The organism is Aeromonas tecta, assembly GCF_000820185.1.
Lineage (GTDB): Bacteria > Pseudomonadota > Gammaproteobacteria > Enterobacterales > Aeromonadaceae > Aeromonas > Aeromonas tecta.
Window position 1 is genome coordinate 714 of sequence record NZ_CDCA01000020.1, and the last position, 55,664, is coordinate 56,377.

62 protein-coding genes and 1 pseudogene (1 of these 63 only partly in view) are annotated in these 55,664 nt (G+C 59.2%); 13 read left to right on the top strand and 50 right to left on the bottom strand.

Annotated elements, in window-relative coordinates:
• The 11 genes and pseudogenes from BN1137_RS22815 to murJ all read right to left on the bottom strand — a co-directional run.
• Window positions 1-1,883: pseudogene (locus BN1137_RS22815) on the bottom strand (hypothetical protein); the annotation flags it as partial.
• 11 nt (window positions 1,884-1,894) lie between these two features.
• A complete protein-coding gene (gene tppD, locus BN1137_RS04675; RefSeq protein ID WP_050717491.1) occupies window positions 1,895-2,326 on the bottom strand; it encodes a type IVa pilus pseudopilin TppD in 432 nt (143 codons plus the stop codon).
• Window positions 2,323-3,327, bottom strand: a complete 1,005-nt coding sequence (locus BN1137_RS04680) for a PilW family protein (RefSeq protein ID WP_083443362.1) — start codon at window positions 3,325-3,327, stop codon at window positions 2,323-2,325. Before BN1137_RS04680 ends, tppD begins: the two co-directional genes overlap by 4 nt.
• Window positions 3,324-3,887: a type IV pilus modification protein PilV gene (gene pilV / locus BN1137_RS04685; protein WP_050717492.1), complete on the bottom strand. Its 564-nt coding sequence runs from the start codon at window positions 3,885-3,887 to the stop codon at window positions 3,324-3,326. The genes BN1137_RS04680 and pilV overlap by 4 nt, the downstream gene beginning before the upstream one ends.
• A gap of 3 nt (window positions 3,888-3,890) precedes the next feature.
• Window positions 3,891-4,298: a type IVa pilus pseudopilin TppA gene (gene tppA / locus BN1137_RS04690; RefSeq protein WP_050717493.1), complete on the bottom strand. Its 408-nt coding sequence runs from the start codon at window positions 4,296-4,298 to the stop codon at window positions 3,891-3,893.
• Between the two features lie 110 nt (window positions 4,299-4,408).
• Window positions 4,409-5,344 carry a 4-hydroxy-3-methylbut-2-enyl diphosphate reductase gene (ispH, locus tag BN1137_RS04695; protein WP_050717494.1) on the bottom strand — a complete coding sequence of 312 codons (936 nt, stop codon included), beginning with the start codon at window positions 5,342-5,344 and terminating at the stop codon, window positions 4,409-4,411.
• Entirely contained in the window at window positions 5,344-5,796 is a 453-nt protein-coding gene (gene fkpB / locus BN1137_RS04700; protein WP_050717495.1) for an FKBP-type peptidyl-prolyl cis-trans isomerase, read from the bottom strand. Before fkpB ends, ispH begins: the two co-directional genes overlap by 1 nt.
• Entirely contained in the window at window positions 5,793-6,302 is a 510-nt protein-coding gene (gene lspA / locus BN1137_RS04705; protein ID WP_050717496.1) for a signal peptidase II, read from the bottom strand. The genes fkpB and lspA overlap by 4 nt, the downstream gene beginning before the upstream one ends.
• Window positions 6,302-9,163 carry an isoleucine--tRNA ligase gene (ileS, locus tag BN1137_RS04710; RefSeq protein ID WP_050717497.1) on the bottom strand — a complete coding sequence of 954 codons (2,862 nt, stop codon included), beginning with the start codon at window positions 9,161-9,163 and terminating at the stop codon, window positions 6,302-6,304. Before ileS ends, lspA begins: the two co-directional genes overlap by 1 nt.
• Window positions 9,163-10,137: a bifunctional riboflavin kinase/FAD synthetase gene (ribF, locus tag BN1137_RS04715; RefSeq protein ID WP_050717498.1), complete on the bottom strand. Its 975-nt coding sequence runs from the start codon at window positions 10,135-10,137 to the stop codon at window positions 9,163-9,165. The genes ileS and ribF overlap by 1 nt, the downstream gene beginning before the upstream one ends.
• Window positions 10,138-10,283: 146 nt before the next feature.
• Window positions 10,284-11,852, bottom strand: a complete 1,569-nt coding sequence (gene murJ, locus BN1137_RS04720) for a murein biosynthesis integral membrane protein MurJ (RefSeq protein ID WP_050717499.1) — start codon at window positions 11,850-11,852, stop codon at window positions 10,284-10,286.
• Between the two features lie 191 nt (window positions 11,853-12,043).
• Here murJ and rpsT point away from each other — a divergent pair, with 191 nt between their 5' ends.
• On the top strand, window positions 12,044-12,307 hold the full coding sequence (gene rpsT / locus BN1137_RS04725; protein ID WP_005892298.1) for a 30S ribosomal protein S20: 264 nt from the start codon (window positions 12,044-12,046) through the stop codon (window positions 12,305-12,307).
• A gap of 48 nt (window positions 12,308-12,355) precedes the next feature.
• Here the strand turns inward: rpsT and BN1137_RS04730 are convergent, their stop codons facing one another.
• The 8 genes from BN1137_RS04730 to rppH all read right to left on the bottom strand — a co-directional run bounded on the left by BN1137_RS04730 (window position 12,356) and on the right by rppH (window position 20,020).
• Window positions 12,356-12,658, bottom strand: coding sequence for an ArsR/SmtB family transcription factor (locus tag BN1137_RS04730; protein ID WP_050717500.1), 303 nt, complete (start codon window positions 12,656-12,658; stop codon window positions 12,356-12,358).
• Window positions 12,659-12,707: 49 nt separating this feature from the next.
• The gene (nhaR, locus tag BN1137_RS04735; RefSeq protein ID WP_050717501.1) at window positions 12,708-13,640 is read right to left on the bottom strand and encodes a transcriptional activator NhaR; all 933 of its coding nucleotides are present in this window, start codon (window positions 13,638-13,640) and stop codon (window positions 12,708-12,710) included.
• Window positions 13,627-14,031 carry a Rossmann-fold NAD(P)-binding domain-containing protein gene (locus BN1137_RS04740; protein ID WP_050717502.1) on the bottom strand — a complete coding sequence of 135 codons (405 nt, stop codon included), beginning with the start codon at window positions 14,029-14,031 and terminating at the stop codon, window positions 13,627-13,629. Before BN1137_RS04740 ends, nhaR begins: the two co-directional genes overlap by 14 nt.
• Complete coding sequence (gene nhaA / locus BN1137_RS04745) at window positions 14,028-15,218, bottom strand: Na+/H+ antiporter NhaA (protein WP_050717855.1); 1,191 nt, start codon at window positions 15,216-15,218, stop codon at window positions 14,028-14,030. Before nhaA ends, BN1137_RS04740 begins: the two co-directional genes overlap by 4 nt.
• 294 nt (window positions 15,219-15,512) lie before the next feature.
• Window positions 15,513-16,307: a thymidylate synthase gene (thyA, locus tag BN1137_RS04750; RefSeq protein ID WP_050717503.1), complete on the bottom strand. Its 795-nt coding sequence runs from the start codon at window positions 16,305-16,307 to the stop codon at window positions 15,513-15,515.
• Entirely contained in the window at window positions 16,307-17,131 is an 825-nt protein-coding gene (lgt, locus tag BN1137_RS04755; RefSeq protein WP_050717504.1) for a prolipoprotein diacylglyceryl transferase, read from the bottom strand. The genes thyA and lgt overlap by 1 nt, the downstream gene beginning before the upstream one ends.
• A gap of 77 nt (window positions 17,132-17,208) precedes the next feature.
• Window positions 17,209-19,479, bottom strand: a complete 2,271-nt coding sequence (gene ptsP / locus BN1137_RS04760; protein ID WP_050717505.1) for a phosphoenolpyruvate--protein phosphotransferase — start codon at window positions 19,477-19,479, stop codon at window positions 17,209-17,211.
• Window positions 19,480-19,492: 13 nt separating this feature from the next.
• Window positions 19,493-20,020, bottom strand: a complete 528-nt coding sequence (rppH, locus tag BN1137_RS04765; protein WP_025325700.1) for an RNA pyrophosphohydrolase — start codon at window positions 20,018-20,020, stop codon at window positions 19,493-19,495.
• A 734-nt stretch (window positions 20,021-20,754) separates the two neighbouring features.
• Here rppH and mutH point away from each other — a divergent pair.
• Together mutH and BN1137_RS04775 are read left to right on the top strand one after the other, a co-directional pair.
• Complete coding sequence (mutH, locus tag BN1137_RS04770) at window positions 20,755-21,429, top strand: DNA mismatch repair endonuclease MutH (protein ID WP_050717506.1); 675 nt, start codon at window positions 20,755-20,757, stop codon at window positions 21,427-21,429.
• A gap of 83 nt (window positions 21,430-21,512) precedes the next feature.
• Window positions 21,513-21,842 carry an isoamylase early set domain-containing protein gene (locus tag BN1137_RS04775; protein WP_050717507.1) on the top strand — a complete coding sequence of 110 codons (330 nt, stop codon included), beginning with the start codon at window positions 21,513-21,515 and terminating at the stop codon, window positions 21,840-21,842.
• Between the two features lie 85 nt (window positions 21,843-21,927).
• On the opposite strand, the gene rplS is transcribed toward BN1137_RS04775, so the two are convergent.
• The 5 genes from rplS to ffh all read right to left on the bottom strand — a co-directional run bounded on the left by rplS (window position 21,928) and on the right by ffh (window position 25,447).
• A complete protein-coding gene (gene rplS / locus BN1137_RS04780) occupies window positions 21,928-22,275 on the bottom strand; it encodes a 50S ribosomal protein L19 (RefSeq protein WP_005313505.1) in 348 nt (115 codons plus the stop codon).
• Between the two features lie 36 nt (window positions 22,276-22,311).
• A complete protein-coding gene (trmD, locus tag BN1137_RS04785; protein ID WP_050717508.1) occupies window positions 22,312-23,058 on the bottom strand; it encodes a tRNA (guanosine(37)-N1)-methyltransferase TrmD in 747 nt (248 codons plus the stop codon).
• Window positions 23,059-23,092: 34 nt separating this feature from the next.
• Window positions 23,093-23,614 (bottom strand): ribosome maturation factor RimM, encoded by a 522-nt coding sequence (gene rimM / locus BN1137_RS04790; protein WP_050717509.1) that lies wholly within the window; start codon window positions 23,612-23,614, stop codon window positions 23,093-23,095.
• Window positions 23,615-23,638: 24 nt separating this feature from the next.
• Entirely contained in the window at window positions 23,639-23,887 is a 249-nt protein-coding gene (gene rpsP / locus BN1137_RS04795) for a 30S ribosomal protein S16 (protein WP_050717510.1), read from the bottom strand.
• 180 nt (window positions 23,888-24,067) lie between these two features.
• Window positions 24,068-25,447, bottom strand: coding sequence for a signal recognition particle protein (gene ffh / locus BN1137_RS04800; protein ID WP_050717511.1), 1,380 nt, complete (start codon window positions 25,445-25,447; stop codon window positions 24,068-24,070).
• Between the two features lie 288 nt (window positions 25,448-25,735).
• Here ffh and BN1137_RS04805 point away from each other — a divergent pair, with 288 nt between their 5' ends.
• Both BN1137_RS04805 and BN1137_RS04810 read left to right on the top strand, forming a co-directional pair.
• Window positions 25,736-26,527: a cytochrome C assembly family protein gene (locus BN1137_RS04805; RefSeq protein ID WP_050717512.1), complete on the top strand. Its 792-nt coding sequence runs from the start codon at window positions 25,736-25,738 to the stop codon at window positions 26,525-26,527.
• Between the two features lie 40 nt (window positions 26,528-26,567).
• Window positions 26,568-27,848, top strand: coding sequence for an HlyC/CorC family transporter (locus BN1137_RS04810; protein WP_050717513.1), 1,281 nt, complete (start codon window positions 26,568-26,570; stop codon window positions 27,846-27,848).
• Between the two features lie 31 nt (window positions 27,849-27,879).
• Here the strand turns inward: BN1137_RS04810 and BN1137_RS04815 are convergent, their stop codons facing one another.
• Complete coding sequence (locus BN1137_RS04815) at window positions 27,880-28,356, bottom strand: Rrf2 family transcriptional regulator (RefSeq protein ID WP_050717514.1); 477 nt, start codon at window positions 28,354-28,356, stop codon at window positions 27,880-27,882.
• 109 nt (window positions 28,357-28,465) lie between these two features.
• Here BN1137_RS04815 and hmpA point away from each other — a divergent pair, with 109 nt between their 5' ends.
• Entirely contained in the window at window positions 28,466-29,659 is a 1,194-nt protein-coding gene (gene hmpA, locus BN1137_RS04820; RefSeq protein WP_050717515.1) for an NO-inducible flavohemoprotein, read from the top strand.
• 70 nt (window positions 29,660-29,729) lie between these two features.
• On the opposite strand, the gene BN1137_RS23100 is transcribed toward hmpA, so the two are convergent.
• From BN1137_RS23100 to BN1137_RS04855, 7 genes are all read right to left on the bottom strand, one after another.
• Window positions 29,730-30,326, bottom strand: a complete 597-nt coding sequence (locus BN1137_RS23100; RefSeq protein ID WP_050717516.1) for a tetratricopeptide repeat protein — start codon at window positions 30,324-30,326, stop codon at window positions 29,730-29,732.
• Window positions 30,327-30,792: 466 nt separating this feature from the next.
• On the bottom strand, window positions 30,793-31,728 hold the full coding sequence (gene mdh / locus BN1137_RS04835; protein WP_050717518.1) for a malate dehydrogenase: 936 nt from the start codon (window positions 31,726-31,728) through the stop codon (window positions 30,793-30,795).
• A gap of 243 nt (window positions 31,729-31,971) precedes the next feature.
• Window positions 31,972-32,634 carry an arginine ABC transporter permease ArtM gene (gene artM, locus BN1137_RS04840; RefSeq protein ID WP_050717519.1) on the bottom strand — a complete coding sequence of 221 codons (663 nt, stop codon included), beginning with the start codon at window positions 32,632-32,634 and terminating at the stop codon, window positions 31,972-31,974.
• Between the two features lie 2 nt (window positions 32,635-32,636).
• Entirely contained in the window at window positions 32,637-32,762 is a 126-nt protein-coding gene (locus BN1137_RS23030) for a hypothetical protein (RefSeq protein ID WP_269745111.1), read from the bottom strand.
• Between the two features lie 2 nt (window positions 32,763-32,764).
• Window positions 32,765-33,415, bottom strand: coding sequence for an arginine ABC transporter permease ArtQ (gene artQ / locus BN1137_RS04845; protein WP_050717520.1), 651 nt, complete (start codon window positions 33,413-33,415; stop codon window positions 32,765-32,767).
• A 3-nt stretch (window positions 33,416-33,418) separates the two neighbouring features.
• The gene (locus tag BN1137_RS04850; protein ID WP_050717521.1) at window positions 33,419-34,156 is read right to left on the bottom strand and encodes a transporter substrate-binding domain-containing protein; all 738 of its coding nucleotides are present in this window, start codon (window positions 34,154-34,156) and stop codon (window positions 33,419-33,421) included.
• A gap of 24 nt (window positions 34,157-34,180) precedes the next feature.
• Window positions 34,181-34,921: an ATP-binding cassette domain-containing protein gene (locus tag BN1137_RS04855; RefSeq protein ID WP_050717522.1), complete on the bottom strand. Its 741-nt coding sequence runs from the start codon at window positions 34,919-34,921 to the stop codon at window positions 34,181-34,183.
• 200 nt (window positions 34,922-35,121) lie between these two features.
• Between BN1137_RS04855 and argR the strand changes: the two genes are divergently transcribed.
• Complete coding sequence (argR, locus tag BN1137_RS04860) at window positions 35,122-35,592, top strand: transcriptional regulator ArgR (RefSeq protein ID WP_005308670.1); 471 nt, start codon at window positions 35,122-35,124, stop codon at window positions 35,590-35,592.
• Between the two features lie 196 nt (window positions 35,593-35,788).
• Here argR and BN1137_RS04865 read toward each other — a convergent pair whose 3' ends face one another.
• The 5 genes from BN1137_RS04865 to glnK all read right to left on the bottom strand — a co-directional run bounded on the left by BN1137_RS04865 (window position 35,789) and on the right by glnK (window position 41,143).
• Entirely contained in the window at window positions 35,789-36,694 is a 906-nt protein-coding gene (locus BN1137_RS04865) for a Dyp-type peroxidase (RefSeq protein ID WP_050717523.1), read from the bottom strand.
• A 56-nt stretch (window positions 36,695-36,750) separates the two neighbouring features.
• Entirely contained in the window at window positions 36,751-37,809 is a 1,059-nt protein-coding gene (locus tag BN1137_RS04870; RefSeq protein WP_050717524.1) for an ABC transporter ATP-binding protein, read from the bottom strand.
• Between the two features lie 72 nt (window positions 37,810-37,881).
• Window positions 37,882-39,507: an ABC transporter permease gene (locus BN1137_RS04875; RefSeq protein ID WP_050717525.1), complete on the bottom strand. Its 1,626-nt coding sequence runs from the start codon at window positions 39,505-39,507 to the stop codon at window positions 37,882-37,884.
• 39 nt (window positions 39,508-39,546) lie between these two features.
• Window positions 39,547-40,554, bottom strand: coding sequence for a Fe(3+) ABC transporter substrate-binding protein (locus BN1137_RS04880; RefSeq protein WP_083443363.1), 1,008 nt, complete (start codon window positions 40,552-40,554; stop codon window positions 39,547-39,549).
• Window positions 40,555-40,804: 250 nt separating this feature from the next.
• Window positions 40,805-41,143, bottom strand: a complete 339-nt coding sequence (gene glnK / locus BN1137_RS04885) for a P-II family nitrogen regulator (protein WP_011704615.1) — start codon at window positions 41,141-41,143, stop codon at window positions 40,805-40,807.
• A gap of 201 nt (window positions 41,144-41,344) precedes the next feature.
• On the opposite strand from glnK, the gene arfB reads away from it, so the two are divergent.
• Entirely contained in the window at window positions 41,345-41,761 is a 417-nt protein-coding gene (gene arfB / locus BN1137_RS04890) for an alternative ribosome rescue aminoacyl-tRNA hydrolase ArfB (RefSeq protein ID WP_050717527.1), read from the top strand.
• 35 nt (window positions 41,762-41,796) lie between these two features.
• Window positions 41,797-42,288 (top strand): methylated-DNA--[protein]-cysteine S-methyltransferase, encoded by a 492-nt coding sequence (locus tag BN1137_RS04895; RefSeq protein ID WP_050717528.1) that lies wholly within the window; start codon window positions 41,797-41,799, stop codon window positions 42,286-42,288.
• Window positions 42,289-42,765: 477 nt separating this feature from the next.
• Here the strand turns inward: BN1137_RS04895 and BN1137_RS04900 are convergent, their stop codons facing one another.
• The 8 genes from BN1137_RS04900 to BN1137_RS23140 form a co-directional block, all read right to left on the bottom strand.
• Complete coding sequence (locus BN1137_RS04900) at window positions 42,766-43,962, bottom strand: NupC/NupG family nucleoside CNT transporter (RefSeq protein ID WP_050717529.1); 1,197 nt, start codon at window positions 43,960-43,962, stop codon at window positions 42,766-42,768.
• A gap of 182 nt (window positions 43,963-44,144) precedes the next feature.
• Window positions 44,145-45,080, bottom strand: a complete 936-nt coding sequence (locus tag BN1137_RS04905) for a LysR family transcriptional regulator (RefSeq protein ID WP_050717856.1) — start codon at window positions 45,078-45,080, stop codon at window positions 44,145-44,147.
• A 76-nt stretch (window positions 45,081-45,156) separates the two neighbouring features.
• The gene (locus BN1137_RS04910) at window positions 45,157-45,693 is read right to left on the bottom strand and encodes a glutathione peroxidase (protein WP_050717530.1); all 537 of its coding nucleotides are present in this window, start codon (window positions 45,691-45,693) and stop codon (window positions 45,157-45,159) included.
• Window positions 45,694-45,758: 65 nt separating this feature from the next.
• Window positions 45,759-46,322, bottom strand: coding sequence for an NnrU family protein (locus tag BN1137_RS04915; protein WP_050717531.1), 564 nt, complete (start codon window positions 46,320-46,322; stop codon window positions 45,759-45,761).
• A gap of 201 nt (window positions 46,323-46,523) precedes the next feature.
• On the bottom strand, window positions 46,524-47,657 hold the full coding sequence (locus BN1137_RS04920) for a glycerate kinase (RefSeq protein ID WP_050717532.1): 1,134 nt from the start codon (window positions 47,655-47,657) through the stop codon (window positions 46,524-46,526).
• A 9-nt stretch (window positions 47,658-47,666) separates the two neighbouring features.
• Window positions 47,667-48,929: a GntP family permease gene (locus BN1137_RS04925; protein ID WP_042643274.1), complete on the bottom strand. Its 1,263-nt coding sequence runs from the start codon at window positions 48,927-48,929 to the stop codon at window positions 47,667-47,669.
• A 119-nt stretch (window positions 48,930-49,048) separates the two neighbouring features.
• Window positions 49,049-50,164 (bottom strand): sugar diacid recognition domain-containing protein, encoded by a 1,116-nt coding sequence (locus BN1137_RS04930; RefSeq protein WP_050717533.1) that lies wholly within the window; start codon window positions 50,162-50,164, stop codon window positions 49,049-49,051.
• Complete coding sequence (locus BN1137_RS23140; RefSeq protein WP_157433630.1) at window positions 50,151-50,303, bottom strand: sugar diacid recognition domain-containing protein; 153 nt, start codon at window positions 50,301-50,303, stop codon at window positions 50,151-50,153. The genes BN1137_RS04930 and BN1137_RS23140 overlap by 14 nt, the downstream gene beginning before the upstream one ends.
• A 176-nt stretch (window positions 50,304-50,479) precedes the next feature.
• On the opposite strand from BN1137_RS23140, the gene BN1137_RS04935 reads away from it, so the two are divergent.
• The 3 genes from BN1137_RS04935 to BN1137_RS04945 all read left to right on the top strand — a co-directional run bounded on the left by BN1137_RS04935 (window position 50,480) and on the right by BN1137_RS04945 (window position 52,267).
• Window positions 50,480-50,854 (top strand): YacL family protein, encoded by a 375-nt coding sequence (locus tag BN1137_RS04935; RefSeq protein WP_050717534.1) that lies wholly within the window; start codon window positions 50,480-50,482, stop codon window positions 50,852-50,854.
• Between the two features lie 52 nt (window positions 50,855-50,906).
• Complete coding sequence (locus BN1137_RS04940; protein ID WP_050717535.1) at window positions 50,907-51,203, top strand: hypothetical protein; 297 nt, start codon at window positions 50,907-50,909, stop codon at window positions 51,201-51,203.
• 233 nt (window positions 51,204-51,436) lie between these two features.
• Window positions 51,437-52,267: a CPBP family intramembrane glutamic endopeptidase gene (locus BN1137_RS04945; RefSeq protein ID WP_050717536.1), complete on the top strand. Its 831-nt coding sequence runs from the start codon at window positions 51,437-51,439 to the stop codon at window positions 52,265-52,267.
• Between the two features lie 85 nt (window positions 52,268-52,352).
• On the opposite strand, the gene BN1137_RS04950 is transcribed toward BN1137_RS04945, so the two are convergent.
• From BN1137_RS04950 to BN1137_RS04970, 5 genes are all read right to left on the bottom strand, one after another.
• Window positions 52,353-52,772, bottom strand: coding sequence for a DUF4426 domain-containing protein (locus BN1137_RS04950; protein WP_050717537.1), 420 nt, complete (start codon window positions 52,770-52,772; stop codon window positions 52,353-52,355).
• 19 nt (window positions 52,773-52,791) lie between these two features.
• Entirely contained in the window at window positions 52,792-53,085 is a 294-nt protein-coding gene (gene yggU / locus BN1137_RS04955; RefSeq protein WP_050717538.1) for a DUF167 family protein YggU, read from the bottom strand.
• Complete coding sequence (locus tag BN1137_RS04960) at window positions 53,085-53,636, bottom strand: YggT family protein (RefSeq protein WP_050717539.1); 552 nt, start codon at window positions 53,634-53,636, stop codon at window positions 53,085-53,087. The genes yggU and BN1137_RS04960 overlap by 1 nt, the downstream gene beginning before the upstream one ends.
• A 25-nt stretch (window positions 53,637-53,661) precedes the next feature.
• The gene (gene proC / locus BN1137_RS04965; RefSeq protein ID WP_050717540.1) at window positions 53,662-54,486 is read right to left on the bottom strand and encodes a pyrroline-5-carboxylate reductase; all 825 of its coding nucleotides are present in this window, start codon (window positions 54,484-54,486) and stop codon (window positions 53,662-53,664) included.
• Window positions 54,487-54,642: 156 nt separating this feature from the next.
• The gene (locus tag BN1137_RS04970; protein WP_050717541.1) at window positions 54,643-55,344 is read right to left on the bottom strand and encodes a YggS family pyridoxal phosphate-dependent enzyme; all 702 of its coding nucleotides are present in this window, start codon (window positions 55,342-55,344) and stop codon (window positions 54,643-54,645) included.
• Window positions 55,345-55,383: 39 nt separating this feature from the next.
• Here BN1137_RS04970 and tapT point away from each other — a divergent pair, with 39 nt between their 5' ends.
• A protein-coding gene (tapT, locus tag BN1137_RS04975) for a type IVa pilus ATPase TapT (RefSeq protein WP_050717542.1) crosses the window boundary here: on the top strand, window positions 55,384-55,664 show its 5' end (the start). 754 nt of this gene lie beyond the right edge of the window; 281 of the gene's 1,035 nt are visible here — the first part of the coding sequence; the start codon lies at window positions 55,384-55,386; its stop codon lies beyond the right edge, outside the window.

The window sequence follows — 55,664 nt, forward strand, 5'->3', positions numbered from 1 at the left end:
ATCAGCTGATCCAGCTCGGTCGTGTCACTGGCTTTCATCCAGGTCATGAGTGCCGCTTCCGTACCTGCCTGAGACACCAGATTGGCTTTCGTCAGCACATCCAACCGATTTTGAGCATTGTTGATGACATACAGACTTCGATTGCTCTTTGCCGCCAGCATATCCTGTGCACCACCTTCCGCCACCTTGTTGCCATCTCTGGTCGATGACCAGTATGTTTGGGCGCTATCGAGTATGGTCCCATCAAATTTGATGGCAGGTAGGTTGCGACTATCGGCAACATAACCCTTGGGGGAGAACATTAGTTTCTTCAGGTTGCCTCGCCACCTCGGGCCATCATCCGGTTCAAACATGGCATAGTAAATATTGTTGAGGCTCCGGGTACGGTCGAAGTTATTGCTGGCAATCGCCGGAGAAACCAAAGAGGTATTTATCCTAAGAATAGCGAGCAAGGAGGATTTTAATGCGTCAGTTAGCGCAGATGAGTCAGTGGCCGGATAATATACGCCACCACCACGACGAGCCGTCTCGGCCAATAAATTCCCGGCACCGCTGACTGCTTCATCACCAAAACCTACGGTAAAGGTGGTCACTGTCTGGGTGCCAGGAGAGACGGAATTGACATCCTTGTGCTTCATATAACCGGCAAGTGCCGCAAGATAGCTGGTTGACCTATTGCTGCCTGACCCATAGGCAACGGTCGAACCATAAGCAGCCTTTTCATCGGTCGAAAGTGTATTGATCAACCCTTGCACAAACGTGTTTGATGAGGTGTCCTGAGTCGGCTCACCATCTGTGATATAGATGACATAACCATTGTTGGAGCAGTTATCATACGGGGCCTGATAGGTGCCAGTCGGACTCTCGGCCGTGGTATCTCTTGGGGAACCTTGCAGGCCATAGACCACGGCCTTACCCCCGAAGAACTGGTACGCCTCCCTCAGTGTCTCGCAAAGCGGGGTATTGGTACTGGCTGTCAGCGCCTCGACTCGATCCAGCAGATCCTGCTCCCCGGTCTTGCCGTTGCTCAGCGTTACCTCACTGCCAAGAATATCCCTGACAATGCGCCCTCCATTGTTATCTGTGTCATCATTCCGATTGAAAATTGCCAAACCAAAGTCGACACCAGGGGTGGATGAAATCAGACCTTTCACCGCATCTTTGGCAATGCGTAGCCTCGACTGCACAGAATAACCTGTTGGGCCATAGTACCAACGAAGATAATTAGCAGAATATAGAGTTATCGCTGTATTACTTGCATTGACAGAATCTTTCGTAGCCGCAGTATAAAACCATGACCCTTGGTTATTACTGGTTTTATCGACCGGATACCCGGTGCCCACTGTCCATGTTCCAGTATATGGATTTGCCGAGTTGGCAGCCGTTACGTCCTGTTTACAATCAATTAAATTGATATTACTTTCTTGATACCCACTGATGGAATACCAGGCGCCACGACCTCGCCCTGGAGGGGTACCATTATTAATCTCATAACTCCAAACTTGGGATTGAAAATAGCCAATATTTGATAGCGGTGTTTTTGAAGTAGCACAAGCATTCAACTTATCGGAGAAGCGTTTGATGCTATCGATGGCTGGGACGCTACCGTCGGTGGAAAAATAGATGTATTTCTTACTATTTCCAGAATCAGGGTCCTTACTTAATGCAGGGTAGACGGTTGTCGAATTATAAGCTTCTTTAATATTAGGCATTGTATCTGCCATACTGCCTGAATTATCAAAGATCAGCAGTACCTTGGGCCTAAAATCCCCAGCTTTGTTGAAGTCATAGATAAAAAGCTCGGTATCATCGGCTTTTACCATAGTCACAGCCAGCACCATACCGAACCAGCTGAGTGTCATTCCAAATTGACGTAACCACATATCCTTCGCTCCTATTTGGTGAGCAGTGGTTGTTCTACACCCGCAGTCCAATTCAAGGGCCGGGAATATTTTCCATAATTCACATTCGCCTGCAACTCGACATATTTACAAACCGGAATAACATTGTTGCTGCTGGCATCGACCTTTCGCTTGCAGATAGTTTCGGTACGGTTCGTGAGCGCTACAGCGGCAGAGGCATTGCTGCTATTGACGCTAATTGCCGCGCTGGCCCCCATATTGGCGATCAGTGTCGAGAAGTTATTACTCTGTATGGCTGCTTCTATGATCCCTTCGAGCCGATGTTCTGCCTGCCGAAAACTTGCCGCTGAACCCGCCATTTTGAGATCCTGCCCAGACGACTGCATCACCACCACGGCGATAAGCGTCAGTGGTACCAGAATGATCAGGGCCACTATCAAGGCTACACCACGCTGAGTTCTCATGAGCCCCCCCCGGTAATTACAGCCGGATTACGCAGCGATACGCTGGTTTCCAATAACAATCGACGAAAACCGTCACCATTGCCCGAAACGGATATATCACCAACCTGATAGATATTGTTGTTGGCATAACGGCTGGATACTTGCAATGAACGTACGAGCACGAAGACTCTGGCAGCGACGACACGCCCCTCACTCCACTCTTGCTCGGTGACATTATTGGTCGCAACATAACGATCGATGGCGCCATCAGGCACCGAGCTATCGTCAACACCAAACAATATGTTTAACCGTTCAATACCTTCCGCCATCGCGCCACCAATCAAGACGGAGCCCGCGTTGGCCGTCAGGTATCGCTTTCTCAGCTCGGGGCTATTAGTAGTCGCATTGGGGGAAAGATAATAAATGACATGTTGATATTCCCATAGCTGGCGTGCCGGCATGGTCGCTATCGTCGGAATCGTCTCTCCCCCCTTGAACATCTGGGCTGCCTGGGTTGTCGTGGCAAGGTAGAAGCGGTTTCCAGAAGCGTTTGCATCGGCGAGAGGACGACCCATCAGCCGCTTGATGCTGATGACGTCGGTGTTGGCAATGCGCGAAGCGACGGGAATACACGCCAAAGCACTTGCGGCAATCAGCTTGCTGTTATCAATCCGTGTTACCCAAAGCGATCTGTTTGTCCCCACATTGGGCGGCAAGCTGCCCCTCCCCAGATTGTCCAAGCAATCATCTGATGCAGCGACCGTTGACCCACTACTCAATGTAACCCCCTGCCCCGTTGCCATGGGAGAGCCGGTGTAATCTCCCCAGAAACCCGCCCATTTCAGATCCTGAGTCAGCATCCGCATCGCAATCCGGCCGTTCTCCTGCAACTCGCTTTGATCGAAGGTATCCTCTGTGGTGGCACGGGACGCCACGAAGATACTCAGCCCACCACTGACCAGGAACAAGCCAATCACCATGGCTATCAACCACTCGATAAGGGTGAAACCGCGGGTATTCATAAGGTGGTCGTCAGTACGAACTGACGCCTCTGTCGATCGGCCGCAGCACTCAATCCGCAACTATTACGAACCGTAGATACTGCATTGGTGCCATCGGATACGGAGTCGCGGCCACGCCAGAAAATGCCTACCGTCAGGCTGTTGTTTGCACCACGGATCACACAGCCGGTGGGGGCTTGCAAGGAAGAGACCGCACCGGAAACGGCGGTTCCCAGCAGGGATCGCTGCCAATAGTAGAGATCCATAGCTTGCCTATCGCTGCGACTACAACCCGACATGGTGCCATCGTTGCTGGCACAACTTGGCCGGGCCAGTATAGAGGAACCGGATATCACAGTGGTCCCCTGTGCTGACCAGCTGTCTTTGTTGATCCGGGCACGCTCAACCAGATCGTTGGCTAGCCAATTGGCAATAGTGCGCTGGCGCGCTTCATAACTGGAAAACTTGGCCGTCGCCTGCATGGCCACAAGACCCAGCAGGCCAAAGGAGAGCACCACTGCGGCTATCATCACCTCCAGCAGGCTGAATCCGGTTTGATTAAAGCAGCGATGGGGTTTCATTGGTCAGTCCCAACAAGTGTTGTTGGTGGTATTGCCAAGCCGGGTGGCACTGCGGGTCCCGTTCTGGTCGATAGAGAAGATGACACAGTCACTATCTGAACCTTGTGCTCCTGATGCCGTTGCAAACAGGGTAAATGTATTGCCGGCGGCGGAGATAACCAGATGATAAAGACCGGTATCCGAGTTATCGGATATATTCAGCGCCGAAGAAGTAGGGGCGTACTGGTTGAAGTCCATAAAATAGGTTTCTTGTCTGTTGGCGGCATCCAGCAGCATTTTTTTGGCTTCAACACGGTGGCTGACCAGCAGGTAACGCTGATAGGAGGGGTAGGCAATGGTGCCAAGAATCGCCACAATTGCGACGACTATCATCAATTCGATGAGGGAAAAGCCTCGATAGAACCCAATCATGTCCCATCCTTGGTGACTGGTAGTCCTGACAGTCTAATGCCGGATTGGTCGCAACCACAAATCCGGCATTAGAAACTTCACTCTTTATTCTTAGGCCATCCTGGCCATATTCAAATAATTCTAAGCTCGGGCGGTACCTCGAACACCACGTTCTCCTCACGGCCCGGGTGTTCGGTCACTATCTTGCCCCCCAACTCACGCAAGCGGGCAATGACGTTCTGCACCAGCACTTCCGGGGCGGAGGCGCCAGCCGTCACACCGATGCGCTCAACTCCATCCAGCCAGCTTGGTTCGATCATGGAAGCATCGTCGATAAGATATGCGCGAGCACCCACCTTCTCGGCCAGCTCTCGCAGGCGGTTGGAGTTGGAAGAGTTGCGCGAACCGACCACCAACATGGCATCCACCAACCCCGCCATCTCCCGCACCGCATCCTGGCGGTTCTGGGTGGCGTAGCAGATGTCATCCTTGCGCGGCCCCTGGATCTTGGGGAAGTGTTTGCGCAGGGCGTCGATGACGTCCGAGGTCTCATCCACGCTGAGAGTAGTCTGGGTTACGAAGCAGAGATCATCCGGATTCTTCACCTGCAGCTTGACCACATCTTGCGGCGTTTCTACCAGATACATGCCACCTTCGCGATTCTCGTACTGCCCCATGGTGCCGATCACCTCGGGGTGACCGGCGTGGCCGATGAGCACCGCCTCCGATCCCTTGCGGCTGGCACGATGTACTTCCATATGGACCTTGGTGACCAGCGGGCAAGTGGCGTCGAATACCTTGAGGGCACGGGATTTCGCCATCTCACGCACCACCTTGGCGACACCGTGGGCGGAGAAGATGACGATGCTGTCGTCCGGTACCTCATCCAGCTCCTCGACGAACACGGCACCCGCCTCTTTCAGCTTGTTCACCACGTAGCGGTTGTGTACCACCTCATGGCGCACATAGATGGGCGCGCCAAACTTCTCCAGCGCGCTCTCGACGATGCTGATGGCACGGTCGACACCGGCACAAAAGCCGCGGGGATTTGCCAGCAGAATATCCATCAGAGCACCTTATCCTCGTCATCGACTCCCAGGATCTCCACCTCGAAAGTGACGGTGTGACCGGCAAGGGGATGGTTGAAATCGACCGTGACCGACATGCCCTCCACCGCCCGTATGATGCCGGGCAGCTCGCTACCGTTGGGCTGATCGAACACCATGATGGTCCCGACCTTGGGGTCCATATCGGCGCCGAACTTGGCACGATCCAGATGATAAATGTTATCGGGATTGGAGAGACCGAAGGCCTGCTCCGGCGTCAGCGTGAAGCTCTTGGCCTCACCCTGCTGCAGCCCCAGCAGGCACTGCTCGAAGGTGTCGGTCAGGCTGCCATCCCCCATCCGCAGGCGCGCCGGTTTGCCGTGCAGCGCAGTGCTGTCGGCGACCGAGCCATCTTCCAGCTTGATGGCAAAATGAAACAGCACGCTGCTGTCAGCGCTGATGGGCTGGCTCATGCTGTCTCTTCCTTCTTCTTCTCACTGCGAAAACCTTCCAGCACTATCATGGCGGCGCCGATGAAGATGAAGCTGTCGGCCAGGTTGAACGCCGGCCAGTGGGAGCGCTGCCAGTAGAAGTCGAGGAAATCGACCACATGGCCCAGCACCAACCGATCGAACACGTTGCCGAGCGCCCCACCAATGATCAAGGAGTAGGCGATGCCGCTCCAGCGCTGGGTGACCGACTGCTTGCGCAGCCAGTGAGCCAGCAGGCCACAGATGGCAAACGCCAGCACCGCGAAGAACCAGCGCTGCCAGCCACCTTGGTCGGCCAGAAAGCTGAACGCCGCGCCTTTGTTGTAGACGTGCACCAGATTGAAGAAGGGGGTGATCTCCACCCCCGGGTAGCCAAACGGCAGCAGCTTGACCACGGCGAGCTTGCTCGCCTGGTCCAGTACGAAGGCCAGCACCGCCAGCCACAGCCAACGCAGGCCGGTTTTTTGAATGTCTCGAGTCATGTTCATCAGGCAAATTGACGCGTTTCGCCGTCACCCTCAACGTTGGTGACGCAGCGGCCACAGATCTCTTCGTGACCCTCGATGGTGCCCACGTCTTCCACATGGTGCCAGCAGCGGTCGCACTTGGCGGCGGCAGACTGAGCCACGTTCAGCCAGAGATCGTCACGCTCGGTGGCGACAGCGCCTTCCGGTGCACTGTCAGCGACCACAACCTTGGCCTTGGAGGTGAGCAGCACGAAGCGCAGCTCATCGCTCAGGGCATTCAGGCGCGCAGCCAGGCTCGGCTTTGCAAACAGGGTCAGCTCGGCCTGCAGGGAGCCGCCAATGCGCTTCTCGCCACGGGCCGCTTCCAGCGCCTTGTTCACCTCAGCACGCACGGTCAGGATCTCGGCCCAGAAGGCATCGCCCATCTGCTCGTCGGCATCCAGCCCGAACAGGCCGTCATACCACTCCTCGGTGAACACGAACTCACCACGCTCACCCGGCAGCAGGGCCCAGATCTCGTCGGCGGTGAAGCTCATGACTGGCGCCATCCAGCGCACCATGGCCTCGGCGATGTGATACAGGGCGGTCTGGCAGGAGCGACGAGCCAGGCTGTCTGCCTTGGCGGTGTACTGGCGGTCCTTGATCACATCCAGGTAGAAGGAACCCATCTCGATGGAGCAGAACTGCATCAGCTTCTGGGTCACGCCGTGGAAGTTGTACTCATCGAACGCGGTCACGATCTCGGCCTGTACGGCCTTGGCACGACCCACGGCCCAACGATCCACCACCACCATGTCGGCAGGTGCCACCATGTCGGTCGCCGGATTGAAGCCGTTCAGGTTTGCCAGCAGGAAACGGGCGGTGTTACGGATACGACGATAGGCATCGGCGCTGCGCTTGAGGATCTCGTCGGAGACGGTCATCTCACCGGTGTAGTCGGTGCTGGCGACCCACAGACGCAGGATGTCGGCACCCAGCTTGTTCATCACGTCCTGGGGACTGACCACGTTGCCGATGGATTTGGACATCTTGCGGCCCTGACCATCCACGGTGAAGCCGTGAGTCAGCACCTGGTTGTAGGGAGCCTTGTTCTTCATGGCCACGCCGATCATCAGGGAGGACATGAACCAGCCGCGGTGCTGATCAGAGCCTTCCAGATACATGTCGGCCGACTTGCCATTGAATTCGGGACGGGCATCCACCACTGAGGAGTGGGTCGAACCTGAGTCGAACCAGACGTCCAGGGTATCCGGCACCTTGTCGTACAGGTCGGCGTCCGCACCGAGCAGATCGGCCTTGTCCAGATCCCACCAGGCCTGGATGCCTTTCTGTTCTACCAGCTTGGCGACTTCTTCCATCAGACGCACGGATTCCGGGTGCAGCTGCTGAGTCTCTTTGTGCACGAACAGGGAGATGGGCACGCCCCAGGTACGTTGACGGGAGATGCACCAGTCTGGGCGGTTCTCAACCATGGCCTGGATGCGGTTCTTGCCCCATGCCGGTACCCAGCCACTCTGGCCGTGTTCGGCAATGCCTTGTGTTTCGATGCGATCGATCTCTTCCAGGGCACGCTTGCGCAGACCATTCTGCTCCATGCTGATGAACCACTGTGGGGTGGCACGGAAGATGATCGGGGTCTTGTGACGCCAGCAGTGCGGGTAGGAGTGGTTGAACACCTTGTGGTGCAACAGGGCGCCGCGCTCGGTCAACACCTCGACTACGGAGGCGTTGGCCTTGAACACGTGCTGACCGGCGAACAGTTCGGTATCCGGCAGATAGACACCGTTGCTACCGACCGGATTGGCCACTTCCAGACCGTATTTCTGACCGACCACGAAGTCTTCCTGACCGTGACCAGGGGCGGTGTGGACGATACCGGTACCGGCGTCTAGGGTGACGTGATCACCCAGCACCACGGGCACATCATAGTGGTAGAAGGGGTGATTGAAGCGCAGCAGATCCAGGGTATGTCCCTTGGCATAACCCAGGTTGTGGTACTTCTCGATACCGGCTCTGTCCATCACGTCTTTGACCAGCTCGGCGGCCAGGATCAGGCGCTCGGGGTTATCCCCTTCCACCTGCACCAGGGCGTAATCCAGATCGGCGTGCATGGCGATGGCACGGTTGGCTGGCAGAGTCCAGGGAGTGGTAGTCCAGATCACGGCAGAGAGCGGGCCACGACCGAAGTGACCTTCCGGGCAGTCAAACTTGGCAGCCACTGCCGCCTCGTCGACGACCTTGAAGCGCACGTCGATGGAGGGGGAGTTCTTGTCGTAGTACTCCACCTCGGCCTCGGCCAGGGCGGAGCCACAGTCGGTACACCAGTGCACCGGCTTGGAGCCTTTGTGCAGGTGGCCGTTATCGACGATCTTGGCCATGGAGCGAATGATGTTCGCTTCGGTGCCAAAGTCCATGGTCAGATAAGGCTTGTCCCAGTCACCCAGCACCCCCAGACGGATGAAGTCGGTCTTCTGCGCTTCGATCTGGGTCTTGGCATATTTACGGCACTCGGCGCGAAATTCGGCGGCGGAAACCTTCTCGCCCGGCTTGCCGACCATGCCTTCCACCTTCAGTTCGATAGGCAGACCGTGGCAATCCCAGCCCGGTACATAGGGAGAATCGAAACCGGAGAGGCCCTTGGACTTGATGATGATGTCTTTGAGGATCTTGTTGACCGAGTGACCGATGTGAATGCTGCCGTTCGCATAGGGGGGGCCGTCGTGCAGAATGAAAGAAGGCTTGCCCGCTTTGGCGCGGCGAATGGCGCCGTAAAGATCCTGATCGTACCAACGTTTCAGCATGTTGGGTTCGCGTTTGGCCAGATCGCCACGCATCGGAAACTCGGTTTCCGGCAGATTCAGGGTGTGTTTATAGTCGCTCATCAGTCCTGGGTTCCCTTCTTTTCTAAAAGAGTGCTGGGTAAATTGAATGGTGGCAGCCCGAACCAGGCTCGGGCCGCCAGGGCATCTCGTTCGATCTGCTCTTTCAAGGCGGTGAAAGAGGCAAACTTCTGCTCTTCGCGCAGCTTGTGGCGAAGCAGCACCTTGACCTGCTGACCATATAGATCACCAGAAAAATCAAATAGATGTACTTCCAATCTGGCTTGTGTACCGCTCACCGTGGGGCGTACCCCCACATTGGCAACGCCGGGGAAGGTCTTGCCGGAACATAACACTTCCACCGCGAACACGCCACCGACCGGGATCACCTGCCGTTTGAGGGCGAGATTGGCAGTGGGAAAACCTATGGTACGCCCCAGCTTCTCGCCGTGAGCCACCCGGCCGCTGATGGCGTAAGGACGGCCTAGCATCAGCTCCACCTCCGCCATCCGGCCGGCCGCCAGTGCCTCACGCACCAGCGTGCTGCTGACCCGCTGGCGGGAAAGCTGGAAGCTCTGGGTGCTGATCACCTCGAAGCCGAAGCGCCGCCCGGCCTCTTCCAGTAGCTGGAAGTCCCCTTCCCGCCCCTTGCCGAAGCGAAAGTCGTCCCCCACCACCAGGTAATGTACGCCGAGCTTCTCCACCAGCAGTTGCTCGATGAAGGTGCTGGCCGCCTGCTCGGCGAAGCGGTGGGTGAAACGCACGCAGAGCATGCGATCGATCTGCATGGCCTTGAGGGCTTCGTACTTCTCCCGCCAACGGCTGAGGCGAGCGGGCGCAGCTGAGCCAGCAAACAGCTCAAGCGGCTGTGGCTCGAACAGCATGATGCAGGCTGGCAGGCCCAGCTGGGTAGCTTTTTCCTGCAACCGGGCCAGCACCGCATGGTGTCCCTGATGAACCCCATCGAAGTTGCCTATGGTCAATACACAGCCCCGGTGACGGGGCTTGATATTGTGAATGCCGCGAATAAGCTCCATCAGTGCCTTGTGCGTTGCTGCCAGGAAATCGGCGGATTATATATCAGGCAGCAGGCAGGGTCAGCCCTCCTGGCCTGATTTCAGGTATCTTGCTCAAATACCGAGAGCCGAACGCTGCCAAATACAATCTGCCACAGCGCAACAGGTTACTCCTGCTGCTGACTCGATTTCAGATCTCTTGGCCGAATACCGAGTGCCAGCAGGGTGACGCCATACACGGCGCCACCGAGACAGAGCAGCATGGTCAGCTCCAGACTGGCCTTGCCCATGCTCCAGGCTCCCCACTGGGCGAGATCCGGTGACAGGTAGCCAAGCAGCCCCCCCATCAGCAGGGTCGCGACCAGCAGCTTGAGGCAGAACATCCCGGTATGACGAGATGGCCGGTAAACATTCTGCTGATAGAGCCCCTTGAACAGCAGGGCCGCGTTTAGGGTACCGGAGCAGGCGGTCGACAACGCCAGCCCCACGTAGCCCAGCGGGAAGATGAAGATGAGGTTGCACACCATGTTGGCAATCATGGACATCACCCCGATCCGCACCGGGGTCTTGGTATCCTGCCGGGCGTAGTAGCCGGGTGCCAGCACCTTGATCAGCATCAGGGAGAGCAAGCCAGTGGTGGACGCCAGCAGGCTGGCGCTGGACATGCTCACCTCATGCAGACCGAACTCGCCACGCATGAACAATACCCGCAGGATAGGCTCACGCAGCACGGCAATGCCCACCATGGCGGGCATGCCCAGCAACATCACCATGCGCACCCCCCAATCCATGGTGCGGGAAAAATCGACCGGCTCCGCATCCACATGCTTCTTGGCAAGGGCCGGCAGGATCACGGTGCTGATGGCGACCGCAAACAGGCCGAGCGGAAATTCCAAAAGCCTGTCCGAGTAATAGAGGTAGCTGATGGCGCCGGTCGCCAGGAAGGAGGCGAGCATGGTGTTGATCAACAAGTTGATCTGGCTGACCGAGACGCCAAACAGCGCCGGGATCATCAGGGTACGGATCTTGACCACCCCAGGGTGATGCCAACCCCACTTGGGCCACACCAGCATGTTGATTTGGCGCAGGAAGGGATACTGGAACAGGAACTGCACTAGGCCGCCGAGGAAGACACCAATCGCCAGCGCAATCTCGGGCCGCTCCATCAGCGGGGCTATCCACCAGGCCGCCCCAATCATGGTGAGGTTGAGAAACACCGGCGTGAAGGAAGAGACGGCGAAGCGGCCGAAGGTGTTGAGAATGGCCCCCGCCATGGCGGTAAAGGTGATGAACCAGAGATAGGGGAAGGTGATTTTGAGCATCAGGCTGGCCAGCTCGAACTTCTCGGCCGCCGGGCCGCCGTGCAACCAGTCCCAGAACCAGCCCCAGCCAAACAGGGCGGTCAGTACGCCCGAGCCCAGCACCCCGAGCAGGGTCACTATGGTGACGATGCCGCCGAGGGTACCGGCTACGGCGGCCAGCAACTCACGGACCTCCTGCTCGTCACCTTTTTTCTTGTACTCCGTCATCACCGGCACGAAGGCCTGGTTGAAGGCACCTTCGGCGAACAGGCGACGCAGGAAGTTGGGAATGCGGTTGGCGAAGAAGAAGACGTCTGCAGCCACCCCGGCGCCGAGCAGATTGGCGATGACCACATCGCGAACCAGGCCCATCACACGGGACGCCAGCGTCATTGCGGACACTATCATGCCGGATTTGATCAATTTCTTACTCAAGACGAAGCCTCTGGAACTGTCAGAATGGAAAGAATGCTGGTAGAATCGGCCGACAGTTTAACCGCCTCCCATCAGACACACCACCGGGGGGCGGTGTTTATTTGCACAAATCATTTGACAATCTGTGGTTGAGAAGGCATATTTCCGGGCCTTTTCAATACACTCGCTAAGACAGTTTTAGGAGTTTTACCTTGGCTAATATCAAATCTGCTAAGAAGCGCGCGATTCAGTCAGAGAAACGTCGTCAACACAACGCCAGCCGTCGTTCAATGACCCGTACCTATCTGAAGAAAGTAATTGCTGCCATCGCTTCTGGCGACAAAGCTGCTGCCGTTGCTGCTTTCGCTACCGCTCAGCCGATCATGGATCGCATGGCTACCAAAGGCCTGATCCACAAGAACAAAGCTGCTCGTCACAAGAGCCGCCTGTCTGCCCAGATCAAAGCTATGGCTTAATCAGCTTCGGCTGATCAAAGTTAAAAAAACCGGCCTCGTGCCGGTTTTTTATTTATCTGTACTGCAGTAAAGCTTGTGCAGCAAGCCTATCATCTCGCGCACCTCATGGCTGCGCAGCGAGTAATGGACCGTCTGGGCTTCCTTTCGCGTCGCTACCAGCTCATCTCGTCGAAGCACCGCCAGGTGTTGTGACAGGGCCGACTGGCTCAGACCGAGCCGCTCGTTGAGCTCCCCCACCGACAGCTCCCGCTCCAGCAACTGACACAGAATGAACAGACGCCGCTCATTGGCCAACGCCTTGAGCAGGGTCACCGCACGCCCGGCATTCGCCGCCATCTCTTCCAGCTGCATCTCAGACCCTCTCTCGCTAAAGCGGCATCATATCCCCAGTCCCTGCGATTTAAAACGACAGGGTCGCCGGCTGGATAGAGGCAAAATTCTCCTGACCGGCGAACAGGAAGGAGAAGTCACTCTCGCAGACCCGTTTCACAGCAGGATGTTGGATCATTCGTTCGGCGAAGATGACGTAATACTCCTCCATCAGATCCTGGGTCTCTCCCAGCAGCATCACCTCCTCCCCCTCCAGGATCTCTTCCCGGTAGATGGTCGGCGCCATGAAGATGCCCTGATTGAAGAAGCCAAACGCCTTCATCAATGCGGCGTCATCGAACTCCCCCAGGATGCTGGGAGAGATGCCCTGCTGCTCGAACCACTGCGTCAACTGGCGTCCCATGGCGGTACGACGGCCCGGAATGAGCAACTTGCGCTCCTCCAGACAGGCCGGAAAGGCCTTCTCCGGCAGCGGTGCCTTGCAGAAAAAGCTGACGCCACAGCCGCCGAGCCGCTTGGAGAGCAGGCCCGCATGCTGGCTGGAGTCTACCGGACAATCGGAGAGGATCATGTCGAGCTTGTGCTCGCTCAGCTGCTCAAGCAGCAATTCGTGGGTCGATTCGAAGCAGCGCAGGTGAATGGAGCCATCGTTGGGGATGACCGACAACAGCACCCGGCTGGCGAGGCGTTTGGAGAGCGCATCGGCGATGCCGACGTCGAACAGGATCTGGCTATCCTTGCGATAGTTGACGATATCCAGCATCTCGTAGGAGAGGCTGAACATCTTGTCGGCATAGCGAAACACCAGTTGGCCGAGTTCGGTCGCCTCGAGGGAACGTCCCTTGCGGATCAGCAACTTGCCACCGAGGCGCTGCTCCAGCAGCTTGATCTGGCCGGTGACCGTTTGGGGGGTAAGAAAAAGGGCCTCCGCCGCCTGGGTGACGGAGCCCTTCTTCTGGGTCATCCAAAAGTAATAAAGATGATTGTAATTAAGGTGTGACATCCGACGAGGTCCCCGCGGCTGGCGGGCTCCGGTAGCAGCTGAGTTCAACCGCCAGAATGTCATACATGTCGCTGATCGAGTCAACCTTGTTTGCGGCGAACTGCTTTTGCAACACCCGTTTCAGGCTGGCCGGATCGGGCATCCGCTCCCCGCAATAGCGCTTGTTGGACTTCTTGACCCGCTCCCCGGCCCGGCTGCTCAGGGCCCGTTCGGTGAAGGTCTCGCCGAACTGGGCCTTGGTCTGTTTGTCCCCCAGCATGAGGGCACTGTCAACCACCCCGTTCAGATAGGCGGAGCAGCCGGCCGAGGCCGCATCCTGCTGGCACTCTGCCAGACTATTTGCCCACAGCGCCGGGCTCGCCAGCACTAGCAACCATCCCCGTTTTTTCATAACCCCTCCGTGCTTTGATCCGCCTCCCGGTTGGGCAGCGACAACCGCAAGGCGAGATAGCCGACCACGGCCGCCAGCGAGGATCCCACCAGGATCCCGAGACGGGAGTAACTACCGTAGTCCAATCCGCCATGCTCGAACGCCAGCGATGCGATAAACATCGACATAGTGAAGCCAATGCCACACAAAATGCTGACGGCAAAGATTTGCTTGAAATTAACCCCGCCCGGTAGCTGGGCGATCCCCAGCTTCACCGCCAGCCAGCTGATGGTGAACACCCCAAGCGGCTTGCCGATGAACAGCCCCAGCATGATGCCAAGGGGCACCGGGCTCAGCAGGGACGAGAGCCCTATGCCATCGAGAGAGACCCCGGCGTTGGCAAAGGCAAACAGCGGCAGGATCAAGTAGGCGCACCAGGGATGCAGCACATGTTCCAGATGCTTGAGCGGTGAGGCATAGCGCTTGCCGTTGAGCGGGATCATGAAGCCCACCACCACCCCGGCCAGGGTCGCATGAACGCCAGATTTCAGCACCGCCACCCAGAGCACCAGCCCGACCAGCATATAGAGGCCGATCCTGTCTTCGCCACGGCGGTTCATCCACAGCAGGGTCAGGGTCGCCAGGATACCGACCGCCAGCGCCGTCAGCGACAGCTGCTGGGTGTAGAACAGGGCGATGATGATAATGACCCCGAGATCGTCCATGATGGCCAGCGCCAGCAGAAACACCTTGAGGCTGACCGGCACCCGCTTGCCCAGCAGCGCCATCACCCCGAGGGCGAAGGCGATGTCGGTCGCGGCCGGAATGGCCCAGCCAGCGCGGGCGATTTCATCGTCGTAGTTGAAGAAGGCGTAGATCAGCGCCGGGGCCAGCATGCCGCCCACCGCGGCGATGGCCGGGAAGGTCGCCTGCACCCGGGTCGAGAGCGCCCCCTCCAGCATCTCGCGTTTGACCTCAAGCCCGACCAGCAGGAAGAAGATCGCCATCAGGCCATCGTTGATCCAGAGCAGCAGCGGCTTGTTGATGTCGAGGGCAGAGATGCGCACTTGTACCGGGGTATCCAGGAATGCCTGATACCCGCCAGCCAGTGTGGTGTTGGCCATGATCATTGCCAGAATGGCGGCCATGATCAGAATTATTCCGGAGGCGGCCTCCAGCTTCAGAAACTTTTTAATGACGTCGCTCATGGTCAAGTTACCCATAAAATTGCTTTGATTTGAGTCTATCGCTCACTACAACCAATGAAAAATCGTTTCTTACTGCCATTAACAACGGAAAAACCGAAGGCAAAATCAACACGCTCTGCTATAAGCAGGCTGCTAGCGTCCCAAAACGGGCGATTTTCCCATTCATAAAAACGAATAAAATCGTCGCTTGATGCATAAAAAAGGCGCCCGCAGGCGCCTTGTCATCCGATGATATCGGGTCATGCTTCAATGCCGACATGAGCGTCGTCGTGCCGCATCTCGCTCAATGTTGTCTCAGATCGCGACCGGCGCCTTGATAGCCGGGTGCGGATCGTAGCCCTGGATCTCGAAGTCCTCGAAGCGGTAGTCGAAGATGGACTCCGGCTTGCGCTTGATCACCAACTGCGGCAAGGGCCGTGGCTCGCGGCTGAGTTGCAGCGCCGTCTGCTCCATGTGGTTGGAATAGAGGTGCACATCGCCACCGGTCCAGACGAAATCCCCCACCGCCAGATTGCACTGCTGGGCCATCATATGGGTCAGCAGGGCATAGCTCGCGATGTTGAACGGCAGGCCGAGGAAGACGTCACAGCTGCGCTGGTAGAGCTGGCAGGAGAGCTTGCCGTCCGCCACGTAGAACTGGAAGAAGGCGTGGCAGGGTGCCAGCGCCATCTTGTCCAGCTCGCCCACGTTCCAGGCAGAGACGATGATGCGACGCGAGTCCGGATTGTGCTTGATATCGTCCACTGCCCGCTGGATCTGGTCGATGACGGTGCCATCGGCCGCCGGCCAGGAGCGCCACTGGGCGCCGTAGACCGGGCCCAGATCGCCGTGCTCATCGGCCCACTCATCCCAGATGCTGACGCCGTGCTCCTTCAGATAGGCGGTGTTGGTGTCGCCATTGAGGAACCAGAGCAGCTCGTGAATGATGGAGCGCAGGTGACACTTCTTGGTGGTGACCAGCGGAAAACCCTCGGCCAGATTGAAGCGCATCTGGTGACCGAACAGCGAGACAGTCCCGGTGCCGGTACGATCGGATTTGACCGTCCCCTCATCCAGGATCTTCTGCATAAGGTCGAGGTAGGCCTTCATTACTTGGCCTCCTTCACGGCATTACCAAACAGCTGCGGCCGCTTGTAGGCAACCCAGATCATGATGGCGCCGATGATGATCATCGGGGTGGAGAGGATCTGGCCCATGCTGATCTCCTGGAAGTAGAGACCGAGCTGGCTGTCCGGCTGGCGCACGAACTCCACCAGGAAGCGGAACAGGCCGTAGAACAGCAGGAACATGCCGGAGATGGCGCCCCGTGGCGGGTTCTTGCGCCAGAACAGGTTGAGGATGATGAACAGCACTACCCCTTCCAGGGCGAACTGATAGAGCTGGGAGGGATGGCGCGGCTCCGGGCCCGCTTCCGGGAAGATGATGGCCCAGGGCACGTCGGTGACCCGGCCCCACAGCTCGCCGTTCATGAAGTTACCGATACGGCCGACCCCCAGCCCGAACGGGATGAGCGGTGCCACGAAGTCAGCCACGGTGAAGAAGTGACGCTTGGTCTTGTGGGCAAACCAGCACATGGCTGTGATGACCCCGATCAGGCCACCGTGGAACGACATGCCGCCGGTCCAGATCTTGAACAGATAGAGAGGGTCTGCCAGGAAGAGATCGAAGTTGTAGAACAGCACGTAGCCAATCCGGCCACCCAGGATCACCCCGAGGAAGCCGTAAAACAGCAGATCCGATACCTCTTCACGGGTCCAGCCACTGTTTGGCGCATCGGCGCGACGGCCCGCAAGCCACATGGCAAAAGCGAAACCAAACAGGTACATGAGACCATACCAGCGTACCGATAGTGGTCCCAAACTGAATGCTACGGGATCAATCTGCGAGAAAACCCAATATCCATCGTGCTGCATCGTGCGGCCTCTGTCATAAGAAAAGCCGCATTTTCCGATCATTCGTCAGCAGGGACAAGGCATGATTATCAATCAGCCTATTTCGTCTTGTGGCCGGCCCGCAGCAAACCACCCAGGCCATGCTCTTCCAGATAACGGGCAAACAGGCCGCGCAGCACATGGGGATTGTCGTGTTTGAGGCCATCAGCCATCAATGCGGTCAGCTCGCCGAGGTTGGATTGGCGCAGCACGTACTTGATGCGGGAGATGTTGTGGGTATTCATGCTGAAACGGCGATAACCCATGGCCAGCAGCAGCAGTACCCCCACCGGATCCCCGGCCAGCTCGCCACAGACCGAGACCGGCTTCTGGTAGTGATGAGAGGCATCGACCAGCAGTTGCAGGGCGCGGATCACCGCCGGATGGAAGGCGTCATAGATGCTGGCGACCCGGGCGTTGTTGCGATCCACCGCCAGCAGATACTGGGTCAGATCGTTGCTGCCCACCGACCAGAAGTCGATGAGTGGCGCCATCTCCGGCAGGATATAGAGGGCGGAAGGGACTTCGATCATCACCCCGAGGCTGGGGTAGCGGATCAGCGCATCGCGACTGGCCGCCTCCTCCGACACTTCTCGCCAGGCCTGATCCAGCAGCCGGCGCGAAGCTTTAATCTCACCAACGCTGCTGATCATCGGCAGCATGATCGCCAGGTTGTCCAGGCCTTCGCTGGCACGCAGCATGGCCTTGAGTTGCACCAAAAACAGCTCGGGGTGATCCAGCGTAAGCCGGATCCCCCGCCAACCAAGGAAAGGATTTTCCTCTACGATGGGGAAGTAAGGCAGTTGTTTATCTCCCCCCACGTCCAGGGTACGCATGCACACCGGCCTGTCCCGGTAGGTTTCCAGGATGCCGCGATAGCGGGCGGTCTGCTCCCATTCCGACGGGAAGCTCTCTTGCAGCATGAAGGGGATCTCGGTGCGATAGAGCCCCACCCCATCCGCCAGATGATTGAGAGAAATCTCGGTATCGGCGCTGAGGCCCGCGTTGAGCAACAAGGAAACCTTGGTACCGTCGGCCGTCTCGGACGGCTGATGATCCACGGTGCGCACCAGGGTATCGAGCGCCCGCTCCTCATTGAGCAGTTGCCGGTACTCGGTCAGGATCACCTGATTGGGTTCGATGAAGAGATCGCCGCTGTAGCCATCGACCACCAGGGTGCGACCGCCTATGTCGCCAAGGGGCAGATCCACCCCCATGATGGCCGCGACCCCCATGGCACGAGCCAGGATGGCGGCGTGGGAGTTGGTACCTCCCTTGAGCGACACCACGCCGCTCAAGAACTCGCGCGGGATCTCGGCAAGGATGGTGGCAGTCACCTCGTCGGCCACCAGGACCACCGGCTCGCCGATGGTGAGCTGCTCAGGCTCATCCTGCACCAGCCGACTGATGAGGCGCTGGGCAATGTCTTTTACATCGGTGGAACGCTCGCGCAGGTAGGGATCCTTCATCCCCTTGAACTGCTCTATCAGCCGATCGCTGATCAGCTTGACCGCAGAAATTGCGGTCCAGTGTTCCTTGCTGACCTTGTTGCGGATCGGCTTGATGTAACCGGGATCATCGAGCAGATGCAGGTAGATGTCGAAGATGGCGACCGAATCCTGGCTGTAGCTCTCGCGAAAGCGCAGCGCCAGGCTCTCCAGATCGTGGCGCACCTCCTCCACCGCAAGTTCGAGGCGCGCCAACTGCTTGGCATGCTCTTCGTCTTTACGGGGGGTGATGGTATTGAGTGCCTTGCGCGGGCGCCACACCCAGGCCTTGGCGATGGCGATACCGCTGGCACCGGCGATGCCGCGCAGCGGCTTGCTCCAGTCGGTCTTTTGCAACCAGCCCTTGGCTTGGGCCTGGGCGATGCGCCCCGCCAGCTGGGCCGCCAGCGTGACCATGAAGGACTCTTCCCCCTCATCGAACAGCCGGCTCTCTCGCTGCTGTACGACCAGCACGCCCACCACCTGACGCTGGTGCATGATGGGGGCGCCCAGAAAGGAGCGAAACGCCTCTTCGGCGACATCTGGTAAGAACTTGAAACTGGGGTGGGAGGGGGCATCGGCCAGGTTGATCAGCTCTTCCCGCTGACCGACCAGACCGACTATGCCCTGCTCGAACGGCAGTGTGGCCTTGCCCACCGCCGATTCGGCCAGACCATCGGTCGCCGCCAAGCGATAGCGGCGCATCTCGGGCTCGGCGACATAAACGGAGCAGCAGTTCACCGTCATGGCGAGCCGGGTCTGGCTCACCAATGCCTGCAAGGCCTGCTCGAGGGTATTGGCCTCGGCCATGCTTTCGACGATTCGTCTGAGTTCCGTCAGCAACTAGCTGTGCTCCTTAACGAGAGCGGTTGCGCCGCCCATCCTTTCGATTAACCTGCACCACCGGTACCGGCATGGCCAGCGGGGCAAACTCCTTCATCACCCGACGGTAGACTTCCCGTTTGAAGGAGACGACCTGACGAACCGGGTACCAGAAGCTGACCCAACGCCAATCATCAAACTCCGGGTGACCATGACAACCGAACTGGATCCTGGACTCTTTGCCCGGATCGAGCTGTAACAAAAACCATTTTTGCTTTTGGCCAATACAGACCGGTGAACTGTCCCAGCGAACGAGTCGTTTGGGTAAGCGGTACTTCAGCCAGTTGCGGCTGGTCGCCAAGATGGTCACATCCTCGGGCTTGAGGCCTATCTCCTCGTACAGCTCACGATACATGGCCTGTTCCGGCGACTCACCATCATCAACCCCCCCCTGCGGAAACTGCCAGGAGTGCTGCCCATAGCGCTTAGCCCACAATACTTGTCCGTCACGGTTACAGATCACGATGCCGACATTGGGACGAAATCCGTCACCATCAATCACGTGATCACCTTATAAAGGCTGAATCTATAAAGAGATTGTTCCACATTCACCCCGTGGCAGCAAACAAGGACTGCAATCTCCCATTCATGAATAACTTGGCATTTCAAGCCAAGTTATAAACAAATCCCAGATCCACGCCTTGCAAGTTGCCCACCCAGACTGTGCATAAGCCTGTGATCAAGCTGGTATATACAGTAGTTTCATACCAGAACATCAAATCAGCCAATATCATACCTGATTCATGAAAAAACAAAATATTCATTTAAATACATATAGTTAATATTTTAATGCTGGATCAAGATCCATGTCTTTTGGCCCAAAGGATCCTGGCTGTCAATTGTGAACAAGTTCCACTGCTCAAAGATCCACCAAGGCTAGTTTATCCACAAGGATGGCGCATTATCTGCACCGATATGGCCGGAAAAATCGGGGCATTCTCACATTTATTTCTATTCCCAGGCCTGTCATGACCACTTTATGCCAGTTATCCAAGATTTCTGTGGATAACTATGTGCAACAGCTAGGCCAAACCCTTGGACAACTCGTTTCAACCTGGATCCTTCTCTTCCAAGAACTGGAAAAAATAGTCAAATTCCTTTAAAATCATTGCTATAGCTTATAATGATTCATCCTTGCCCCACTGTGCACAACCGGGCGAGGATCGGTTATAAAAACAGCGATCCTCAATAAGGATCACACTGACCAGACTCATCCCCCGTTAACAGGAGCCCTCCATGCCCGCCAATCCCCAGTCAGAGCAGGAATTGCTGACTCGCGCCTATGCCATGGCGGGCCTCACCCTGGCCCAGCTCGCCGCCACCGCCGGGATCCCGGTACCGCGGGATCTGCGGCGGGACAAGGGCTGGACCGGTCAGTTGATCGAATGGCAGCTCGGCGCCAGTGCGGGCAGCAGGCCGGAGCAGGACTTTCCGGATCTCGGCATCGAGCTCAAGACGATCCCGGTCGATCCTCAAGGCAAACCGCTGGAAACAACCTTCGTCTGTGTCGCTCCTCTCATCGGGGTCAGTGGTCTGCGCTGGGAGGAATCCAATGTGCGCAACAAGCTGTCGCGGGTGCTCTGGATCCCGGTGGAGGGCCATCGTGAGATCCCCATTGGCGAGCGCCGGGTCGGCATGCCCCTGCTGTGGAGCCCGAGTGAAGAAGAGGATCGCCTGCTGCGCCAGGATTGGGAGGAGCTGATGGACATGATAGTGCTGGGGGAAGTTGAGCAGATCAGCGCCCGCCACGGCCAGGTCATGCAACTCAGGCCCAAAGCCGCCAACAGCAAGGCGCTGACCCGTGCCATCGGCCGCAATGGTCAGCCGATCCAGACCCTGCCACGGGGCTTCTACCTCAAGATCCCGTTCACCCACCAACTGCTGCAACGCCACTTCGCCCTGCCCGTTTGATCTTTGCTATCAACATCTTTGTCATAAAGTGATATAAAAATAACCAGACACACTTTCTTCGCAGTCAGTGACAAGGAGGCTTCATGCCGATAAACAAGCAGTTTCTCAAGTCGCGTCCCGAGGTCAAGGTGACCTTCGCAGTGGAAAAGGAGGCCGCGGGCGAGGCCGAACAGGTCTTGCTGCTGGGGGAGTTCAGCCAGTGGCAACCCATTGAACTCAAACGAATGAAGAGTGGAGAGTTCAGGGCAACGCTCAATCTGCCCACCGATGGCCCCAGCCATTTCGAGTACTGTTATCAGCTGGTACAGCCGGGAGGAGAGACCCATTACGACAATGACTGGGCGGCCGATGACTATGTGCCCGGCCCGTTCGGACGAGACAACTCCGTGGTGCGAGTCAGTCAGCCCGCCTGAGCTGCGGATGACGGAAACAAAAAAGGCTCGCCATTGGCGAGCCTTTTCACTACCTGTCGATTTCTCGACACTAATTCGAATCGAATTAGTTGAGCTTCTCTTTGATACGAGCAGCTTTGCCGGACAGGTTGCGCAGGTAGTACAGTTTGGCGCGGCGAACATCACCACGACGCTTCAGTTCTACACTGTGGATCAGCGGAGAGTGAGTCTGGAATACACGCTCAACACCTTCGCCGTTGGAGATCTTGCGAACGGTGAAAGCAGAGTGCAGACCGCGGTTACGCTTGGCAATGACGATGCCTTCGAAAGCCTGCAGACGCTCTTTACCACCTTCTTTAACACGAACTTGAACACGTACGGTGTCGCCCTGGGCAAATGCCGGGATGTCGGTACGCAGTTGCTCTTGTTCAAGCTGCTGAATAATCTTGCTCATTGTCTTTCCTTACCTAGGATAAACTGAAAACTCTACTTAGACGCTGTCACGCACTTCGCGGACATACTCGGCAAGAAGTGATTCTTGCTCGTCAGTCAGAGCTAGGTTGTTAATAAGTTCCGGCCTTCTCTGCCAGGTTCGTCCGAGCGATTGCTTGAGCCGCCAGCGTCGAATCACTTCGTGATTGCCGCTTGTCAGCGCCTCCGGCACCGCCAATCCATCCAACAACTCCGGCCGAGTGTAGTGGGGATGATCCAGCAGGCCATCCGTAAAGGAGTCCTGCTCGGCACTGGCCTGATCACCCAAGACCCCTGGGACCAGACGCGAAACCGCATCGATCAGGGTCATGGCAGGCAACTCACCACCACTTAACACGTAATCACCAATAGACCACTCTTCGTCGACTTCGGTTTGGATCACGCGTTCGTCGACACCTTCGTATCGACCGGCGACCAGAATCAGTTTCTGATTTGTCGCCAACTCGGTTACGCCCGCTTGAGTCAGCTTGCGCCCCTGAGGAGAGAGATAGATGACTTTCGCCCCGTCTCCCGCCGCTTGCTTGGCCGCATGAATTGCATCACGCAGCGGCTGCACCATCATCAACATTCCAGGACCACCACCATAAGGACGATCATCGACCGTACGGTGCTTGTCGTGGGTAAAGTCCCGAGGGTTCCAGCACTCAATCTGCAGCAGGCCACTCTTGACGGCCCGACCCGTTACCCCGTGCTCGGTAATGGCTCGGAACATTTCCGGGAAGAGGCTAATGACCCCAATCCACATAAGAAACCTCCGGCACCCGTGTTAGCGCGGGAAACTAGAAACCAGGATCCCAATCAACTTCGATTGTTCGAGCAGTCAGATCAATATTCTTGATCACCTGCTCTTCCAGGAACGGAATCAACCGCTCCTTCGCACCAAAGGCATCTTTTACATTGGCCTCAACCACCAACACATCGTTGGAGCCGGTTTCCATCAATTCGGTTACCTTGCCCAGGTCGTATCCCTTGGTGGTCTTGACGGAGCAACCAATCAGGTCACGCCAGTAGAACTCACCTTCAGGCAACGCAGGCAACAGATTAGCTGGTACGCCAATCTCGACATTGGTCAATGCCAGGGCATCCTCGCGCACATCGATACCATCGAGTTTGCAGATCAGACCCTTGTTGTGACGCTTCCAGGCCGAAACCTGAATCTCACGCCACTCCCCGTTCTGATGAATCATCCAGGGGGTGTAATCGAAAATCGCTTCGGCAACATCGGTGAAGGAGTTCACTTTAAGCCAGCCCTTGATCCCGTAAACGGTGCCCAGGGTGCCCAGAACTATAGGTTTTTCCACCTTAACTCCCTACCGTTTGACTGATTAAGCAGCTTTAGCAGCGTCTTTGATCAGCTTGGCAACGCGGTCAGAAACAGCGGCACCAGTAGCAACCCAATGCTCGATACGAGCCAGGTCCAGCTTCAGCTTTTCAGCGTTGCCGGTAGCAACCGGGTTGAAGAAACCAACGCGCTCGATGAAACGACCATCACGGGCGCAACGGCTGTCGGAAACTACTACCTGGTAAAACGGACGCTTTTTCGCGCCACCACGTTGTAAACGAATGGTTACCATATCGTCCTCATAAACATCTAATGAACAAGGCCTGCAAATACGCAGACCCTAGCTTAAAATAAGCCGCGTAATTCTACTTGGATTCGTAATAATTGCAACCAAGCCAGTTATTTTTTGCGCAGGGAGTGGCATGAAAAAGGCCCACCAAGGGTGAGCCTTTCGGTCTGACAAGCAGGAACATCAGAACGGGCCGCGGCCACCGCCACCGAATCCGGGCGGCAGCATGTTCTTCATCTGCCCCATCATCTTGCGCATGCCGCCCTTGCCGGACATCTTCTTCATCATGCGCTGCATCTCGGTGAACTGCTTGAGCAGCTTGTTCACGTCCTGTACCTGCATGCCGGAGCCCGCGGCGATGCGGCGCTTGCGAGAGCCCTTGATGAGATCGGGATGAGCACGCTCCTTGGGCGTCATGGAGCTGATGATGGCCTCCATCCGCACGGTGAGCTTGTCATCCATCTGATCCTTCACGTTATCCGGCAGACCGGACATGCCAGGCAACTTGTCGAGCATGCCCATCATGCCGCCCATGTTGCGCATCTGGGCCAGCTGCTCGCGGAAATCTTCCAGGTCGAAGCCCTTGCCACTCTTGACCTTGTCGGCCAGCTTGGCGGCTTTTTCCTTGTCGACGGTGCGTTCCACTTCCTCGATGAGGGAGAGCACGTCGCCCATGCCGAGGATGCGGGAGGCGAGCCGGTCCGGGTGGAAGGGTTCGAGCGCATCGCTCTTCTCACCCATACCGATGAACTTGACCGGTTTGCCGGTGATGTGGCGTACCGACAGCGCGGCACCACCACGGGCATCACCGTCCGCCTTGGTGAGGATGACACCGGTGAGCGGCAACGCCTCGTTGAAGGCCTTGGCGGTGTTGGCTGCATCCTGACCGGTCATGGCATCCACCACGAACAGGGTCTCGACCGGTTTGATGGTGGCGTGCAGATCCTGGATCTCCGCCATCATCTCGCTATCAACGTGCAGACGACCGGCGGTATCGACGATCACCACGTCATAGAACTTCTTGCGGGCCTGATCGATGGCGGCGGTAGCGATCGCCACCGGCTTCTGGGTCACATCACTCGGGAAGAACTCGACCCCGATGTCACTGGCCAGGGTCTCCAGCTGCTTAATCGCCGCGGGACGGTAAACGTCCGCACTGACCACCAGCACCTTCTTCTTGTGGCGCTCTTTGAGCAACTTGGCCAGTTTGGCCACGGTCGTGGTCTTACCGGCACCCTGCAGACCCGCCATCAGGATGATGGCCGGTGGCTGGGCGGCCAGGTTGAGCTGCTCGTTGGCCTCGCCCATGACCGAGACCAGCTCGCCATGCACGATCTTGATGAAGGCTTGGCCCGGGCTCAGCGACTTGGCCACTTCCTGGCCGACCGCCCGTTCCTTGACTCGCGCCACGAAGTCACGCACGACCGGCAGGGCGACGTCCGCCTCGAGCAGCGCCATGCGTACTTCACGCAAGGTATCCTTGATGTTCTCTTCGGTCAGCCGGCCACGGCCACTGACATTGCGCAGGGTGCGCGAGAGTCGTTCAGTCAAATTCTCAAACATGACGCATTCCGGTTCTTGGCGTAACAAATGGGGGGCATTATACCCCAGTCAGTACCATGAGGACGATGATTCGCCGCACGTAGCGGCCACCAGCCATCACGCTGAGCGGGTCTAATAGAGTGGGAGCATCATACCTCAGTCAACGCCAGAGGACGATTATTCACCGCACGCGGTGGTCACCTGCTACTTATATATGGGCAGTTAGCTCCTGGCACAACTGGCGAGCATATCTTGTGCAAGGTATACTGCCCCTCTTATCCATAAAGCTTGTTTAACAACGACCTGGTTATGATCGTGATCTCTGTTCTGGCCCTGGCGTTTTACCTGCTGGCCATCATCGCCTCGCTGCATCTGCTGCTCAGTGCCAAGCCCGTCGGGCAGGTGTCGCTGTTCGCCTGCGTCGGTCTGGCCCTGACTGCCCACGGTATCGCGGTGGGAAGCGAAGTGCTGGCCACTCACTCCGGCCAGAATCTCAGCATGCTGAACGTCGCCTCTCTGGTCAGCCTCATCATCAGCTGCTTCATGACTTGCGTGACCCGCCGTTTCAACGGCTGGATCCTGCTGCCCGTGGTCTACAGCTTCTCCGCGTTGCTGCTGGCGGCAAGCGCCCTCATTCCCGGCCGTTACATCACTCACCTGGAAGCCCATCCCCAGCTGTTGCTGCACATCGGGCTGGCTCTGATGGCGTATTCGGTGCTGATGATCGCCTGCCTGTTTGCGCTTCAGCTTGCCTACCTTGACCGGAAGCTGAAATCCAGAAAAATCAGTAACCTGCCTGCCATGCCACCGCTGATGACGGTAGAAAAACGGCTGTTCCAGCTCATCTCGGCCGGTCTGTTCCTGCTGACGCTTTCCATCGCCTCCGGCCTGTTCTTCCTGGAAGACATGTTCGCCCAGGGCAAGTCCCACAAGGCGATCCTCTCGATCCTGGCTTGGTGCGTCTATGTGCTGCTGCTGTGGGGTCATCACACCCGCGGCTGGCGCGGGCGCAAGGTCATTACCCTGAGCCTCATCGGCAGCTTCATTCTGACACTGGCCTATTTTGGCAGTCGCTTCGTCAAGGAAGTCTTGCTGAGCTAAACGCTCACCCCTCTGCCACCTATCCAACAGGAGCCCCTTCTTGGACAGTATCTCAACGAGCACATTACTGATTGTTCTCGTTATCTTGATCGTCTTGTCTGCTTTCTTCTCGAGTTCCGAAACCGGTCTGATGTCCCTCAACCGCTACAAGTTGCGACATCTGGCCCAGACCAGGCACAAGGCCGCCCGCCGGGTAGAAAAACTGCTGGCGCGGCCGGATCGCCTGCTTGGTCTCATCCTCATCGGCAACAACCTGGTCAACATCCTGGCCTCCGCCATCGCCACCATCGTCTGCATCCGGCTGTTCGGGGACCTCGGCGTCGCCATCGCCACCGTCGGCCTGACCCTGGTGGTGCTGGTGTTTGGCGAAGTCACTCCCAAGACGTTGGCCGCCATGTTCCCCGAGAAGATTGCCTATCCGGCCTCCTGGGTACTCAAGGGGCTGATGGTGCCCCTCGCCCCCTTCGTCTGGCTCATCAATGGCATCACCAACCTGCTGCTCAAGTTGATGCGACTGGATCACCGCAAGGATGACTCCCTCAACACCGAGGAGCTGCGCACCATAGTCAACGAGGCGGGCAGCCTAATCCCCCAGCGCCATCAGGAGATGCTGATCAGTATCCTGGATCTGGACAAGATGACGGTGGAGAACATCATGGTGCCGCGCAGCGAGATCTATGCCATCGACATCAACGATGACTGGAAGACCATACTGCGTCAGCTGGCGCACTGCGCTCACACCAAGATCCTGCTCTATCGCGACAATATCGACGATGTTGTCGGATTTTTACACGCGCGTGATGCGCTCAGGCTGGTCGCCAAGGATCAGTTCAGCAAGTCCAGCCTGCTGCGGGAGGTCGATCCCATCTACTTCATTCCCGAGGGGACACCACTCAACGTGCAACTGGCCAAGTTCCAGCGCAACAAGGAGCGGATCGGGCTGATTGTCGATGAATATGGCGATATTCAGGGGTTGATCACCCTGGACGACATCCTGGAGGAGATAGTCGGCGACTTCACCACCTCCATGACACCGGCGCCGAGCGACGAGATCCATCCCCAGCCGGACGGCTCTTTCCTGGTGGAAGGCTCGGCCAGCATCCGAGAGCTGAACAAGGAGATGAACTGGCATCTGCCCATCGACGGTCCCCGCACCCTCAACGGGCTGATCCTGGAGTATCTGGAGGAGATCCCCCAACCCAACATCAGCGTCAGGCTGGCGGGCTATCCCATCGAAATTCTCGACGTAGAGAACAACATGGTGAAGATGGCGCGGATCATGCCGCATCTATACCGTAACGAGTCAGGTTACGAGGATTGAAAAAAGGCTGCCGATGGCAGCCTTTTTCGTCTTATTCGGTTTGCTCGTTTTCCTCATCCGGCTCCAGCACCAGGGTTGGAATCAACTCCCCGAATACCTTCTGCAACTCGTCGCGATTGGCGAGCAAGTCTTGCAAGGTATAGCTGTCCATCACCGCCAGGAAGGCATTCATCGCCTCTTTCAAGGCACTCTTCAGCAGGCAGACCGAGACGATATGACAGACGGGAGAGTTGCAATCGATCCCGTCCAGATTGCCTTCCAGTGCCCGGATCACCTGACCGATGTTGACGGACTCCGGGGCCCAGGCCATGCGGATCCCGCCATTCTTGCCGCGCTGGGACTGCAGATAGCCCAGCTTCACCAGCTGATTCACCACTTTCACCATGTGATTGCGGGACACGTCGTACAGGGCGGACACCTTGGCCACGCTCGACAATTCGCCCTCCGGCAAGGTGGCCAGATAGAGCAGGGCTCTCAATCCAAAATCGGTATAACTCGTGAGTCTCATAGTGCCTATGGCGCATAGCGCAAAATTGATTGTTGATTCAGATCAATTAAACATCTAGGATGCAACTTATTAAGTAACATTTTAAATGCTCAATTAGTAAGGACCTCTTATGTTAGATCAAGCCACCATCGCCGTCATCAAAAGTACCATCCCTTTGCTCGAATCGGCGGGGCCTGCCCTCACCCAACACTTCTATCAGCGCATGTTCAGCCACAATCCCGAGCTGAAAGATATTTTCAACCTGGCGCACCAGCGCAGCGGTGGCCAACCGCTGGCCCTGTTCAATGCCGTCGCGGCTTACGCCAAGAATATCGACAACCTGGGTGCCCTCGGTGGCGCGGTAGAGCGTATCGCCCACAAGCACACCGGCTTCATGATCCAACCGGAACAATATCACATTGTAGGTAGTCATCTCTTGGCCACGCTCAAAGAATTGGGTGGTAGCGCGGTGACCGACGAGGTGCTGGACGCCTGGGGCAAGGCATATGGCGTGCTGGCCAACATCTTCATCGGCCGCGAGAGCGAGATCTATCAGGAGAGAGCGACCCAGGATGGTGGCTGGCAAGGCCCCCGTGCCTTCATCATCAAGCAGAAGCAGGTGGAGAGCGAGCTCATCACCTCCTTCGTGCTAGCGCCGGTCGACGGCAAGCCGGTGCTGCGCTTCACACCGGGCCAGTACCTCAGCATCCAACTTCGCCACCCGACGCTGGAGTATCAGGAGATCCGCCAGTACTCCCTCTCCGATGCCCCCAATGGCCGTGACTACCGCATCAGCGTCAAACGCGAGGCCGATGGTCAGGTCTCCAACCTGCTGCACGACCATCTGCAAGTCGGTGACGAGGTGGAGCTGATGCCGCCGACCGGCGACTTCGTGCTGCGAGCCGAGGCTGGCACCCCGGTGGTGCTGCTCTCCGCCGGGGTAGGTCTCACCCCCATGTTGAGCATGCTCAACCAGTTGCTTGCCAACGGCCATGAGGCCGACATCCGCTGGTTGCACGCCTGCGAGCACGGCGCCCTGCACGCCTTCAAGCAGGAGATCCAGGCCAAGAGCCAGCAGCACCCCAGACTGCAGAGCCGGATCTGGTATCGCACGCCAGGGGAGCAAGATGTAAAAGGACGAGACTATGACTTTGCCGGCACTCTGAACCTTGAACAGGTCACCGACCTTATCCCGGCCGATGCCCACTACTATTTCTGTGGCCCGGTTGGCTTCATGAAGGCAGTGAAAGACCAGCTGACCAGCCTGGGTGTACCTGCCGACAGGCTGCATTACGAGGTGTTCGGCCCCCATCAGGATCTCTGATACAGGCCAGGCAACCTCTGCATACAACAAGGCCCACGCACAGCGTGGGCCTTGTTGTATCAGAACGGGCTTAGTGCATGGCCTTGGCCCGGGCGATGGCATTGGCGGGCATCCGATTGCCGAGCCGGCTAAGCAGACTGGCGGCCTTCTGGTGAGTGGCCTTGTCACCGATGACAGCGCCGTGCAGCCAGTGGTAAGCCTCCTCGTAGTCGAGCGGACTGCCCATGCCCTGCAGCAGCATCTCGACCCATTCGATCTGTGCCCGCTGGAAGCCAAGGCTGGCAGCTTCGCGCATCAGGGTCTCGGCCCGCGCCAGATCTTTTTGCACCAGTATCCCTTTCCAGTAATAGCGCCCCAGCTGCTCAAGTGCAGGGGCCAACCCCTGATTGGCCGCCTCCCACATATATTGCACCCCGATCTGGGCATCCGGCTTGATGCAGACGCCCCAGGCCAGCATGTCCCCCCACAGGAACTGATAAGCAGGGATCTTCATCACAGAGGCGCGCGCCTCGATGTCTTGCGTCAGCTGGCATCTGTCCTGCTTCACCCGGGTGAGATGGCGCCCCTGCTCTATCCAGTTGAGCAGCTCGTCCTGTCGATAAAGCGGCACCGCCTGCAGATTAGCACCGGTCAGGGGCGCTGGCGTTGCCGCCTTGGGCAACGGCACCGCAGCGGGTGCGGTGGGCAGTGGCGCCGCCGGTACGATAGTTGGCGACGCCGCTGGTACGGGAACAGGAGCCACGGGTAGCGGCGAGGTGGCAACGGTGGAGGCAATCGATGGGGCAGCGGCTGGCACAGTTGCCAGAGGCGCCGTCGCAGACAATGCAGCAGGTTCGCTAGAGGATGCCGTGGTGACGGCAACGGCGGCTGCAGCCGCAGACGCCGGGCTGGCAGTAGTCGGCGCTGGTGGCGGCTGGGTTGGCGAGGCGGACGACACCGGCTCAGCCCCCTGCAAGGGAAGGCTGCATAAACAGATAAGGCCGACGAGGGTACTGGGTTTCATCATAGAGATCTCCTGCTGCCCTCGGTTATCGGCCGCAGATCCCATCTCCTTAGCCCCCCGATTGGCCCACCTACTGGATCGCCAAAATGACAAAGGGGAGCCGAAGCTCCCCTCATGAACAGTCTTCGACTTATTTGACGAAGTCGATGCCCAGCTGGATGTCAGCCTTCAGGGTGGCCAGCATGCTGTTCATCGCCTCTTGTTCGAAGGCGCTCAGCTTGCCGTAGTCCAGCACGGTTTCGACGCCGTTCTTGCCCAGCAGGATGGGCTGCGCGAAGAAGGTAGCGTGCTCGCCGTTGCCTTCGACATAGGCGCATTCGATGACGTTGGCTTCACCCTGCAGACCCTTGATCAGGGACAGACCGAAGCGGCACGCCGCCTGACCCATGGACAGGGTGGCAGAACCGCCACCGGCCTTGGCTTCCACCACTTCGGTACCGGCATTCTGGATGCGCTTGGTCATGGCGGCTGCCTCTTCGGCAGTGAAGTTGGCGCCTTCGATCTGGGACAGCAGCGGCAGAATGGTCACGCCACTATGGCCGCCGATCACGTTGACACGGATCTTGTCGATGTTCAGACCCTTGGCCTCGGCCACGAAGGTCTCGCCACGGATGACGTCCAGGGTGGTGACACCGAACAGGCGACGCTTGTCATAGACACCGGCCTTCTTCAACACTTCGGCAGCGATGGCGACCGTGGTGTTGACCGGGTTGGTGATGATGCCGATCAGTGCCTTCGGGCAAGTCGCGGCACATTTTTCCACCAGATTCTTGACGATACCGGCGTTGATATTGAACAGGTCGGAACGGTCCATGCCGGGCTTGCGCGCCACACCGGCAGAGATCAGCACGACATCGGCGCCGACCAGAGCCGGGCTCGGATCTTCACCGCAGAAACCTTTTACTTTCACGTCAGTCGGGATGTGGCTCAGATCGGCTGCCACACCGGGAGTGACCGGGGCAATGTCATACAGGCTCAATTCGGAACCAGCTGGCAGGCGATTTTTCAACAGCAGAGCGAGGGCTTGGCCAATGCCACCAGCGGCACCCAGAACGGCAACTTTCATGATCAACTCCATGTTCAAGCGTAGGTTTAAGGTTGTTTCTTGTTGGGAAGAAGGCTGTTTCTTATTGTGCGCCTCACCTTAAAGGATCCCCTGATAAAAAACAATCTGATAACAGTTGTAATCACAGGTTCTGTGAGCCAGGGAACAAGCGGTGACGAAAAGAGAGAGGAATCTGCGATAAATGGGACGGAAAGCACAGATTTTCTGTGCCTTCCCTTCCATTAAGGGGTAAATACGACTGCTTTAGGCCTGGAATGCCAGCGCTCTGCGCTCGCACCAACGGAAACCAATTGTTAACAATCCATTCATGGTCAGATAGAGGGCTCCGGCCACGGTGAACACCGCCAAGGTGTCATAAGTCTGGGCATTGAGACGCTGGGCCAGCCCCATGATGTCCATGATGGTGATGGTGCTGGCCAGCGAGCTGCCCTTGAGCACCAGGATCACCTCATTGGAGTAGGCGGGCACCAGCCGGCGAGCGGCATGGCGAGCCTTCATCCACAGGGTTTGTCCGGCCGAGAAGCCGAGTGCCCGGCAAGCCTCCACCTCACCGGCGGGGATGGTATCGAGCGCCCCCTTGAACAGCCGGGTGGAATAGGCGGCGGTGTTGAAACCCAGCGCCAGCACGGCGCAGAACCAAGGCTGCTTGAGCAGCGGCCACAGCGGCCCGGACTTGAGCCATTCAAACTGGCCAGGCCCGTAGTAGATGAGGAAGATCTGGATCAGCAGCGGCGTGCCGGTGAAGATCAGCACCCATAGCTGTACCAGCTGAGTCGCCACCGGAATACGGCGCTCCAGCACCCAGGTCATGCCGACCGCCAGCAACACGCCGAGCAGCAGGCTGAAGAAGGTCAACTGCAAAGTGATCGCCAGACCACCCAGCAGGGTCATGAGATAGTCCTGCATGGTTAGCCTCCGTAACGACGGGTATAACAGGATGCCGGCTTGAACCCGCATTCACTCAGCTGACTGAAAACGGTCGGTTCCTGGGTGATCACTAATCCCCCCAGCAGGGTCATGAGATAGTCCTGCATGGTCAGCCTCCGTAGCGACGGGTATAGCGGGCAGCCTGCTTGAGCCCGAACTCGCTCACCAGACTGATCGCCAGATAGATGAGGGCCGCGGCGGCATACCAGGTGAAGGGTTCATAGGTGCTGGCCGAGGCCATCTGCGCCTGACGCATCATCTCGTTCACCCCGATGAGGGAGACCAGCGCCGTGTCTTTGAGCAGCACCAGCCACTGGTTGCCGAGCCCCGGCAGGGCATGACGCCAGGCCTGAGGCAGCACGATGCGAAAGAAGATGTGCGCCTTGCCCAACCCCAGCGCCAGCGCCGCCAGCCGTTGCCCGGCAGGCACCGCATTGAGCGCCGCACGCAGGGTCTGGGTGGCATAGCTGGCAAACAGCAGGGAGAGCGCCAGCACGCCGCAGGCGAAGGGGCTGAACTCCACATACTCGCCAGTGATGAGGAACAGCACCTGGGTCGAGCCGAAGTAGATGAACAGTACCACCAGCAGCTCGGGCAGGCCCCGGATCAGCGTGGTCAGGGTGGCCACCGGCCACACCAACCAGCTACGTTTGCTGAGCTCGGCGGCGCTGAACGCCAGCGCCAACACCATGCCCCCGACCAGTGATGCCAAGGCCAGCCCCAGGGTCATCCAGGCTGCATCCAACAACAGGCTCAACATGGCTTACTGCGCGAAGTATTTGTCGAAGACTTTCTGATAGGTGCCGTTGGCCTTGATCTCGGCCAGCCCCTTGTTCAGCTGAGTCAGCAGCTCCTGATTGTCCTTGGCCACCGCGATACCAAAACCGGTACCGAAGTACTTGGCGTCGGTGACCGGGGTACCGATGACACCATAATCCTTGTGCTGCTTGAGCCACTCGGCGGCGACGGCGGTATCGGCAAAGACGCCATCGGTACGGCCATTCATCATGTCGAGGAAGGCGCTCTGGTAGCTGGCGTAGGGCACGGTCAACAGACCTTTGCTGATCCAGTTATCTACCAGGTAGGACTGGTGAGAGCTGCCGTTTTGCACGCCGACAGTCTTGTCGACCAAGTCTTCCGGCCCCTTGAAGGCACCCTTCTTGGTCACGAACACCGCGGAGTTCACATAATAGATGTCGGAGAAATCGACCTGGGCGGCCCGCTCCGGGGTCACGTCCATGGCGGCGATGGCAGCATCGTAGCGACGGAACTTGAGGCTGGGGATCAGGCTGTCAAAGGCCTGGTTGTGGAAGCTGCACTCCAGCTTGACCTGGGCGCAGATGGCGCGGGCCAGATCGATGTCGAAACCCTGGAACTCGTTCTTGTCGTCCAGGTATTCGAACGGTGCATAAGTAGCCTCGGTGGCGAACTTGATCTCTTTGGCCATTACCGAGGTGCTCAACAGGCCCATGGCCGCAACCAACAACAGACTCTTTTTCATGACAGCTTCCTTATCGATTCAATATCAATGCATCAAGAATTCGGCAAACCGGCTGGTTTGCGGGGCCTGGAAGATAGCGGCGCTACCGGATTCGATGATCCGCCCCTTCTCCAGATAAATCACCTGACTGGCAACCTTGCGGGCAAATTCCACCTCGTGGGTGACCACCACCTGGGTGATGCCGGTCTGGCTGAGGGTACGGATGATCTCCGCCACCTCCTTGGTTATTTCAGGATCGAGCGCCGCTGTGGGTTCGTCAAACAGCAGCACTTGCGGATCCATCATCAGGGTGCGAGCGATGGCCACCCGTTGCTGTTGACCGCCGGACAGACGAGCCGGCCAGGCGTCCCGTTTGTCGGCCAGCTGCAGCTGGGTCAGCAGGTAGAGGCCCTTCTCGATGGCCGCGTCCTTGCTCATACCGAGCACCTTGACGGGCGCCTCGATGAGGTTCTCCATCACGGTCAGATGCGGCCAGAGATTGTACTGCTGGAACACCATGCCTACCTTGCGACGCAGCGCCTGTGCCTGACGGCTGAATTCCGCTGGGGACAGGGTGGACGGGAAAGAAAATTCACTGTCGCCGATGCGCAGTACACCGGTATCCGGAGTGTCCAGCAGGTTCATCATGCGCAGCAGCGAACTCTTGCCCGCACCGCTTGGGCCCAGTAATACCAAGGTCTCGCCGGGTGCGGTCTTGAAGCTGACCTGCTGTAGTACCGGCACCTTGTGCCAGGACTTTTCGATACCGATTAATTCAATACCCATACAACCCAATTGAATAAGTTTTCAAAATTTCGTCCTGATTTTAGCTGCAAGGTGGGTGGATGCAAGCTAAATTTGAATCGATATGCAGAACAAGCGCCGCTTCCTTGCCAAAATAGGCATATGAATGCAAAATAGCAGCGCTGTTCGTATCTGCCGCCTGAGCGTGACAGGCGGTCACACCCCTCATTCGTGAGTCCAAGATGAAACATAACGACAAGCAAGAAAAACTGGCCAAGGCCTTTAAAGCCCTGCTGAAAGAGGAGCGTTTTGGCTCCCAGGCAGAGATAGTCACCGCCTTGCAAGAGATGGGCTTCGAGAACATCAACCAATCCAAGGTCTCGCGCATGCTGAGCCGCTTCGGCGCCGTTCGCACCCGCAATGCCAAGATGGAGATGGTTTACTGCCTGCCGGTGGAGCTGGGTGTCCCCACCACCTCCAGCCCGCTCAAGAACCTGGTACTGGATGTCGACCACAACGGCGCCCTGGTGGTGATCCACACCAGCCCTGGCGCGGCCCAGCTAATCGCCCGCCTGCTCGACTCCCTCGGCAAGGCCGAAGGGATCCTCGGTACCATCGCCGGTGATGACACCATCTTCATCACCCCGACCAGCGATACCGACATCGAAGAGCTCTACCTCTCGGCGCTCGAGCTGTTCGAACAGACCCCTTAATCAGGTGGCGGCCCGATGGGCGCCATAAACTGAACGAAAAATCCCGGCCTAGGCCGGGGTTTTTGTTATCTGTGCGGCCTGCTTGCCGCCTGTCTTGCACAAGGGCTTTGCTGCCCGGCGCTATAAATGAGCCGACAGGGTCGAGGCCCGCCACAGACCGCCCATTTCGGCTCATTTTTTCAGCGCATTCGTGCTGTTATTTCCCCTGTGACAGCAGGAAATCTTGCGAGGGTGCGAAGAGAGCTACCCCCGTCACTGCCTTGGTGAAGCGCAGCAGATGATCGAAATGGCTGCCCTCCCCCTTATACATGCTGGCCAGCATGGCGTTGAAGTGCTGCGGGGTGCGGCAGCAGGAGATGAAATAGAGCCCCTGCTCGCGCATGGTGCCCCAGGGCATGCTCTGGCGCAGGATCTCCATGGACTCGCCCTTCGGAGTCTTGAGGTTGACCCGCTTGATGTGGGAGGTGAGCGGCTTGTTGGCAGACTCATACTCGATGTTGTCGACCTTGGTACGACCTATGATGTCTTCCTGCTCCTTCAGCGCCAGCTTCTCCCATTCGTGCAGGGCATGCACCCAGCGCTGCACATGGATGTAAGAGCCGCCGGCAAACTCGCCGCCCTCCAGCAGTGCCACTTCGGCACGGTGCTCGCCCTGCGGGTTCTCGGTGCCATCGACGAAACCGGTCAGATCCCGGCAATCCTGATTGCGGAAGCCGTTGACCTCTTCGGCAAGCGTGACCAGACCCGCCAGCAGCGCCATGACGCGGTGACCGGCGTGATGCAGCACATCCACCCGGTCGGCGCGCAGTTGCACGAACAAGTCGAACGGAGTGTTCGGTGCCTCTTGACCATTGGCGGACTGCGCCATAAAGCCACGGAACTGGGGTGGCCGAGCGGCCGGATAGATGGCATCCCAGCCTTCGGCGCCCACGGCGACCAGGCCAGTGAAAGCGGCGTCGGGGAAATCGGCACTCACCGCGTCCCACAGGACGGGCAACTTGGCCAGACGGGCGGCCAGCTCGGCGCCGTCACCGGTGCGATTGAACATCAGATAGAGGGCATGCAGATTCGGCTCTGCACAGATCCCGGCTTGGGCTTTCATTTCTCTCTCCAAAGACATGGGCTATGGGCGTGGCGCGATTATAAACCGGAATGAGGTCAATTCCTTGATTTCACATCGCTATCGGGCAGGAGATCGAACAGCACCAGCACATGGGGGGGCACCTCGACCCGCGCCCGCGCTCCGACGAGCGGCTCCCCTATGCTGGCTTCCAGCCGTTGGCCCGCGCATTCCACCAGCACCCGGCAGTGGTGACCGAGGAACTGTTGCTCTTGTACCCGCAGCGCACCGTCCGCGGCCGCCGTCAGCACCAGCTGTTGGGGCCTGAGCATCAGTTGCAGCCGCTCACCCACGGTGCGGCCATGGGGCTCGTGGCCACAGACCAGCCCCAGCGCGGTCTGCACGCAGTGACTGTCCACCACCTCGACGGCCAGATAGTTCACACCGCCGAGAAACTCCGCCACGAAGCGGTTCTGTGGGCGGCGATAGAGCTGCTCCGGCTGACCCACCTGCTCGATGTGACCGGCCCGAAACAGCGCCAGCCGGTCGGCGAAGGCGAACGCCTCCTCCTTGCTGTGGCTAACGAAGATGGCGCCTATCCCCTGCTGCTTGAGCAGGGCGCGGATCTCGAGGATCAGCTTCATCCGTACCTGGGTATCGATGTTGGAGAAGGGTTCGTCCAGCAACATCAGCCGTGGCTTGCACACCAGGGCGCGGGCGATGGCGACCCGCTGCTGCTGACCACCGGACAGCTGATGGGGGTAGCGATCCCCCAACCCTTGCAAGTTGACCAGCGCCAATGCCTCCTCCACCTGCTGCCGACGTGCGCTGCGACTCTGCTTGACCAGGCCGAAGCCGACGTTGTCGGCCACCGTCAGATGGGGGAACAGGGCGTAATCCTGGAAGATCATGCCGATGTTGCGCGCCTCGGGTGGCACGCTGTGACCCGGCTCATCCAACAGGCTGTCACCCAGCAGGATGCGGCCTTCGGCCAGCGGCAACAGGCCGGCGATGGCCTTGAGCAGCGTGGTCTTGCCACAACCGCTGGCCCCCAGCAAACAGACGATCTCGTTGTCAGCGACCGACAAGGACAGCTGCTCCAGCACGTTTTGACCGTTATAACGGCAGCTGACCTTCTCTACTTGCAAGCAAGACACGGCTCAGTTCCTCTCATGTTGTTATGTCACTCCGGCCAAGACGCGACGGCGACCGGGTATTGCAAGGGGGCGTCAGTGGCCCGAGCTATCCAGGCTGCGATTGACCCAGATCAGCGGCAACAATCCCACCAGCACGATGACGATGGCGCCGAGCGCTCCCCGCTCCAGCATCTCGTCCGAGACGAACTGATAGACATGGGTCGCCAGGGTATCGAAATTGAACGGCCGCAGCAGCAGGGCGGCGGGCAGCTCCTTCATGGATTCGATGAACACCAGCATGGCGCCGGCGAACAGGCCGCGCCGCACCAGCGGCAGATGGACCCGCCGCAGCATGCCGCCCGCCCCCTGCCCGAGGGAGCGGGCTGCCATGTCGAGGCTGGGGGAGATTTTGCCCATGCTGCTCTCCACCGAGCCGATGGCGATGGCCACGAAGCGCACCAGATAGCCAAACACGATGGCGGTGAGGGTGCCGGTCAACAGCAGACCGGGCCCCTGCCCCCCAAGCCACTGCGCCAAATCATTGATACCAAAATCGAGCGCCGTCAGCGGCACCAGCACCCCGATGGCCAGCACTGTGCCCGGCATGGCATAACCCATGGCGGCGATGCGCAGCGGCAACAGGCTGCGGGTGCCCCCATCGAGACGGCGGAAGAAGCCGAGCAGCAGGGCGATGCCCATGGCCAGCAGGGCGGTCAGCGTCGAGATAAGCAGGCTATTGCCGGCAAAACGCACAAACTCCGGCGTCCAGGAGAGTTCGAAGTAGCGTACCCCGTAATCGAGCAGGATGACGAAGGGCAGCACAAAACCCGCGATGACCAATCCCCAGCACCAGAGGCCGGCCAACAGGCGGGGGACTCCCCTGAGCGGATAGCGCAGCGGCGGCTCATGGCCCATGGATTTTTGGAACACCTGCTGGCGCTGACGGGAGCGGCGTTCGAAGGCGATCAGCAGCACCACCGCCAGCAGCATCAGGCAGGAGAGCCGGGCGGCGGTGGCCAGGCTGCCATAACCGAGCCAGGTGTCGTAGATGGCCGTCGTCAGCGTGTTGACGGCGAAGAAGTGAACGGTGGCAAAGTCAGCCAGTGTCTCCATCGCCACCAGGGAAACCGCCACCATGATGGCCGGGCGGGCCAGCGGCAGGCTGAGGCGGCGAAAACTCTGCCAGGGAGTGCAGCCGAGCAACCGGCTGGAGTGAATGAGGCTGACCGACTGCTCAAGGAAGGAGGCGCGCGTCAGCAGATAGACATAGGGGAACAGCACCAGCGCCAGCACCCAGGCGGCCCCGCCGAGGGAACGAATGGCCGGGAACCAGTAATCGGCAGGCGTCTGCCAGTCAAACAGGACGCGCAGCCCCGCTTGCAGCGGGCCCGAGTAGTCGAGCAAGTCGGTATAGACGTAGGCGACGATGTAGGAGGGCATGGCCATGGGCAGCATCAGCGCCCACTGCAGGGCACGGCGGCCCGGCACCTGACACATGGCCACCAGCCAGGCGGTGGGCACCCCAAACAGCAGGCTGAGCCCGACCACTCCCAACACCAGACTCAGGGTATTGGCGATGTAGTCAAAGAGTACCGTATCGGCGAGGTGGGAAAACAGCGCCCCATCCGCCGACAAGGCAGAGAAGACGAGGGCGAGTACGGGTAAACCCAGCAGCAGGGCCAAGGCCCAGCTGCTGGCAATCCAACCAGAATTTTTCATGAGGCCACAGTGTTTGATGGGGCCCTTGGCCCCATCTGATTACAAATCGAACTTCACTTCATCCAACAGCTGCAAGGCGTCCTTGCGGTGCTTGGCATAATCGCTGACCGGCAGGGCGTCAGACTTGAAGCTGCCCCAGGATTTGACCATGGCGGAAGGCTCGACCCCGGCCTTGACTGGATACTCGGCATTCACGTCCGCATACATGTGCTGGGCGGTGTCGCCGGCGAGGAACTCCATCAGCTTCTGGGCCTCAACCTTGTTCTTGGCATACTTGGTCATGGCCACGCCGCTCACGTTGACGTGGGCACCGCGATCGGCCTGATTCGGGAAGTTGATGTAGACCGCATCGGCCCAGGATTTTTGCGCCGGATCCTTCAACATGGCGCCCAGGTAGTAGCTGTTGCCGAGCGACACGTCACAGATGCCGTCCTTGATCGCCTTGACCTGATCCCGATCGTTGCCCTGGGGCTTGCGCGCCAGGTTGGCCTTGACCCCTTCCAGCCAGGTCTTGGTGCTGGCCATGCCGTCATGGGCGATCATGGAGGAGACCAACGCCACGTTGTACTCGTGCTTGCCGCTACGAGTACAGATTTTCCCTTTGAATTCAGGCTTGACCAGATCTTCATAGCGGATGGTGTCGAGCTTGCCGAGACGATCCTTGCTGGAATAGATGGCGCGCACCCGGGTGGTCAGGGCGAACCAGTTGTTGTCCGGGTCACGGTAGATGGAGGGGATGTTCTCCTGCAACGTCTTGCTATCCACCGGCTGCACCAGGCCCTTGTCCACCAGATCGGTCAGACGGCTGATGTCGACGGTCAGCATCAGGTCGGCCGGGGAGAGTTTGCCTTCCCGCTCCAGGCGCTCGTTCAGTCCCTCTTTGGCGAACACCACGTTGACCTTGATACCGGATTCTTTCTCGAACTGCTGGATGATGGGCTTGATCAGCTCATCCTGCCGATTGGAGTAGACATTCACTTCCCCGGCGGCAAAGGCCGACTGGGCGGCCAGAGTCGAGAACGCCAGTGCCAGCATCTTCATTTTCATCATCCATTCCTTGAGTTGCGTATCGAGTGATAACAATTTACGTTTGCATTCTGCATGAGACACAACGGGCGGATCAAGACGGTTTACAGAGGTAGGATCACAGATTTAACCATTGACTAAACAGAAAGGCCGGATGGCGCGCCATCCAGCCTTCTGATGATAATTCACTTATTTTTCATGACGGTCTGACAGGGTGCGACGCCGATACTCATACAGCCCCATCGCTGTGGTGACAGGGGCGTTGGCGGGATCACAGAGCCTCGTCGTCGCTCTCGCCGGTGCGGATCCGGACAGCCTGCAACAGGTCATAGACGAAAATTTTGCCATCGCCAATCTTGCCGGTGTAGGCCGCCTTGCAGATAGCCTCGATCACCCCTTCCACGTTGTCGTCAGCGGTGGCAATTTCCAGCTTTACCTTGGGCAGGAAGTCGACCTGGTACTCGGCTCCCCGGTATAATTCGGTGTGTCCCTTCTGGCGGCCAAAGCCCTTGACCTCGGACACGGTCAAGCCTTCTACCCCCAGGTTGGCGATGGCCTCGCGCACGTCGTCCAACTTGAAGGGTTTGATAATCGCGGTAATCAGCTTCATCTGGTTGCTCCCAATCCATGGTATGTCATGGAAGGGTCATCAATTCTTGTGCCAAGTATTTTTATTGTTTATTTTCATAAAGATAAGCTTTAACCCTTGGGCCATTAGGGCCTGGGATCACCAAGGAAGCGCATCTCGCCCCATAATGAGGCACCAAGCTGCACCAGACTCCCTTGATGCACCAAATGAGAGCATCACCCCATGTTAGTCATCTCCAACAACGTGATCATCCCCTGGCATGAGCTGCAATTTCAGACCATGCGCGCCCAGGGTGCCGGCGGTCAGCACGTCAACAAGACCGACTCCGCCGTCTGGTTGCGCTTCGATTATCGCGACTCCCCCAGCCTGCCGGATCTCTACAAGGAGGGGCTGGAGAAGCTGAGTGACAGCCGGGTACACGACGGTTTCATCCAGATCAGGGTCGAGACCCACCGCAGTCAGGACATGAACCGCAAGGAGGCCATGAGCCGGCTGACCGAGCTCCTGAAGAAGGCCGCCTGGCGCCCCAAGGCGCGCCATGCCACCAAGCCGACCCGCAGCTCCCAGCGCAAGCGGGTCGACGCCAAGAAGCGCAAGGGGGAGATAAAATCCACCCGCGGCAAACCCGGGCTGGAGTGATATCCGGCCCCCTTACCTCTCAGGAACCCGCAACGATGAGATACAGCTTTTGCCACAGCGCCCTGGGCCCTCTGCTCGTCGCCATCGACCAGAATGGCCTGCGTCACGTGGAGTTTATACAGGGGGAGCGCCCCATCCAGCCCGCACCCGAGTGGCAGCGGGATGATGTGGCACTTGCCCCTTTCATCGAACAATTCGAGGCCTACTTCGCCGGTCGGTTGCAACACTTCGATCTACCGCTGGCCGCCCGAGGCACGCCATTTCAGCAGGCGGTCTGGCAGGCGCTGTGCGAGATTCCCTACGGCGAGACCCTCAGCTATCTCGACATCGCTCAGGCCATCGGCAATCCCAAAGCGATGCGCGCCGTGGGCGCCGCCAACGGCCAGAATCCCCTGAGCATCATAGTGCCCTGCCATCGCGTCATCGGCCGCAACGGCAACCTGACCGGCTATGGTGGCGGCCTGCCGATCAAGCGGTGGTTGCTCGCCCTTGAGCAAGACAGTCGTGGCTTCATTCTGACTCCCTGACAGCAGAAAGCCTCCCCTTCACAACCATTGGCTGCTTGCCCTGGAGCAAGACAGCCGTGGTTTCATTTTGACTCCCTGACAGCCGAAGACCTCCCCTTCAGGACCACTGGCTGCTCGCCCTGGACCCGCGTGAACGGGCTCCTCATTTGCGCCTTAAATTCAACCAACACAAAAATAAAACACTGATTATTTAAATAAAAGCAGTATCAACACGATGCCACATAAGCCACCGGCAGCGTTTGGCAAAATGAACACAATATGAAGCATCGCCTCAGAAGGGCTTCAGATAGTGACAGGCATGATAGCGTCATACTTGGATGGCACGGCTCATCCCTCCTCCAAGTAGCACCCATGTGACGCTTCCAATCTGTCTTTTTTCCCCGCGCCTCCCCAGAGGCGCTTTTTTTTGCCTGTCATCCAGCCACAAAAAAGCCCGCCGAAGCGGGCTCTGACCGGAAGGTGCTTATTTCGGGTCAATCAGAGGGCGAGGAACAGGCCTGCCAGGGAGGCACTCATCAGGTTCGCCAGCACACCCGCCAGGATGGCGCGCATGCCGTAACGGGCGATGAAGGCCTTGCGCTCCGGCACCATGGAACCCAGACCGCCGATCAGGATCGCCATGGAGGAGATGTTGGCGAAGCCGCACAGGGCGAAAGTGACGATGGCCTTGCTCGAGGCATCCAGGGTCTGATCCTGCACCAGGGCAATGAAGGCGACGAATTCGTTGATGACGATCTTGGTGCCGATCAGCGCGCCAGCCGCCTGAGCCTGATCCCAGGGCACACCGATGAGCCAGGAAACGGGGGCAAACAGCCAGCCCAGAATGATCTGGAAGCTCAGGTCCAGCCCCACCAGATCGCCGGTCCAGCCGAGCAGACCGTTAAGCAGAGCGATGACACCGACGAAGGCCAGCAGGGTGGCACCCACGGCCACGGCGATGTTCAGACCGGCCATGGCACCGTCGGCCGCCGCCTCGATGACGTTGGTCGAGCGCGGCATCTCCACATCCTGGTGATGATCCACCTCATCGGCACTGGGCGGTACCAGGATCTTGGCCATGGCCAGACCGGCGGGGGCCGACATGAAGGCCGCCGCAATCAGGTACTTCAGCTCGACACCGATGCTGGCATAACCCACCAGGGTGCCGCCAGCCACCGAGGCCAGGCCGCAGCTCATCACCGCGAAGAACTGGGAATCGGACATCTTGGAGAGGTAAGGCTTGACCACCAGCGGCGCCTCCACCATGCCGACGAAGATGTTGGCGGTGGCGGAGAGGCTCTCGGCGCGGCCGGTGCCCAGCAGTTTTTGCAGACCGCCGCCGAGCAGGGCAATCACCTTGGGCATCAGGCCGATGTGGTAGAGGATGGCGATGAGGGCGGAGAAGAAGATGATCACCGGCAGCACGTTGAAGGCGAAGATGAAGCCCAGCTTGAACTTGGCCAGATCGCCAAACAGGAAGGCAATCCCCTCCTGACCGTAGCCAATCACGCTGCTGACGCTCTCGCTGACGCCGTTCAGCACATGCTGACCGGCAGGCAACCAGAGCACCAGACCGGCAAAGAGCACTTGCAGGCAGAGGGCCAGGCCCACTGTTCGCAACGGAATACGACGACGATTATCAGAGCAAAGTACGGCCAGCGCCAGAATACTCAGGATGCCGAGCAGGGCGATCATAGGGGTTCCATCTAATGGGATAAAAGATGGGCGCGGATTCTGCGCTCCCTCCCCCGTCACTGCAAGCCCACTTGGTTGCAGACCTGTTAGCAAAAACGTTTGCACGATACCGGTTGCGGCAAGCTGCTGATTTGGCTCAATTTTGGTATCAGGCGAAAGTCAGCGTTTTTATATGGAAACGATTATTCTTCCCTGCCGGACAATCTGCCCCCAAGCCAGGGCGCGAGCCGCTGCTCCCAGTAGGGCTCGGGGCCGAAACCTTCCTTGAGAAAATCGATGAACAACCGGATCTTGGGATCCAGGTGCTCGCGCCTGGCGTAGACGGCGTGCACCGCCATCTTCTGGTTCGGTCGCCACTGGGGCAGCAGGGGAATGAGCTGGCCGGACTGCAACTCCTTGTCCAGCAGGTAGGTGGCCACATAGGCGATGCCGAGCCCGGCCAGGGCCGCGTCCCGCACCGCCTCCGCCAGATCCACCCGGTAGTTGCCCGCCACCTGCACCGTCTGGCGCTCCTTGCCTTGGCGAAACGACCACTCGTGATAGCGCCGCTCCCGGCTCTGGTAGGTGATGCAGTTGTGCTGGGCCAGATCCTTGGGCTGCAGCGGGGTGCCGTGGCTCAGCAAGTAATCCGGCGAGGCCACCAGCACGAAGCCGATGTCCGCCAGGCGCTGCCCCACCAGGGCTTCCGGCTTGTCTTCATAGGTGGTGATCCAGAGATCCAGCCCCTCATCCACCAGGTTGGTGCGGCGATCGAACAGGGAGACTTCCAGCTCCAGCTCGGGGTAGCGATCCTGAAACGCCTTGAGCCGCGGGATCACGTGCAACCGGCCGAAGGATTGACCGACCCCCAGATGCAGCACGCCGCTCACCTTGCCCCGGCGCTCCGCCACCATGGAATCCGCCTCCAGCGCCACCGCGACCAGGGCGCGGCAGTGGCGGGCATACTCCTGCCCCAGTTCTGTCAGGGAGAAGCGACGGGTGGTGCGCTGCACCAGTTGAGCGCCGAGTTCGGCTTCAAGCAGGGCCAGCTGTTTGCTGATGTGGGATTTGGAGACGCCTAGCCGGCGCGCGGCCGCCGAGATGCCCTGTTCACGGACCAGGGCATCGAAGATCACCATTTGGGGCAGACGTTGCAGCACAGGATGTCCAGATAGAGAAGGAGGCCGCCATTATTCCAGAGCGGCCCGGCGAGGCCTAGCGCCCGAGCGCCTGTTTCATCTCACCCAGCAAGGGATCCTCTCCCGGCTCCTGGTTGGCGCCATAACTCGCGATCAACTTGCCATCGCGGCCAATCAGATACTTGTGGAAGTTCCAGCCGGGGGCATCGCCACCGGCGGCGGCCGCCAGTCCCTGGTAAATCGGGCTGGCATCCGCGCCGCGCACGGCAATGCGGTTGAACATGGGGAAGGTCACGCCGTAGTCACGGCGGCAGACAGAGGCGGTCTTGCCCTCATCACCGGACTCTTGCCAGAAGTCGTTTGAGGGGAAACCCAGCACGATCAGGCCCTTATCCTTGTAGCTCTGGTAGAGCCGCTCCAGATCCGCGAACTGGCCGCGATAGCCGCAATAGGAGGCGGTATTGACCACCAGCACCACTTTTCCCTCGGTCAGCTGGCAGAGGTTGTGGCGCTGAGTGCTGTTGAGTTCGCGCTGTTCCACGTTGAAATAGTCGGGGCAGACAGCGGAAACTGCGCCTGCACCGAGTAATAACAGCAGTATCATCCATTTCATTGCACGGCTCCTTGCGGGTAGATAAGGGTCATACGGGCGAGTCGCGACTTTGGTTCAGCCCGGGATCAATGCAGCGGTATGCCGGTGAGCCAGCCATGGCCCCAGAAAATGAGCAGGGCCGTGGCGGCCAGACCCGCCCCCACGCTGATCCCCGTCCCCTGCCAGCTCGCGGCCGGGCGCGGTTTCCTCTGCCAGTCTCGCACCGAAATCCAGACGATGCTGACCAGCGCCCAGAGCCCTATGCCGCCAAACAGCACCAGGGAGCGCGCCTCGCTGTTGACCGTCAGATGGGCGCCGGCCCACAGCAGGGTGCCGATGAGTTGGGGATGCACCAGGTAGCGTCGAAAGTGGTTCGCCCCCTGACCGGCGCAGAGCAGGATCAGCGCGACGGGCATGGTTCCCATCACCAGGGCGTGGCCCCAGGTGGGCAAGAAATAGAGCGGCAGGGGGCTGGCACTGCGCCAGCCGGCGATGATGCAGGCGATGGCGACAAACACCAGCAGCGAGAACAGCCCCTTGTAACGATGCTCCCCCAGGCGATCCCGCACCCGGGCACGGTGAGGGGCGGCGAAACAGGGATAGAGGTGGATCAGGGTAAATAGCACTACCCCCAGGGTCAGCAAGATCATGGGTTGTTCCTCGTACTATGGGGGATCACTATGCCGCAAAGCACTCGGTCAGAATACAAAAACCACATAAAAGACAGCGGGATAATGAAAAAAGCCGATCGGGGATCGGCAAGGTGCGTCAGAGCGTTTGCTGCCAGGCAGCCAACCACATCCGCTACACGGGACGGGAGATGGCCGGCGCTTCGCACCGGCCAGAAGGGATTACTTGCGCAGCATATAGAGGGCGGCCACGTTGCGGGCCGTGAGTTGCAGGTTGGTGGTGGCCGTCGCCAGCGCCTCCGGCAGGGACATGGCGCGGTTGACCACGGCAAACACCGCGTCCAGACCGTGCTCGTGCACCACCCCGTAGTCGTCGGTGAGGCAACCCGAGATGCCGATCACCGGCTTGCCAAACTGCTTGGCACAGCGGGCCACCCCTATGGGGGTCTTGCCGTGTATGGTCTGGCTGTCGATGCGCCCCTCGCCGGTGATGACGAGATCCGCATCCGCCACCGCCTCGGCCAGCTTCAGCGCCTCTATGACGATCTGGATACCGGGCTTGAGCTCGGCACCGAGCAGGCCGACCAGGGCCGCGCCCATGCCACCGGCGGCGCCGGCGCCGGCAATGTCCTTCACCTGGCGACCCAGGGTTTGCTCGATGCAGCCAGCGTAGTGGGCCAGGTTGGCATCCAGCTGGGCCACCATCGCCGGGGTCGCCCCCTTCTGTGGACCGAACACGGCGGAGGCACCCTTGGGGCCGCACAGCGGGTTGTCCACGTCACAGGCCACCTCGATGTGGAGCCCGGCCAGGCGGGGATCCAGCCCGCTCAGATCGATGCTGGCCAGATCCGCAAGGCCACCGCCTCCCAGTGCGATGGGGGTGCCATCACTCTTGAGCAGCTTGCCGCCAAGGGCCTGGATCATGCCGGCACCGCCGTCGTTGGTGGCACTGCCGCCGATGCCGAGGATGAGGTGTTTCACCCCCATCTCCAGCGCCGCCAGGATCAGCTCGCCGGTACCGACGGTGGAGGTGAGCAGCGGGTTGCGCAACTCGGGCTCCACCAGGTGCAGGCCGGAGGCGGCCGCCATCTCGATGATGGCACGATCCCCATCCCCCAGCAGACCGACGAAGCCCTGCACCTTGTTGCCGAGCGGGGCGGTGACCTCCACCGGCAGGATGCGCCCGCCGGTGGCGTCGATCAGGGACTGTACCGTGCCCTCGCCACCATCGGCCATGGGCAGCTTGACGTAGGTGGCGTCGGGCAACACCTGCTTGAAACCGGCCTCGATGGCATCGGCCACCGCCATGGCGCTCAGGCTCTCCTTGAATGAATCCGGTGCGATAACAATTTTCATATCAGTTCCTTAGGCGAGACCGAACACGCCAAACATCAGGGTGGAGACGGCAGCTATGGTCAGACCGACGGCAGTTTCGTAAGGGATGAGCTTGAGACGTTCGCTCACGCCCATGTGGACGCTGCCACCGGTGGCATGGAAGAAGGAGCCATGGGGCATGTGGTCGAATACGGTGGCACCGGCGTGGATCATGGCGGCGCCTGCGAGGCTGGTGATGCCGAGCTCTATCAGAGTAGAGCTGAACACGTTGGATGCCACTACGGTACCGGCCGTGGTCGAGGCGGTCGCCAGGGACATCAGCGCACCGGAGATGGGGGCCAGCAGGTAAGAAGGCAGGCCGGAGGCGGTCAGGCCGCTGATCAGCACATCCTTGAGACCGGAGTTGGCGATGATGCCCGCCAGGGTACCGGTCCCCAGCAGCATGATGGCGACCGGCGCCATGCGGGCCAGACCCGAGACCGCAAACTGGTTCACCTTGCTGAACTTGCCCATCATCAGGGCGCCGACCAGGCCGCCGAGGGGCAGGGCGATGAGCGGATCCACGACTATGCCGGCGATGGGGCGCAGGGCCAGCAGCAATATGGCGACCAGGGGGGCACTGATGGCGGCCAGGAAGCCAGGCAAGGCGGCACCGTCAAAGCTCACCACCTCGTCGGCCGCGACCTTGCTGCCTTTGTTGTTCAGACGCTTGGCCAGCCAGTAGGCCATCACCAGCCCGAACAGACCCGGGATGATTCCGGCCGCCATCACCGAGGTGAGCGGCAGGTGGAAGGCATCGGATGCGGCGATGGCGTTCGGGTTCGGGGACATGACGTTGCCCGCCTTGCCGCCGCCGATCATCGCCAGCAGTATGGCCGCCTTGGAGAGATCGGCGCGGCGCGCAATGGCCAGCGCAATGGGGGCAACCGTGATGACGGCCACGTCCACGAAGACGCCGACCGCGGTCAAGATCAGGGTGGCCAGCGCCAGTGCCAGCAGGGCGCGGGTCTCACCGAGTTTCTTGACTATGGTCTCGGCGATGGTGGTGGCCGCGCCCGATTCGATCAGCACGCCCGCCAGCACACCGGCTGCCAGGATCCGCATCACGGCGGTGGTGATCCCCTGGGCGCCACCGATCATCAGGGCGACGGTCTGGGTCAGATCGGCGCCACCAATCAGGCCACCGGCCAGGGCACCGACGATCATGCCGTAAGCGGGCGGCACCTTCTTCAGGATGAGGAAGATGGCGATGGAGAGCGCGGCGAGAGCGCCGAGCGCGGATACTGGGATCATGGCGGACACCTGGAGTGGGAATGAGTGGTCGCCATTATGGTGATCCCCGTTTGGAATGCTTTGGCTTGAATGCCAAAACAAACCTTTCCAAAACCTGAACATTTGTTCATATGAACAAATCAGCTGTCGAGATTGAGCCCGAGATAGAGCAGAAATTTGTCATCTAACTTATTGAAACTTAACCCTGTTATCTGCTCTATCCGGGTCAGTCGATAGCGCAGGGTATTGGGATGGATGAACAGCGCATCGGCACAGGGATGCAGATCACAGTCCTGCAAGAAATATTGGCGCAGTGTCTTTTGCAGTGTGCCCTTTGCATCCTCCTGCGCCAGCTTGAGCAGGGGCGCACGCAGCTGATCCGCCTGCCAGGAGTCCGCCAGACTGCCAAGCAGCACCGGCAGCCGATAATCCTCGAAGAAGTAGACCTGTTTGCGCGGCGCCTGGCGCATACCACGGCGCAGGGTATCGCGAGCCGTCTGGTAGGAGCGGGCCAGCCCGCCGATGCCGGCGAAGTAATCACCCACCCCGATGCGTACCTTAAAGTGAGGAATACGGGTCAGCAACTGCTTGATGCGGCTGCGCTCCTGCGCCGATTGCCAGACGCCGTCGCTGAGCTGGGCCGGCTTGAGCACCACTATCTCGTCAAGCCCGTTGATCGCCACCAGGTTGTCCCGCTCCGGGTACTCCAGCAGGTGCACCAGCTCCCGCAGCCGGGCGGGATCCGCCTCTTCCAGCGCCAGCACCGCCACCACCCGGGGCTGGGCAAGATCCAGGTCGAGGAAGCGGGCCACCTGCTGCAGCTGATCGACCCGCTCTTCACCACGGATGAGCTGCAGCACCAGCTCCTCCTTATGGCGCTTGTCCCACTGCAACTGTTCAGTCAGCGCCGCCTGCTCCAGGATGAGCTCGGCGGTCATGCGCACCAGCTCGGCGTAAGCACGAACTTCGTCAGGATCCCCCGAAATGCCGATGACCCCGAGCAGCTCCCCCTGATAGGCGATGGGCAGGTTGATGCCGGGCCTTACCCCCTTGAGCTGCTGGGCGGTGGCCTCGCTTATCTCTACCACCCGGTTCTCGGTCAGGGCCAGCACCGCCCCCTCATGGCGCTGGTGCAGCCGCTCCGGATTACCGGAGGCGATGATAAGGCCATGCTCATCCATCACGTTGACCGAGAACGACAATATCTTCATCGCCCGGCTGACTATCTGATGAGCGAGCGCGTCATTTAGCTGCATGAAGACTCCAAATCCCAGGCCGGAAATGATCGGAGGCAATGATGAGACGATGTGGCTCGTCCATGACGTTGACCGAGAACGACAATATCTTCATCGCCCGGCTGACTATCTGATGAGCGAGCGCGTCATTTAGCTGCATGGATTCTCCGGACAAAAACTGGGGTTGCGCGGCAAAGATGCCACATCATCAAGACAAGCGAGAGGGGGATCGCTAGAATAGGCCACTTTACCCCAGGTGTGCCCGCCATGGATCACGGATTTGGCGCAAGCCAGCTCCCCTGGTGATGGCCCCGCCCTTTCGATATGGACTCCGTTATGGACTATGAATTTCGCCGCGACCCATTCGGTGGCTATCGCGCCCGGTTCTCCATGGGCCATGAAGCCATCGGCCAGTGGCTGATCGACGAGGTGGGTAAGGATGAAGAGACGCTCGATGAGCTGTTCTCCATCATCGACCAGCTGTCCAACCGTACCCGGACCGAATACCGCCGGCTTGGCGGTGACTATTCGCTGCTGCTCACCCATGAAGAGGCGGAGGTCAAGGCCAACGTCCTCAATATCGAGCAGGATGAGGATCTCGACGATCTCGCCTACTACGATGATGAGCAGCTGGCCATGTGCGGGCTGGAAGATTTTGCCCAGGTGCTCGGCTCCTGGCGCGCCTTTATCCGCAATGAGGATATGGGCTGATCACCCTCTGTATCGCGGGCAGCATGCCCGCAGCAAACCAACAGGATTGACTATGTCTATTTACGATTTTGATGACGAACTGCCGGAAGACGACGAACAGGAATCCAGCAAGAAAGCCGCCGTGCCTGCCAAGAAGAAAGGCAAGCAGGTGATGAACACTCAGGTCAACCTGAGCCCGCGCGATGCCAGCCGCCTGAACGGCATGCACGTGGAAGCCATCACCACCCTGGACGACGTCAGCCTGCCGAAGAACGTGATCTTCAAGGCCGGCCTGATCGCCCTTGGCGAGCTGGAAGCCACCAAGCGTGCCGATATCATCGCCCGCGTGATCGCCGAATCCGGTCGTTAATAGCGCCTTCGGCCAAGCGTATGACGATGCCGCGAGATCGCAGGATCTGGCCGCCAGTCAACGCCACCGCCTATCGTCAAAACCGGAGCCTCTGCTCCGGTTTTTTATTGCCCAATCCGCGCCGGTAGCCTGGCCAGAAAAGCGATGTCAGGGATCCGACCAGTCTATTGAGACTTGTGTCATAGTGGGATGGATCGTTAAGGTGCGTCCCTTCGAACGCACAAGGAGACTCAATGTTACCACTACCCGATGCCCTGATCTGGGGCGCGCTGGCGCTGGCCGTGCTGCTCTGTCTGGCCCGCCAACGCACACCCGGCCTGCTCCTGCTCGGACTAGCCCTGCTGGCTGCCCTCTGGCTCGAGCGGATCAGTTCCTCGGCCTTGCTGATCAGCCTCGCCGGCCTGTTGCTGGCATGGCGAACGCCCAGCCTGCCCACGCCCTGGCGCGGGGCGGCTCTCGGTCTGGTGCTGCTGTGGGCCATCGCCCTGACCCTGCACCTGGTGCCGGGCTTTGACAATCCCAAGGTACTGGATCAGGTACTTGCCGGCCCCGCCAGCGTGCCCTTCAATCTCTACCTCAATCTGGACAAGCCGCTGCTCTTCTTCGGCCTGCTGCTGGCCTGGCCCGCCTTGCTTGGTGAGGGGGGACCAATACGCTGGCGACCGCTGGCCTTGCTGACCCTGCCGCTCGCCGCACTGTTGCTGGTTGCCTGGCAGCTCGGAGCCCTCAGGCCGGAGCTGGGGCTGCCCCACTGGTGGTGGCTGTTTGCCCTCAACAACCTGCTGTTCACCTGTGTGGCGGAAGAGGCGCTGTTCCGGGGTTTTATCCAGCAAGCCATCGTCAAGCGCAGCCAGGTTTGGCTGGGCATCCTGGCAGCCAGCCTGCTGTTCGGGGCAGCGCATCTGGCCGGTGGCCCGCTGCTGGTGCTGTTTGCCACCCTGGCGGGAGCCTGCTACGGGTTGGCCTTCCAGTTGAGCGGGCGACTCAGCGTCGCCATCCTGCTGCATTTCTTGTTCAATTTCGCCCACCTGGCCTTCTTCACCTACCCGCTGGCCAGCCGCTGATCGCCGGCTTGCCCGAGCCCGCGTATTGCGAATAAAAAAAGCCCCGAACCGGCCGGTTCGGGGCTTTTTGTCGAGGGGCTACGACTTAGTCGACGTAGAAGGTCTGCTGGAAGGTCAGCGTCTGCTGCTGCCCTTCTCCCATGATCTTCAGGGTGAACTGGTAGGTGTCCTCGTTGCGATAGGGCAGCACCGCCAGGTAGTAGATGGAGTCACCCTCCTTCACCTCCTGGAAACTCAGGGTACGGATGGTGCCGGTCAGGTTCTTGGCCTCCCCGCTGATACCCACCGCCTGGGCTACCCCTTTCTTGTTCTGCACCGCGATGTTGATGATGCCGTTGTAACGGCTGCGCTCCAGCCCATAGGCCTTGGCCACCTCGGGCGTCAGGAAGCTGGAGTTGAAGGCGCTGTAATGCACCTGCCAGGGACCCAGCTCCTTCATCTGTTCGGCCCGCAATGGCAGCGTCATCAACAGTGCCAACAGGCAGCTAATCCAGGCTGTTCTCATGATGTCATCCTTTTCATGTTTACGTCTCCAGCAGGGCACTGACCTCGGTGGGGATCTGCCTTGGCGCCTCGATGGCAACCGTCTTGTGTCGCCCCAGCTCCCCCCGCACTATGCGGACCTGCCCCTTGGCCACCTTGAACTGCTTGGCCAGGTACTTGATCAGGTGACCATTGGCCTGACCATCCACCGGCGGCGCCGTGATGGCCACTTTCAACTCGTCACCGTGCAGTCCGACGATCTGATCCCGGCTCGCCTTGGGCTGGATCATCAGATGCAGTATCAGCCCGTCCCCTTCTCGCAGGACGGCTGGCATCAGATCATCCACCACAGCTGGCCGAACAGATCCCCTAACAGATAGTTTATGGCCTGCAGGGCGATAAAGGCGACCAGCACCGAGAGATCCAGCCCACCCAGCGCCGGCAGGATGCGGCGGATCGGTGCCAGGAAGGGCTCGGTCAGCTGGTGCATCACGTATTCGATGGGATTGCGACCCTGACTAACCCAGCTCAGGATGGCGCGGATCAGCAGCACCCAGAAGACCATGGAGCCCGCTTTCTTCAGCACGGTGAGGAAGGCAAACAGGCTGAGGGTGAGCCAGTCGGTTACCAGTACGTTCATGCTCTTGAGCAGAGCCAGCTTGGCACAGGCGATGATCAGCGCCAGCAGCACTGAGGCCATGTCCAGCCCGCCGAAACCGGGGATGATGCGACGCAGCGGGATCACCAACGGGTTGGTCAGCTTGACCACCATCTGGCTCATGGGGTTGTAGAAGTCGGCACGGGCCCACTGCAGCCAGACGCGCAGCAACACCACCATGAGGTAGAGATCGAAAATGGTATTAATCAGAAAGTAAGCCGTGTTCATCCGGGCTCCTTGTTAAAAAGCGTGGTTAGAAAAGGGTTTCCATCTCGGCGGCCCGAGTGACGGCCGCCTGCATGGCGCGAGCAGTCAGCGGCATCAGCCCCTGCTCCTGGAATGTCTTGACGGCCTCGGCCGTGGTGCCGCCTTTGCTGGTCACCTGCTCGCGCAGGCTCTGCAAGGAGAGCTGCGGATTCTGCTCCACCATGGCGGCGGCGCCAAGCGCGGTCTGCTGCACCAGCAGGCGGGCCTGCTCGGGGGAGAAGCCCATGGCCTCAGCCTCTTCGGCAATGGCCTGCATAAACAGGAAGAAGTAAGCCGGAGCACTGCCCGCCGCGGCGATGACACCGTTGATGCCAGACTCCTGCGCCGTCCAGAGCGTCTTACCCACGGACTGCATCATCTGCTCGGCAAAATCGCGATCCTCCTGGCTGATCCCCGTCGGCGCATAGAGGCCGGTCATGCCCAATCCCAGCAAGGACGGGGTGTTGGGCATGGTGCGAATGATCCGGCCATGGCCCCCGGCCATCTCCTGCAGCCGCTCGACCTTGATACCGGCGGCGATGGAGATGAGCAATTTGCCATCCAGCGAGCCCAGCTCGGCCACCAGTGCCGCCAGCATACCCGCCATCAGTTGCGGCTTGACCGCCAGCACAACAACCTCGGCCGCGCGAGCCGCCTCGGCATTGTCCTGGGTGATACGGATGCCAAACTGGCTAGCCAGTTCATCCAGCTTGGGGCGACTCGGGTTGGCGGCCAGAATGCGATCGGCGGGATAGCCCGCCTGGATGAGGCCGGCAATGATACTGCGGCTCATGTTGCCCGCCCCGATAAAGGCGAGGATCTTATGCTGCATCTTGCACTCCTGCTGATGAAATAACTGCGGAGCCCTGTGTGCCCGTCCCGACGAAGGCGAGGATCTTATGCTGCATCAAAGGCTCCTGAATTGATGACGAACGCGGCGACCGGGCGGCGAGTCTGCCGCTCTGGCGCTGCATTCACGGTTGTTCGTTTATGAATAGTCGCGAGCGCCGAAGATGGCGGTGCCGACCCGCACCATGGTGCTGCCATGGGCGATCGCCGGCTCGAGATCCTCGGTCATGCCCATGGAGAGGGTATCGACGCTCGGGTATTGTCGCGCAAGTTCGGTGAACAGAGTCTGCATGCGCCGCATCTGGGCGGCCAGCACTGCTTCGTCGCTGGTGTGCTCGGGAATGGCCATCAAGCCGCGCAGTACCAGTCGATCACAATTGGCAACCAGAGCCGCCAGTCGGAAAATCTCTTGCTCCGACGTACCGGATTTACTGCTCTCTCCGCTAATATTGATTTGCAGACAGACATTTAGCGCAGGCAGCTCAGCTGGACGTTGATCGTTGAGGCGCTCGATCAACTTGTCACGATCGACACTTTGTACCCAGTCGAATCGCATCGCCACCAGCCTGGATTTATTGGATTGCAGTGGGCCGATAAAGTGCCACTCTATGTCTGCATAGCCGGCCTGAGCGCGCAGGGTATCGATCTTGTGCGCGGCCTCCTGGGCGTAGGACTCGCCGAAGCGGCGCTGACCCGCCGCATAGGCGGCCTGGATGTCGGCGAGCGGCTTGGTTTTGCTGACGGCGAGCAGCTGGATCTGATCGGCGCTACGGTCAACCCGCTGGGCAGCCTGTACAATACGTTCCTTTACCTGAAGCAGGTGCTGGGCAATCTGGTTCATATTTAGTTCGTGATCTTGTGATGGGAGAATAACAAATCTATGGATATCACAGAGTTATTGGCTTTCAGTGTAAAGCATAAGGCTTCGGATCTACACCTCTCGGCAGGGGTTCCCCCGATGATCAGGGTTGATGGGGAGGTTCGCAAGATCAATTTGCCCGCCCTGGAACACCGGGAAGTGCATGCCCTCATCTACGACATCATGAACGACCACCAGCGCAAGGAGCTGGAGGAAAATTTCGAGGTCGACTTCTCCTTCGAGGTGCCCAACATGGCGCGCTTTCGGGTCAACGCCTTCCAGCAGGCGCGCGGTTCGGGCGC

Coding starts and splice junctions, on each gene's coding strand:
- tppD (WP_050717491.1), bottom strand. CDS start 2,326: ATGAGAACTCAGCGTGGTGTAGCCTTGATAGTGGCCCTGATCATTCTG.
- BN1137_RS04680 (WP_083443362.1), bottom strand. CDS start 3,327: ATGAATACCCGCGGTTTCACCCTTATCGAGTGGTTGATAGCCATGGTG.
- pilV (WP_050717492.1), bottom strand. CDS start 3,887: ATGAAACCCCATCGCTGCTTTAATCAAACCGGATTCAGCCTGCTGGAG.
- tppA (WP_050717493.1), bottom strand. CDS start 4,298: ATGATTGGGTTCTATCGAGGCTTTTCCCTCATCGAATTGATGATAGTC.
- ispH (WP_050717494.1), bottom strand. CDS start 5,344: ATGGATATTCTGCTGGCAAATCCCCGCGGCTTTTGTGCCGGTGTCGAC.
- fkpB (WP_050717495.1), bottom strand. CDS start 5,796: ATGAGCCAGCCCATCAGCGCTGACAGCAGCGTGCTGTTTCATTTTGCC.
- lspA (WP_050717496.1), bottom strand. CDS start 6,302: ATGAACATGACTCGAGACATTCAAAAAACCGGCCTGCGTTGGCTGTGG.
- ileS (WP_050717497.1), bottom strand. CDS start 9,163: ATGAGCGACTATAAACACACCCTGAATCTGCCGGAAACCGAGTTTCCG.
- ribF (WP_050717498.1), bottom strand. CDS start 10,137: ATGGAGCTTATTCGCGGCATTCACAATATCAAGCCCCGTCACCGGGGC.
- BN1137_RS04730 (WP_050717500.1), bottom strand. CDS start 12,658: ATGCAGCTGGAAGAGATGGCGGCGAATGCCGGGCGTGCGGTGACCCTG.
- nhaR (WP_050717501.1), bottom strand. CDS start 13,640: ATGTCACACCTTAATTACAATCATCTTTATTACTTTTGGATGACCCAG.
- BN1137_RS04740 (WP_050717502.1), bottom strand. CDS start 14,031: ATGAAAAAACGGGGATGGTTGCTAGTGCTGGCGAGCCCGGCGCTGTGG.
- nhaA (WP_050717855.1), bottom strand. CDS start 15,218: ATGAGCGACGTCATTAAAAAGTTTCTGAAGCTGGAGGCCGCCTCCGGA.
- thyA (WP_050717503.1), bottom strand. CDS start 16,307: ATGAAGGCCTACCTCGACCTTATGCAGAAGATCCTGGATGAGGGGACG.
- lgt (WP_050717504.1), bottom strand. CDS start 17,131: ATGCAGCACGATGGATATTGGGTTTTCTCGCAGATTGATCCCGTAGCA.
- mutH (WP_050717506.1), top strand. CDS start 20,755: ATGCCCGCCAATCCCCAGTCAGAGCAGGAATTGCTGACTCGCGCCTAT.
- BN1137_RS04775 (WP_050717507.1), top strand. CDS start 21,513: ATGCCGATAAACAAGCAGTTTCTCAAGTCGCGTCCCGAGGTCAAGGTG.
- rplS (WP_005313505.1), bottom strand. CDS start 22,275: ATGAGCAAGATTATTCAGCAGCTTGAACAAGAGCAACTGCGTACCGAC.
- trmD (WP_050717508.1), bottom strand. CDS start 23,058: ATGTGGATTGGGGTCATTAGCCTCTTCCCGGAAATGTTCCGAGCCATT.
- rpsP (WP_050717510.1), bottom strand. CDS start 23,887: ATGGTAACCATTCGTTTACAACGTGGTGGCGCGAAAAAGCGTCCGTTT.
- ffh (WP_050717511.1), bottom strand. CDS start 25,447: ATGTTTGAGAATTTGACTGAACGACTCTCGCGCACCCTGCGCAATGTC.
- BN1137_RS04805 (WP_050717512.1), top strand. CDS start 25,736: ATGATCGTGATCTCTGTTCTGGCCCTGGCGTTTTACCTGCTGGCCATC.
- BN1137_RS04815 (WP_050717514.1), bottom strand. CDS start 28,356: ATGAGACTCACGAGTTATACCGATTTTGGATTGAGAGCCCTGCTCTAT.
- hmpA (WP_050717515.1), top strand. CDS start 28,466: ATGTTAGATCAAGCCACCATCGCCGTCATCAAAAGTACCATCCCTTTG.
- mdh (WP_050717518.1), bottom strand. CDS start 31,728: ATGAAAGTTGCCGTTCTGGGTGCCGCTGGTGGCATTGGCCAAGCCCTC.
- artM (WP_050717519.1), bottom strand. CDS start 32,634: ATGCAGGACTATCTCATGACCCTGCTGGGTGGTCTGGCGATCACTTTG.
- BN1137_RS23030 (WP_269745111.1), bottom strand. CDS start 32,762: ATGCAGGACTATCTCATGACCCTGCTGGGGGGATTAGTGATCACCCAG.
- artQ (WP_050717520.1), bottom strand. CDS start 33,415: ATGTTGAGCCTGTTGTTGGATGCAGCCTGGATGACCCTGGGGCTGGCC.
- BN1137_RS04850 (WP_050717521.1), bottom strand. CDS start 34,156: ATGAAAAAGAGTCTGTTGTTGGTTGCGGCCATGGGCCTGTTGAGCACC.
- BN1137_RS04855 (WP_050717522.1), bottom strand. CDS start 34,921: ATGGGTATTGAATTAATCGGTATCGAAAAGTCCTGGCACAAGGTGCCG.
- argR (WP_005308670.1), top strand. CDS start 35,122: ATGAAACATAACGACAAGCAAGAAAAACTGGCCAAGGCCTTTAAAGCC.
- BN1137_RS04865 (WP_050717523.1), bottom strand. CDS start 36,694: ATGAAAGCCCAAGCCGGGATCTGTGCAGAGCCGAATCTGCATGCCCTC.
- BN1137_RS04875 (WP_050717525.1), bottom strand. CDS start 39,507: ATGAAAAATTCTGGTTGGATTGCCAGCAGCTGGGCCTTGGCCCTGCTG.
- BN1137_RS04880 (WP_083443363.1), bottom strand. CDS start 40,554: ATGAAAATGAAGATGCTGGCACTGGCGTTCTCGACTCTGGCCGCCCAG.
- glnK (WP_011704615.1), bottom strand. CDS start 41,143: ATGAAGCTGATTACCGCGATTATCAAACCCTTCAAGTTGGACGACGTG.
- arfB (WP_050717527.1), top strand. CDS start 41,345: ATGTTAGTCATCTCCAACAACGTGATCATCCCCTGGCATGAGCTGCAA.
- BN1137_RS04895 (WP_050717528.1), top strand. CDS start 41,797: ATGAGATACAGCTTTTGCCACAGCGCCCTGGGCCCTCTGCTCGTCGCC.
- BN1137_RS04900 (WP_050717529.1), bottom strand. CDS start 43,962: ATGATCGCCCTGCTCGGCATCCTGAGTATTCTGGCGCTGGCCGTACTT.
- BN1137_RS04905 (WP_050717856.1), bottom strand. CDS start 45,080: ATGGTGATCTTCGATGCCCTGGTCCGTGAACAGGGCATCTCGGCGGCC.
- BN1137_RS04910 (WP_050717530.1), bottom strand. CDS start 45,693: ATGAAATGGATGATACTGCTGTTATTACTCGGTGCAGGCGCAGTTTCC.
- BN1137_RS04915 (WP_050717531.1), bottom strand. CDS start 46,322: ATGATCTTGCTGACCCTGGGGGTAGTGCTATTTACCCTGATCCACCTC.
- BN1137_RS04920 (WP_050717532.1), bottom strand. CDS start 47,657: ATGAAAATTGTTATCGCACCGGATTCATTCAAGGAGAGCCTGAGCGCC.
- BN1137_RS04925 (WP_042643274.1), bottom strand. CDS start 48,929: ATGATCCCAGTATCCGCGCTCGGCGCTCTCGCCGCGCTCTCCATCGCC.
- BN1137_RS04930 (WP_050717533.1), bottom strand. CDS start 50,164: ATGCAGCTAAATGACGCGCTCGCTCATCAGATAGTCAGCCGGGCGATG.
- BN1137_RS23140 (WP_157433630.1), bottom strand. CDS start 50,303: ATGCAGCTAAATGACGCGCTCGCTCATCAGATAGTCAGCCGGGCGATG.
- BN1137_RS04935 (WP_050717534.1), top strand. CDS start 50,480: ATGGACTATGAATTTCGCCGCGACCCATTCGGTGGCTATCGCGCCCGG.
- BN1137_RS04940 (WP_050717535.1), top strand. CDS start 50,907: ATGTCTATTTACGATTTTGATGACGAACTGCCGGAAGACGACGAACAG.
- BN1137_RS04945 (WP_050717536.1), top strand. CDS start 51,437: ATGTTACCACTACCCGATGCCCTGATCTGGGGCGCGCTGGCGCTGGCC.
- BN1137_RS04950 (WP_050717537.1), bottom strand. CDS start 52,772: ATGAGAACAGCCTGGATTAGCTGCCTGTTGGCACTGTTGATGACGCTG.
- yggU (WP_050717538.1), bottom strand. CDS start 53,085: ATGCCAGCCGTCCTGCGAGAAGGGGACGGGCTGATACTGCATCTGATG.
- BN1137_RS04960 (WP_050717539.1), bottom strand. CDS start 53,636: ATGAACACGGCTTACTTTCTGATTAATACCATTTTCGATCTCTACCTC.
- proC (WP_050717540.1), bottom strand. CDS start 54,486: ATGCAGCATAAGATCCTCGCCTTTATCGGGGCGGGCAACATGAGCCGC.
- BN1137_RS04970 (WP_050717541.1), bottom strand. CDS start 55,344: ATGAACCAGATTGCCCAGCACCTGCTTCAGGTAAAGGAACGTATTGTA.